The organism is Streptomyces sp. NPDC002809, assembly GCF_040295435.1.
Lineage (GTDB): Bacteria > Actinomycetota > Actinomycetes > Streptomycetales > Streptomycetaceae > Streptomyces.
Window position 1 is genome coordinate 1 of sequence record NZ_JBEOVJ010000013.1, and the last position, 56,808, is coordinate 56,808.

Genomic DNA, 56,808 nt, shown 5'->3' on the forward strand with positions numbered 1-56,808 from the left:
TCACCACCACCCCCTCCCCGGTAGCGCCGGGTCCGGCCGCCGGTACCGGGCCTACCTGCACGGCCTGGGGGGGGCCGCGGGGGGGCCGTCCGGCCACGGCCGGACGCTCCCGGGTCCGCTGCTCACCCCTCGGACGTGTCCAGCAGCCAGTTGAGGATCCGGGGGAGTGCGTGCAGCGCGTCGAAGTGCGCGGCCGCCGGTTCCACCACGACGGTGGCGCCCGGGATGCGGCTCGCCAGCCAGCGGGTGTGCCCGACCGGTGAGAACACGTCCTTCTCGCCGTGCCACAGCAGCACCGGACCGGTGATGTCGGCCGGGTCGAATCCCCACGGGTGACTGAACGCGAGTGCGTCGTCGATCCAGCCGTACGCCGAGGTGCGCAGCCCCTCGCGGTAGTTGCGCAGCAGCATGGTGCGGACGCCGACGTCGTTGACCACCATCCGGTCGGAGTCGGTCAGCTCCCGGCGCAGATCGTCGATGAGCCGGACCGGATTATTCCTGATCACCGCGGACCGCGAGATGAACGATTCCGCGAGCCCGTCCGGGTCGGCGGTCGCCGTGGTGTACGCCAGCACATTGGAGGCGGCCATCCCGTTGAACCAGTCGAGGCCCTCGGCGTCCCGGGGGGCCAGCCCGACCAGGGCGGCGGTACGGGTGACCCGCTCGGGCATCAGCGCGGCGCAGGCCAGGGCGTGCGAGGCACCACCGGACCGGCCCACCACGGCGAACCGGTCGAGTCCGATGTGGTCCGCGATGGCCCGTACGTCCTGGACGGCGTCGGCGACGCTTCTGCCCGGCAGCCGGTCGGAGTCGCCGTATCCCGGCCGGTCGTAGGTGATCAGCTGTGTCTTGCGCTGGTACAGCACCATGCCGCGCGGCGCCGGACCGAGCCTGCTGCCGGGCATCCCGTGCAACAGGAAGACCGGTCTGCCACGAGGATCCCCCAACCGCTCCACCACCAGTTGCCGCCCGTCGGCCGCGCGCACCCGACTGCGCACTCCGTGCCTCCTCGTGATCCCTGCGGGCACGACGTGCCCGGCTTTCCCCGCACCTTCCGATGATGACCCATCAGAGCCGTAACCGGGATGGCGCGTGGGGAGAATCTGGGAGGCTCCGGGGCAACGGGCAGGTGCGGGTGGACCGGGGATGCGCCTGGAATCGGATCCGCAGGGGCCGATACCGGACAGGGCAAGTCCTCACCCGCTGCCGATCCGGCGGTTGCACCGGGTGTTCGCAGAAGGAATCGACAAGGCCTGACCGCCGGTAAGTGAACGTGGCACGACCGAACCGGTGTTGTCGTGTGTGCGTCCTGGAGTCGGCCTTGTGTGCTATCTGGGCGGTCGGAATAGTGGGCGCCCCATCCTCCGCGTACGGGCGACCCCACATCATCCGTGCGCGGCCCCACAGGAGGTCGAAGTTGAAGCATCGACGCATGTCCAGGAAGCGCGCAGTGCTGGCCGGGTCGGCCGTGGTCGCACTGGTCGCGGCAGGAGTGACGTTCCAGAGTGCGAACGCCAGTGAAGACGTACCGCAGTTCACCGCGCGTACGCTCGACGCGGTGGCGGCCGGAAAGCTGGCCACCGGTCTCGGCAAGGACCTGGGCACCGACGCGGCGGGCGCGTACTACGACGCCTCGTCGAAGCACCTCGTGATGAACGTGGTCGACGAGGCCGCCGCCGAGCAGGTGCGGCAGGCGGGCGGCACGGCGAGAGTCGTACAGAACTCGCTCGCCGAACTGAAGTCGGCCCGGCAGACCCTGACCGGCAAGGCCACGATCCCCGGCACCTCATGGGCCGTCGACCCCGTCAGCAACAAGGTGGTCGTCACCGCGGACCGCACGGTCGGGGGCGACGCCTGGCAGAGGCTCAGCTCGGTGGTCGAGGGGCTGGGCGGCAAGGCCGAGCTCAAGCGTTCCGCCGGGGAGTTCAAGCCGTTCATCGCGGGCGGCGACGCGATCTGGGGCAACGGCGGGCGCTGCTCGCTGGGCTTCAACGTGGTCAAGGACGGCGAACCGTACTTCCTGACCGCCGGACACTGCACGGAGGCGATCACCAACTGGTCGGACTCCCAGGGCGGCGCGGAGATCGGTACGAACGCGGGCTCGTCGTTCCCCGACAACGACTACGGCCTGGTGAAGTACACCTCCGACACCGCGCACCCCAGCGAGGTCGACCTCTACGACGGCTCCGCCCAGCCGATCACCCGTGCGGGCGAGGCGACCGTCGGGATGACGGTGACGCGCAGCGGCTCCACCACCCAGGTGCACGACGGCGAGGTGACCGGGCTGGACGCCACGGTCAACTACGGCAACGGCGACATCGTCAACGGGCTCATCCAGACCACGGTCTGCGCCGAGCCCGGCGACAGCGGTGGCTCGCTCTTCGCCGGTGACACGGCGATCGGACTGACCTCGGGCGGCAGCGGCGACTGCTCCTCGGGCGGCGAGACGTTCTTCCAGCCGGTTCCGGAGGCGCTTTCGGCGTTCGGGGCGGAGATCGGCTGACGGTTCCGTGCGGCGGTGAATGGCCCCCGGCTGTGCCGGGGGCCATTCCCGTGTCCGGTCGATCGGTCGGTCGCGCCGTATCTCCGAAGCGGTCTGCGTCCGGACCGGCCGGTGGTGGCGAAGACCTGCCGCGGCGACTTGTTTCGAAGGCAGGTGGTCTGCGCCGAAGGCCGTGGGGGCCGGTCGGCGCCCGGCAGCCGCCGGGCCCGACCTGGCCCAACCTGACCCGACCGAAAGCGAGTTGACGCAATGCAGGGGAGAATCAGCGCATGGCGATGACCGGAATGGCGAGGGCAAGGCTCGGGGCGCTGTCGTCGTCGGCGGTGGTCATGCTGGTGGCGGGGTGTGGGACCGAGCGGTCGGGGGACGCAGCCGACGCACGCACGGGGCCGGCCCCGACCGGCGTGTCGAGGCCGAGCACACCGGCGAACTTCCGGTGCCCCGGCGAGAGCCCCTCGGCGGTGCCGACGCCGACCGCACACCGCTCGGGCTCGGAGGCACCGCCTCCCGCCGACCGTTACGCGGAGAATCATGGCTTCCAGGTTCCGTTTTCGCTGTACGGCCAGAGCCGCTGCGACGGAATCGAGGCCGTTGCGAGCATCGAGAAGGCACTCGAACCGCTGCGAGTGCGCGGTGACTTCGCCCCGGGGAGTGCGCGTGAGGTGCTCACCGGACTCGGCTACCCGTCCGGGGAAACGCAGACGTATCGGATCGGTCCGGCCGAGCTCGGATTCCTCGTCGACGTCGACGACTCCCCGCTGCTCTGTGTCGAAGGCACGATGAGCCGTGGCTCCACTCGTGCGGAGGCCTTCGGCGGCTACCCCGATCACCCCGGCTGCGACCGGCCCGGCGGCGGCCACTGACGATCCGGACAGGGCCGGGGAGTGAAGGCCGGGCGGGTCCGGTGCGCGCTCCGGACGTGACCGCCGAAAGCTCCGGCCCCGGATCGCCCGGTCAGGTGAAATGTCTTCATGCGCTTTCCTCGTGCCTCCGCCTCCGAGCTTCTCGACGTCGTCGATCGCTACGTCACACCGGATCCGAAGGAGCACGGACGCCATCTGCGCCTGTTGCACGGCAACTTCGCGCGTGACGACGAGAGCGAGCGCGATCTGTTCGTGCAGTCCGTGCGTGCTGCCGCCCGGAAGATCACCGATGAAGAACTCGAGATCCTGCTGGAGGGCGACTGGCGCTCCCGCTTGACGGCATCGTGGCTGATCGGCTTCGACCGTCGTGACCACTTCCGTGACGTTCTCGCTGATCTTCTCCTGACCAGTCAGTTCTGCTTTGCCGGTCAGGGCCACTGTTTCGCCCTCGCGCGCTTCGGCACCGACGAGGACGCCGAGTATCTCGCGGTCTACCTGGACCGCTACCTCCGACGGCCCGACTGCGAGTACGACCAGCACTGGGCCATCAGCGCGCTCCTCCACATCGACAGCCTCACCGGAAGCGAGCACGCCACCCGGTTCCTGGTGCCCGGCGGCCTCTGGGACCAGTGGGTCGAGGCGCTGCCGAGGCCGTCGTCACCGAGCCGGTTCATGGACGGGCTCTGCGGCTTCGCTGCCGACAGCGAAGCCGACGGAGGCACCGGCTCGGGGTGACCGTCCTTCCTGAGCCGTTGGCACCCCTGAGCCGTGTCCCGGGTCGCGGCATGGCGGCCCGGGACACCGAGCGGCGGGGCAGGTCAGGCGGACTGGGGCAGTCTGCCGGCGCCCGCCTCGGCCGGCGCGACTCCGAAGATGTCCACGGCGTGGTAGTACGTCCAGGCCGTGGCGTTGCACGAGGTCAGCTTCGCACCCGAGTAGGCGGCGCAGACGCGCTTGAGGTCCGCGTAGAGGGCGGAGTCGAGACGGGCCTTGTTGGCGGAGAACGTGCCGGCGGCCTTGTAGTTGCGGTAGCCGAAGTCGTGGCGGGCGCAGGCCGTTTGGAAGGGGAAGCCGAACGGGTTGTCGGGCGAGGTGCTGCAGTAGTCCGTCGACCAGTCGAAGCCGTAGGCGGCCCAGGAGCCCTGGTTGTTGCGGGCGGCGTTCCAGGCGTTGTAGCTGGAGGCGCTCGTCTGGGTCCATGAGCTGAGGACCTGGGGTTTGTCCGCGGGGGCGGCCGAGGCGGATGCGGCGGGCAGCAGGGCGAGCGGGAGCGAGAGGGCGACGGTGCCGAGCAGCATGGCGACGTGGCGACGCATGGCGATCTCCGTGGGGTGAGAAGGAGCTGGGGTGGCCGTGTACCTCGTGGGGTCATGAGGTCGCCCCAGAATGCCGCCATGTACCTGTCATGCATAGTCGTTGCGCCGACCGGACGCCGAGAATTGCGGTGTTCGTCGAGCGATGGCCATGGGAGCGCCGCTGCCGCCCCCGCTCAAGGGGCGGGGGCGGCAGCGAAGAGCGGTGAAGGGTGTGGACGGTTACGGGGTCGCTCCCCCCGTCACGCCAGTGTCGAGCCCCCGCCCGCCGCCCCCGCGAGCGGGGTGTCCGCGGCGGCCGCAGTCTCCGGCTTCTTCCGCATCGCCATCAGCAGGGTGATGACCGTGCCCACCACCGCCCACGCGGAGAGCACCAGCAGCGGCCCGGTCACCGCGTTGCCCCTGAAGTAGGCGATCGAGCGTGCTGTCCAGGTCCCGGCCCCCGGTGGGAGGGCGGGGCCGATCGCCCGCCAGAAGTCCGGCAGCATCGGGAGCGGGAAGGCGCCGCCCGCGCTCGGATTGCCCGCGATCACCACGATCAGGACGGCCAGGCCGATGCCGACGATGCCGGTGAGCGCCTCCAGGGCGAGGGTGATCATGCCGACCGCGAAGACGGTCAGCGCGCCCAGGCCCGACAGCCCCCAGAAGGATCCGGGCAGGGCTCCGAGGATCGGGCCGATGATGATCGCACCGCCGATTCCGCCTGCGATCGAGTACAGCGCCATGACCCCGGTCCGGATCACGGCACGCTGACGGTTGGCGGGGCGGCTGCCCGCGCTGATCGCCAGGATCGAGGCGCAGAGGTAGCCGCCCACGCACCAGCCCACGACCAGGTAGAAGGACGAGAGCCCGTCGAAGTCCTGGTTCGAGGCCGGGGCCACGTCCACGGCGCGCGCCGTGCGGTGCCGGGTGAGCTCGACCTCCTTGATGATCTTCGTCAGGGAGGTGGCCAGGACGGTGCCGCCGCCGGATGCGACCAGTACGGCGTCGGTCGTGCCCCTGGGGTTGACGATCAGGGCGCCGTCGATGTCGCGGTCGAGGATCTGGCGGCGGGCGGTGGCCGCGTCGGTGACCGCCCGGGGGTCCAGGGGGTCGCCGGGGAGGTTCTTCAGTTCGGTGACGAGCTGGGCGGACACCTGCTGGGGTGCGACGACGCCGAACGGGACATCGGTGGCCTTCGGGTTGTGGAGTGCTCCGATGTAGGACGCGATGAACAGCAGTTGCAGCGCCAGTACGCCGATGACGAGCAGTGCGGCCCGTGGAGTGACGGCGTTCTTCACCTCGTCAGCGAAAGTCATGCCCCCACGGTCCGGGGTGCTCGGCATTCGCGCAGTCGGGGCCGGGCCGAATGGCTGAAGGGCGAGGACGGCTCACGCCCGAGTATCGTACGAATGTTCGAAACTTGGTCTATGGTGGAGAGCGAGGGGGTGGTGAGTGCGGATCGGTTCAGGAGGTGCGGGTGCCCGGGTTCACGCATCTGCATACCGTTTCCGGGTTCTCCCTGCGGTACGGGGCCTCGCACCCGGAGCGGCTGGCGGAGCGCGCCGCCGAGCGCGGGATGGACGCCCTCGCGCTGACCGACCGCGACACCCTGGCGGGCACGGTCCGGTTCGCCAAGGCCTGCGGGCAGGCGGGGGTGCGGCCGCTCTTCGGGGTGGAACTCGCCGTGGCCCCCGCCGGGCACACGGAGGGTGACGGGCGTACGCAACGGCTGCGGACCCCGGCCCGCGGTGGTGCCTTTGTCGATGAATCCGCACCCAGGACCACCTTCCTCGCCCGCGACGGCGCCCAGGCCTGGGCCGCGCTGTGCCGCCTCGTCACCGCCGCGCATGGAGCCGTGCCCGACGGCGGCCGGCCCCTGCTCGACCGCTCCGCACTGTCCGCCGAAGGGCTCACCGTGCTGCTCGGCCCCGCCTCCGAGGTGGGCAGGGCGCTGGCCGCCGGCCGGCCCGACCGGGCCGCCGCCCTGCTCGCCCCCTGGCGGGAGGTGTACGGCGACGACCTGCGGCTCGAAGCCGTCCACCACGGCCGCGACGGCACCGGACCCGGTTCGCTGCGGCTCGCCGCCCGTACCGTCGGCTTCGCCGCCGAGCAGGGGATACGGGCCGTGCTGACCAACGCGGTCCGGTACGCCGACGCGGGTCAGGGCCCTGTCGCCGATGTGCTCGACTCCGCCCGCAGGCTCGTCCCCGTCGACCCGCGCCGCTCCCCGCTCGACAGCGGGGAGCGCTGGCTCAAGGACGCCCGCGCCATGGCGGAGACCGCCGAGCGGATCACCTCCGCCGCCGGACTCGGCCCCGGCGCCGGGGCGCGGCTGATCGAGGAGACCCGGCGCACCGCCGACGCCTGCGTGGTCGACCCCCGGGGCGACATCGGCCTCGGCTCGGTCCACTTCCCCGAACCGCACCTCGTCGGCGCGGACCGCCGTACCGCCCAGCGGGTGCTGGCCTCCCGTGCCGCCGCGGGCATGGTGCTGCGCGGCTACGACCGCAGGCGCGAGTACTGGGACCGGATGCACCACGAGCTGAACATCATCGCCCACCACGGCTTCGCCTCGTACTTCCTGACGGTCGCCCAAGTCGTGGACGATGTACGGGAGATGAAGGTCAGGGTGGCCGCGCGCGGCTCCGGGGCCGGCTCCCTGGTCAACCACCTCCTCGGGATCGCCCACGCCGACCCGGTCGAGCACGGGCTGCTGATGGAGCGCTTCCTTTCCAAGCGCCGCTTCGTGCTGCCCGACATCGACATCGACGTCGAGTCGGCCCGCCGCCTCGACGTCTACCGCGCGATCATCGGCCGCTTCGGCGCCGAGCGGGTCGCCACCGTCGCCATGCCCGAGACCTACCGGGTGCGCCACGCCATTCGCGACGTCGGCGCCGCGCTCTCCATGAACCCGGCCGAGACCGACCGGCTCGCCAAGGCCTTCCCGCACATCCGGGCCCGCGACGCCCTCGCGGCCATGGAGGAACTGCCCGAGCTGCGCGAGGTGGCGAGGACGAAGGAGAAGTACGGGCGGCTGTGGGAGCTGGTGGAGGCGCTCGACGCGCTGCCGCGCGGCATCGCCATGCACCCGTGCGGGGTCCTCCTCTCCGACGCCTCGTTGCTGCGCCGCACCCCCGTCATGCCCACCAGCGGCGAGGGCTTCCCGATGGCACAGTTCGACAAGGAGGACGTGGAGGACCTCGGGCTGCTCAAGCTCGACGTGCTCGGTGTACGGATGCAGTCGGCGATGGCGCACGCGGTCGCGGAGGTGAAGCGGGCCTCCGGACAGGAGGTGGACCTGGACGGTGTGCCGCCGGGCGATCCGGAGACGTACCGGCTGATCAGGACCGCCGAGACGCTGGGCTGTTTCCAGATCGAGTCGCCCGGCCAGCGTGACCTGGTCGGCAGGCTCCAGCCGGCGGATTTCCACGACCTGGTGGTCGACATCTCGCTGTTCCGGCCCGGCCCGGTCGCCGCCGACATGGTGCGCCCGTTCATCGAGGCCCGGCACGGCCGGGCGCCGGTCCGTTATCCGCACCCCGACCTGGAGGGGCCGCTGCGCGAGACGTACGGGGTGGTGGTCTTCCACGAGCAGATCATCGAGATGGTCGACATCATGACCGGCTGCGGCCGGGACGAGGCCGACCGGGTCCGGCGCGGGCTCTCCGACCCCGAGTCGCAGGGCCGGATCAGGGTCTGGTTCGCCCAGCACGCGGCGGTGCGCAAGTACAGCGCCGAGGTGATCGCCCGTGCCTGGGAGATCATCGAGGCGTTCGGCAGTTACGGCTTCTGCAAGGCGCACGCGGTGGCCTTCGCCGTACCGACGTACCAGTCGGCCTGGCTGAAGGTGCATCACCCGGCGGCCTTCTATGCCGGGCTGCTCACCCATGACCCGGGGATGTACCCGAAGCGTCTGCTGCTCGCGGACGCGCGGCGGCGCGGAGTGCCGGTGCTGCCGCTGGATGTGAACCGGTCGGCGGCCGCCCATCGAATCGAACTGGTGTCTGGTGTGGGGGAGGGGGAGGAGGCCTGGGGGCTGAGGCTGGCACTCTCGGACGTCCACGGGATCAGCGCTGCCGAGGTCACCCGGATCGAGGCCGGGCAGCCCTACACCTCGCTGCTGGACTTCTGGCAACGGGCCCGTCCGGGCAAGCCCGCCGCCGAACGGCTGGCGCAGGTCGGCGCTCTCGACGCGTTCGGCGCCAACCGCCGCGACCTGCTGCTGCACCTGTCCGAACTCCACCGTGCCCAGCGGGGCGCGGGCTCCGGCGGCTCCGGCGCGCAACTGCCGCTCGGCGGCGGGCACCGCACCGGCTCCATCGGTCTGCCCGACCTCAACGAGGCGGAACGGCTCAGCGCCGAACTGGGCGTGCTGAGCATGGACGTCTCGCGCCATCTGATGAGCGATCACCACGCCTTCCTGAAGGAGCTCGGCGCGGTCTCGGCCAAGCGGCTGCGCGAGGCGCGGCACGGGGAAACCGTGCTGGTCGCGGGTGCCAAGGCGGCCACCCAGACCCCGCCGGTACGCTCCGGCCGCAGGGTCGTCTTCACCACCCTGGACGACGGTACGGGCCTGGTCGACCTGGCCTTCTTCGACGACAGCCACGCCGCCTGCGCGTACACCGTCTTCCATTCCTGGCTGCTGCTGGTGCGCGGAGTGGTGCAGCGGCGCGGGCCGCGGAGCCTGAGCGTGGTCGGCGCGGCCGCCTGGAATCTGGCGGAGCTGGCCGAACTGCGGCGCACCGGCGGGCTCGACGCGGTCGCGGCCCGGCTGGCCCAGGTGCCTGCCGAAGCGGCCGCCCCGGAGAAGGAGAAGGAGGAGTCGTCCGCTGCCGGCGACGGCCGCCGGATCCGGATGCCCACCGGCTACGAGATGAACCCCTGGTCGGACCTGCAGCCACCCGGCGAAGGGGTCCCCACCGGAAGGAAGCTGTGGCACCAGAGCCCGGGGAGTGCGGGATGAGCGAGCAGTCCGGCATCCTCTGCCTGCGGTTCCGCCGGGTCGGCGGCGGCCTCCCGGACGGCGCCGGCTACGCGGGGCTGCTCGCCCTGCTCGGTTCGTTCACCCCCCTCGTCGAGGCGGCCCCGCCCGACGGGGCGCTCGCCGATGTCCGGGGCGCGCTGCGCTACTTCGGGCAGGACGTGAAGGGGCTGGCCTCGGTGATCCGGGTCCGCGCGCTGGCCCTGCACGGGGTGGACTGCGCGATCGGGGCCGCCGAGAACCCGATGCTGGCCCGGATGGCGGCACGGCAGGCCGCACCCGGGACGACCTTCGTGGTGCCCGCAGGCGGGGCCGCCGCCTTCCTCGCGGACCGGCCGGCGGCCGCGCTGGACGGCGTCGGGGCGGCGACGGCCCGCACACTGTGCGGATACGGGCTCGACTCCGTCGGCCGGATCGCGGCCGCCCCGCTCGGCACCCTGCAGCGGATCACCGGGGTACGGACCGGGCGCGAGCTGTGGGAGCGGGCGCACGGCATCGACCGTACGAAGGTCGTGCCGAACGCCGCGGCCCGCTCGCTCGCCGCCGAACGGACCTTCCCGCGCGACGAGCTGGACCGGGAGCGTCAGCGGCGTGCGCTCATGTCGCTCACCGAGGAGCTGGGGGCGAGGATGCGCGGCGAGGGGCGGGTGTGCCGCTCGCTCGCGGTCTCCGTGCGCTATGCCGACCGGACCGGATACTCGACGCTGACCCGCAGCCGTACGCTCCGCGAGCCCACCGCGCACTCCGCGGAACTGACCGCGCTCGCCTACCGGATCCATGACTCGTTCGCCCTGCAGCGGGCCAGGGTGCGGGGGATCGCGCTGCGCGCCGAGGGGCTCGGAGATGCCGGGCAGGCCGCGCACCAGCTGACCTTCGACCCGGTCGACGAACGGGCGCGGCGGGTCGAGGCGGTCGCGGACCGGCTGCGGGCCAGATTCGGGCCGCAGGCTGTGATGCCGGGGCGACTCGCGGCCTGACCTGCCCGTCGGTGACTGTCCTGAAGCTACGGTTACTACCGCGTCAGTTTTTACCGACGCGTAACTTCCCACGCAACCTTACTCGTGCGTAGGTTGGCATGAGCACGTAGAACTTCGTCAGAACTTGTGGTCCGGGCCGCAGGGTGCAAAGACATCGCAACTCCCTTGAGCCGCAAGGAGACCACACGATGCTGCCCTGGACCCGTGCGTCGCGTACCCCACGTGCGCGGACAACCCTCGCCGCACTGTTCCTCGCCGTCGCGGCAGTCGCCACCCCCACGGCCGCTGCCGCTGCAGCCACCCCCACCGCCACCGCCACGGTCACCTCCCGTGGCTGGAACGACTACTCCTGCAAGCCCTCCGCAGCCCACCCCCGGCCCGTCGTGCTCGTCCACGGGACCTTCGGGAACTCGGTCGACAACTGGCTCGTCCTCGCCCCCTACCTGGTCAACCGGGGCTACTGCGTCTACTCGCTCGACTACGGGCAGCTCCCCGGAGTGCCGCTCTTCAACGGCCTCGGCCCGATCGACAAGTCGGCCGGACAGCTTTCCGTCTTCGTCGACAAGGTGCTCGCCTCCACCGGGGCCCCGAAGGCCGACCTCGTCGGCCACTCCCAGGGCGGCATGATGCCGAACTACTACCTGAAGTTCCTCGGCGGAGCGGCCAAGGTCAACGCCCTGGTCGGGATCGCGCCCGACAACCACGGCACCACCCTCCTCGGTCTGACCAAACTGCTGCCGTACTTCCCCGGCGCCGAGGACCTGCTCAACGCCGGAACACCCGGACTCGCCGACCAGGTGGCCGGATCGCCCTTCGTCACCAAGCTCAACTCGGTGCCCGACACCGTGCCCGGCGTGCACTACACCGTCATCGCGACCAAGTACGACGAGGTCGTGACCCCGTACCGGACACAGTTCCTGGACGGGCCGGACGTACGCAACGTCCTGCTCCAGGACCTGTGCCCGGTCGACCTGTCGGAGCACGTGGCGATCGGGACGATCGACCGGATCGCCTACCACGAGGTGGCGAACGCCCTGGACCCGGCGCACGCCACCCCGACCACCTGCGCGTCGGTCATCGGGTAGGGACCGGTTCCCTGACCGGACTGCCCGTCAGAGTCCGCGCCGGGTCGCTGCGGCGGCCCGGCGACGGACCGAGACCGGCAGCGCCCCCGCGCCCAGCGCGATCGCGGCCGCACCGCCCATGGCCAGCCGGCTCGTGGCGGCGCCGCCGCCCGTCTCGGCGAGGTTGTCGGCCCCCGCGACGGGGACATCGCCCGACGCGCTGTCCGGCTCCGGGGCGTTGGCCGGAGCCGTCGCCCCAGCGGCCTCGGTGACGGTCGCGCCCGTACCGGCGTCGTCGTCACCGTGGCCGCCGTGCTCGACCGAGGACTTCTGCGCACCCTCGGTGATCTCCTGTTCGGAGGGCGCCGACGGGGACGGAGCGGGCACGGCGCGACCGAACCGCTGCCGCCGGCGGCGCTGCCGCCCTTACCGCCGAAGACCACGTCGGAGCACGCGTAGAACGCCTCGGGGGAGTCCGACCGCTGCCAGACGCTGTAGATCAGCTGACGTCCCGAGCGGTGGGGAACGGTGCCGTCGAAGACGTACGAACCGTCCACCAACTCCGGGTCGGTGGCCCCGGCGAACGGCTTCTCCTCCAGGCCGGACCACTTCAGCGGCTTCGCCGGGTCGTAGCCGGCGGTGGTGAGATACAGCGCGAAGGAACCCCTGTGCGGGGCGGTGGCCCGGAACCGGAAGGTGTGGGATCCCGCCTTCATCTCACTGGCCGGCCAGCCGGCGCGCGGCAGATCGAGCCCTTCGAACTTGGCGTTGCCCGCGCTGCACAGCTTGCCGTCCGGGATCAACTGCCGGTGCTTCCCTGCCGCGTTGGCGATGTTGACGCCGTTCCAGTCGTACAGCGCCTGGGTGCCTCCCGCCGCGACCGCGGCCACGCACGCGGCGGACCGCGGGTGTTCCGGACCCTCGGCGAAGCAGGCCGAGACCCTGCTGACCGGGGCCGTCAGTGAGCCGTGTGCCGCGGCCGGAGCCGCGGTCGGAGCGGTGAGTACGAGTGGCGTCGCACCGAGCGCGACGACAGCGGCGGCCCTGCGGCGGGCGGGAGTGAAGGCAGGCATGACAGGGGTACTCCTTCAGCGGTCCACGGCGGTGTGCGGGACAGCCCTTAGCCCCGGGCCGCCCCCGGAAAGGTCCGGGAAAGGGGCTGCGGGCGATCGTTATGACGGCCTTGAGGGGCCACTCAAGAATGCTTGAGACCGGCCGTCGGTGCCCCGGGCCGGGCCGCCTCTCCGGAAGACCGCAGCCGCTGTCAGTGCCGGCTGGCACGATCGGTCCATGACGACGATCGACTGGGATTCAGCCGCAGGTTCCTTCGACGAGGAACCGGACCACGGCCTGCTCGACCCCGTGGTCCGGCACGCCTGGGCACAACGGTTGGAGAACTGGCTCCCCAGGGAACGGTCCGAGGTCCTCGACCTGGGGTGCGGCACCGGAAGCCTGGCGCTGCTCGTCTCCGGGCAGGGGCACCGGGTCACCGCCGTGGACCGTTCGCCACGCATGGTGGAGCAGGCACGCGCCAAGCTGGCAGGTACGGGGACCGAGGTGCTGACCGGGGACGCGGCCGCGCCGCCCGTCGGCAAGCAGCAGTTCGACGTGATCCTGGCCCGGCACGTGGTGTGGCTGCTCCCGGACCCGGCGGCCGTCCTGAGCCACTGGTTCGGCCTGCTGCGGCCCGGCGGCAGACTGGTCCTGATCGAAGGCGTGTGGAACGGGGTCGGGCTCTCCGCCGGTCGACTCACCTCGCTGATCGCACCGTTCACCGAGCGCATCCACCACGAGTGGCTCTCAGGCGACCGGAACCTCTGGGGCAAGGACGTCGACGACGAGCGCTACGCCCTGGTGGCGCGGGCCGAACCCCCGCGCCGGCACGCCGAGGTCGTCGATGTGCATCTGATCCTCCGCCGCGGCTCCGACGTCCTGCTCGCCCGCCGGGCAGGTACGGGGTACGCGGACGGGCTGCTGCACGCCCCGTCCGGGCATGTGGAGGATGGTGAGGACGTCCGCGACGCGGTGATCCGCGAGACGGCCGAGGAGATCGGGATCGCGCTCGAACCGGAGGAGCTGCGCATGGCCCTGGTCATGCAGCACAGGGGGCCGGGCGGCAACCCCAGAACGGGCTGGTTCTTCGAGGCGGAGTACGACCCGGACCGGCCGCCGTACAACCGTGAACCGGACAAGTGCTCCGGGCTGGAGTGGTTCCCGCTGGGCGCCCTTCCGGACGACATGGTCGCGTACTGCCGCGCCGGCCTCGACGGATACCGGGCGGGGGAGCAGTTCCTGATCCACTGGCACGAGGACGGCGACACCGTCGCGTACGAACCACGGGGCGTCCGCCGGGCCGTGCCGCTGCAGACCGGCGGCGCTCGCACCGGGCGGCTGCACCACATCGAGCTGTGGGTGCCCGATCTGGCGGCCGCCGCGTCCGGCTGGGGCTGGCTCCTCGGCGAGCTGGGTCATGTCCCGTACCAGCAGTGGGCGCACGGGCGCAGCTGGCGGCGGGGCGACAGCTATCTGGTGATCGAGCAGTCGCCCGACCTGGCTCCCGGAGCACACGAGCGACGACGCCCCGGGCTCAACCACCTGGCGTTCCACGTCGAGGACCGGGCCACCCTCGACGCCCTGGTGGCCCGGGCCCCCGACCACGGCTGGCGGCTGCTGTTCCCGGACCGCCATCCGCATGCGGGCGGCGACGGGCATGTGGCCGCCTACCTGGAGGACGCGGCGGGGTACGAGGTGGAACTGGTGGTGGGCTGAGGGGACCGGGGTGAGGGACGGGGCGAGGGCGGCGGCCGGGGCGCCGGACGGCCGGACGCCATGGCCTCTTCTCCTCGAACCGGGGCGCCCGGCCGTGGGCACCCCGGCCCGCCGCCCTCGCCGGGGCGTCTCAGCCCAGCAGCCCGGCGAACCCCTCCTCCGTGCGGGCCAGGCGTTCCAGCTCGTCCAGTGCCTCCACGGCTGCCCTCGCCGCCTCCGGGTCGCGTCCGGCCAGGCCGCTCTCCTCGAACTCGTCCTCGTCCAGCCGCAGTACGCCGGAGCGGTCCGCCGACACCCACAGGTCGAGATCCAGGTCCTCGACGAGCAGCTCGCCGTCCCGCAGGACAGCCGGGCGGGTCACGTCGCAGTACCAGCCCTTGAGCGCACCCGCCCCGGTGCGGACCTCCTTCACCGCGAACCAGGCGTCCCGCCAGTAGTACTCGGTGAAGACGTCACCCGGCTCGAAACGTACGAAGCCGAAGTCGCGGACCCCGGGGGCGGCCCAGGGCGCACGCACCGTCACCCGGGTGCCGTCGTCGGCAACCAGGGCGGCGGGATAGCGGATCTTGGTCTTTCCGGCCTTGATCAGGACGACCGTCAGTTCGGACTCAGCCGAGTTTGCGGACATGGCGCACCTCCGTGGCACACAGCTCGTAGCCGAACCAGCGGTTGATCGCCAGCATCGGAGTGTTGCCGGCGTCGTTGCCGGTGTAGGCATCGGTGAACCCGGCGGCGCGCGCCCGGTGCAGCGAGTCGTTCTTCGCGAGCTTCGCCAGCCCGCGGCCACGGAACGCCCGGCGGGTGCCGGTCATCCCCGACCAGTAGCGGTCCACTCCGTCGGTCTCCGCCGCGGTGAACGCCGCCACCTCGCCTTCGGCCACCACGACCGAGGTGAGGTGGTGGTCGAGGCCGGGACTGCCCCAGGTCTTCGTCAGCCACTCCTCGTAGTCCGACAGTCGGGCCGGTGTGTCGGTGGGCTCGTCCGCGGTGGTCTCGGCATCAGCCTCGAAGAGCGGGCGCGGGTCGTCGGCGAAGTCGGCGCCGGTGCGCAGCTCGACACCGGCCGGCAGCTCCTGACGGGGCGGCAGTGCGGCGTCGGCCAGGCCGAGGCGGAAGAAGTGCGCGGGCCTGCTCGACTCATAGCCGTGCTTCGCGGCGAACGCCAGGTCACCGGGGGTGTCCATGACCCAGGCGTAGACCGAGGCCGCACCGGCCAGGGCCAGATACTCCTCGGCCGTGCGCAGCAGCAGCGTGCCCGCTCCCCGGCCGGTCCGCTCCGGGTGGACGTACGGATTGCAGAACGCCTGCCCCGGCTCGGGGCTCCCGTACGCCAGCCCGGCTTGGGCCGTCCCGATGACCTCGCCCTCCTCCTCCGCGACCAGCAGCCGGTACCGCTTGTCCGGATGGGCGGTGGCCAGGTCGAACACGACCCGCTCCGGTGTGGTGACCACGAACGGGAGCGCCGCGCGCCTCACCCGGACCCAGTCCTGGGCGTCGGCGGGCCGGAAATCGCGCACGATGACAGTCATGGCCCGGACCGTACCCGCAGGTCCGGCCCGTCCGCCCCCGAATTTCCGGCGGTGGGGCAGAATCGGCCCGTGACTCTGAAGATCGCCGTTGACCCGGATTCCGGCACCGCTCCGTACGAGCAGCTGCGCACGCAGATCTCCGAACTGGCCCGCTCCGGCGCGCTGCCGGTCGGCTACAAGCTCCCGACCGTACGCGGTTTCGCCGAGGAGCTCGGCCTCGCCGCCAACACCGTCGCCAAGGCCTACCGGGCGCTGGAGGGGGACGGAGTGATCGAGACACGCGGGCGCAACGGGACGTTCGTCGCAGCCGCGGGCGACGCGGCCGAACGCAACGCGGCGTCCGCGGCGCGCGAGTACGCGGAACAGGTCCGGCGGCTGGGGATGTCCCGGGCGCGGGCGCTGGAACTGGCGCAGGACGCGGTGCGGGCGGTGTACACGGGGTGAGGCGGGGCTGATCCGACGGGAGGATCTCGCGCGGCGGGACTGCGGGGAGGTGGGCCGGAGGCCCTGCCCGTGGTCAGTCAGAGGTACAGACCCGCGTCCGCGCCCGAGTCCTGCCTGGGGACCGATGCGGGGCCGGTGCCGCGGCGCAGCGCGTACAACTCCGCCAGGGTCGCTCCCTCGCGCGCCACGTCCCGGCCGAGGCCCTCATCCGTGCCGAGCCAGGTCACGGACTCCTTGCGGGTCAGCGGTCCCACCTCGATCCGGGCGAGGCAGCGGCCCGGCCTGACGGCCGCCGGGTGGAGCCGTTCCAGGTCCTCGTTGGTGGTCACCCCGACGAGGACGTTGCGGCCCTGGCCCAGCAGCCCGTCCGTGAGGTTCAGGAGCCGGGACAGCGCCTGGCCGGCCGTGTGTTTGGCCTCGCCGCGGATCAGTTCGTCGCAGTCCTCGAGCAGCAGCAGACGCCAGCGGCCTTTCGCGCTGCCGTCGTCCTCGCCGATCGCGATGTCCATCAGATAGCCGACGTCGTTGAAGAGCCGCTCGGGGTCGAGCACGCAGTCGACCTGGCACCAGTCCCGCCAGGACCTCGCCAGGGTGCGCAGGGCGGACGTCTTGCCGGTGCCGGGCGGTCCGTGCAGCAGGAGCAGCCGGCCCGCGATGTCGTCGGGGGTGACCTTCATCAGCCGGCCCATCGCATCGGCCACCGGTGCGGTGTAGTTGGCCCGCACCTCGTCCCACGTACCGGCCGCGATCTGACGGGTCGTGCGGTGCGGTCCGCGCCGCGGCGACATGTACCAGAAGCCCATCGTCACGTTCTCGGGCTGCGGCTCCGGTTCGTCCTGGGCTCCCTCCGTGGCCTCGTCCAGCACCTTCCGGGCCAGTTCGGGGGTGGTCGCGGTGACCGTGACGTCGGCGCCCCGGTTCCATCGCGAGATGAGCAGGGTCCAGCCCTCGCCCTCGGCGAGCGTGGCGCTGCGGTCGTCGTCGCGCGCGGCGCGCAGCACTTTCGCGGACGGGGGCAGCAGCGTGGCCCCCGTCCTGACCCGGTCGAGGGAGGAGCTGTGCGAGTACGGCTGCTCGCCCGTCGCGAAGCGGCCGAGGAACAGCGCGTCGACGACGTCGGACGGGGAGTCGCTGTCGTCGACGGTGAGCCGGATCGGCAGAGCGGACTCGGGGTTGGCAGACATGCCGCCCATGATCCGGCACGGGGGCACCCCGCGCACCCAGGTTTCATCAGTGCCGATATGACGTGCACCGGCGCCGATATGACGTGTGTTCAGAGGGCGTCGGGAAAAAGCTCATCCGTTCGACTTGGCATGAACACTTCCGGAATGGCCTTCGCTGCTGCTACCACGGACGTGGCAGAGATCCTGTCGGTCGATCCCTGGGAGGTTCCATGAAAATGTCCAGACTCGTGGCGTTCTCGTCCTCGCTCCTGCTCGGTGCAGTAGTCGCCCTGACCGGGGCAGCCACCGCGAACGCCGCGTCGTCCGTGCAAGCCGTCGACTATGTCGCGCTGGGCGACTCCTACTCCTCGGGGGTCGGCTCCGGCAGCTACATCGGCTCCAGTGGTGACTGCAAGCGCAGCACCCTCGCCTACCCCTCGCTCTGGGCGGCAGCCAACGCACCCGCCTCGTTCGCCTTCACCGCCTGCTCGGGTGCCCGCACCGGTGACGTGACGGCGAGCCAGCTCGGACCGCTCAACTCCTCGACCGACCTGGTCTCGATCTCCATCGGCGGCAACGACGCCGGATTCGCCGATGTGATGACGACCTGTGTCCTCCAGTCGGAGGCCACCTGTCTCAACCGGATCGCCACCGCCCGCAGCTATGTGGACTCCACCCTGCCCGGCAAGCTCAACTCGGTGTACGACGCGATCAGCGCCAAGGCCCCGTCCGCCCATGTCGTCGTCCTCGGCTACCCGCGCTTCTACAAGATCGGCGGCAGTTGCGTCGTCGGGCTGAGCGACAAGGTGCGCACGGCCATCAACGGCGCCTCCGACTACCTCAACGCGGCCACCGCCAAGCGCGCCGCCGATCACGGCTTCACCTTCGGTGATGTCGCCGGAAAGTTCACCGGGCACGAGATCTGCTCCGGAAGCGCCTGGCTGCACAGCCTGAACTGGCTCAACATCGGTGAGTCGTACCACCCCTTCGCCTCCGGGCAGTCCGGTGGCTACCTGCCCGTCCTCAACGCGCTCGACTGACCGGCCCGCACTCCCGTTCGTCACCCCGTAGGGCCGCTTCCCGGGGTGGAGGTCCCGCAGGCCGGGACCTCCTTCCGGGGGGCCGGCCCCGGGGCGGGTGTGCTGTCCAGGGGGTGGCGATCTGTCCAACTCGCCCTGGAATCGCAGTGATTCGCAGACAGGTCGTCAACCTCCGTATGTGTGTGCTCAATCCCGTGCCCGGGATACACGCGCGTCGCCGCGGGGCGATAGGGTTAACCTGCCCGGGCCGGGTGCCCTCGTACGGGTGGGGAGTGACATGGAACAGATAACGATGCACAGCAGGGCGCGTGTGCCTGCCATCACATGCGGGAGCAGCGCGACGAGTTCGCGCCTCGACCGCCATCTCGCAGTGCTGGGCGGCCCCGCCGTCCCGCAGCGCGAGTCCGCTGAGGCGACGCTGCTGATGCGCGAGCTCACCTCGCGCGACGCCGCGCACACCCGCCGGAGCAAGAGTGCGAGGGTCTCGCTCTTCGCCCCGCTGCGGCGACTGCGCCGCTCGCTCTTCGGCAGCCGCCGCTGAATCGACGAACCCGGTCCCCGGCGTCGCGCTGCTGCCTGCTCTTCCGTCATCCCCGGAGCCGGCAGTGGCGCTTCGCCATGTCCGCGTAAGCCCCTTGCGGGGGCGTGACCGCATGGGTGTCGTCCGGCGAAGCGGGGTCCGGTGAAGTGGGTGCCGAGATAATTCGGTGCCGAAGTACTTCTACACTGTCCGCATGCCCGAGAAGCGAGCCGCGCGCCTGAGCCCCGACGAGCGAAGGGCGCAGTTGGTCGCCATTGGCGTGGACATGCTCGCCGATCGCTCGCTGGACGAGCTCTCCACCGACGATGTGGCGCGCCGCGCCGGCATCTCCCGGGGGCTGCTGTTCCACTACTTCGATTCCAAGCGTGACTTCTACCGCTCCGTGGTGCAGCAGGAGTGCGACGACTTCGCCGCAGCCACGGAGCCGGACTCCTCGCTGGAGCCCGTCCCCTGGCTGCGGTCCTTCATCGCCGGGTTCGTGGCGTACGTGACGGAGCACCGCAGGGTCTATCTCGCCCTGGTCCGCGGTGCCGGCGGCAGCCACCCCGCCGTGGAGGACATCGTCGAGTTCACCCGCAACACTCTGGCCCGGCGGGTGGAGGAGGGGCAGCGGCGGCTGGGGATGCCGGACTCACCGCGGCTGCTGGTTGCCGCCCGGGCCTGGATGGCCTTCGCCGAGGAGGCCGTCACCAGCTGGCCGCTCGACGAACCGGACGCCCTCGACGAACTCGGCGCCTTCCTGGAGTCGAGCTTCGTCTCCCTGCTGGGCGCACTGGACCGGCCGGTCGCGCTGCCCGGCTGAGCGTGCGGTGCGCTGACGGCCCGATGCGCGCCTCGTCGCGCACCGGGCCGTTGCGCCTTCATCCGCGCGGGCCCCCGTCACGCACCAGGTCGGCACGCCTTCATTCGCCACCGCGCGCGTAGCTGCGTACGGACAGCGGCACGGCGAACGCGAGCAGCAGTGCGGACCAGAACAGCGTCCCGGCCACCGGGTGCGCGACCGGCCATGCGGCGTCGGCGGACGGCGCGGCGTTGCCGAAGAGGTCGCGGGCTGCCGTGGCGACGGCGCTGATCGGGTTCCACTCCGCGAGCGTGCGCAGCCATCCCGGCAGGTTGTCGGTCGGGATGTACGCGCTGGAGAGCAGAGGCAGGATGAACGTGGAGGCTCCCATCTGTCCGGCGGCCTCCTCGTTCCGGATCAGCAGCCCCAGCCAGCAGCCCACCCACGAGGTGGCGAACCGGAACAGCAGCAGCAGTCCGAACGCGCCCAGCGCGGCAGCCGGGCCGCCCTCGATCCGCCAGCCCACGGCGAGTCCGACCAGCATCAGTGGGATCAGTCCGACGGCCGTGGTCAGCAGATCGGCCGCGGTCTGCCCGAACGGCACGGCGGTCCTGCTCATCGGCAGGGTGCGGAACCGGTCCATCACGCCCCGGTGGCAGTCCTGCGCGGACTGGAACATCCCGGTCATGATGCCGTTCGCGGCGGTGGCCGCCAGCAGTCCCGGCACCAGGAAGGCGCGGTACTCCTGGCCGGGCACGGCCAGCGCGCTGCCGAAGACGTACCCGAAGAACAGCAGCATCGTGATCGGCATGGTCTGGGTCAGGATCAGGACGCCCGGAGCCGCCTTGATCCGTTGCAGATGGCGGCCGAGCACGGCCAGGGCGTCCGCGACCGGTGTGTTCGCGGGCCCGGTGGCGTCCGGGGTCCGGCGTTCCGTGACGAGCGCGTCGGTGCTCATGCTGCCGTCTCCTCGGTGGGGGCGCTGCGGCCGGTCAGACGCAGGAAGACCTCGTCGAGGGTGGGCGGACGCAGACTCGCGTCGATCACCGCAGCGCCCGCAGCGTCGAGCTCGCGGACGATCCGGGGCAGGGTGAGCGTGGGGTCCGTGGCGACCGCGCCCACCGTGCGGCGCTCGTGGTCGAGCACCGGCGCGGCGCCCGTCAGCCGGTCCAGGACGGCCGCGGCCGGGGCGAGTGCCGATGCGTGGGCGACGACGACCTCGGCGTAACTGCCGATCCGGGCCTTCAGCTCGGCGGGGCTGCCGCTGTGGGCGGCCCGGCCGCTGTCGACGAGGACGATGTCGTCGGCCAGCTGATCGGCCTCCTCCAGATACTGCGTGGTGAGCAGGACGGTGGTGCCGCGGTCCGCCAGCTCCCGTACCGCGGCCCAGATCTGATTGCGGCTGTGCGGGTCGAGTCCGGTGCTCGGCTCGTCCAGGAACAGCACCTGGGGCCGGGCCAGCAGGCTGGCCGCGAGATCCAGGCGGCGACGCATCCCGCCCGAGTAGGTGCGGGCCGGGCGGTCGGCCGCACCGGTCAGCTCGAAACGTTCGAGGAGGTCGTCCGCGCGGGTGTGCACGGCCGCGCCCCGGTACTTGAGCAGCCGGGCGAAGAGCCGCAGGTTCTGCCGGCCGGACAGCTCGCCGTCGACGGAGGCGCTCTGCCCCGTGACACCGATCGCCGCCCGTACGGCCCCGGGTTCACGCACCACGTCGTGGCCCGCGATCCGGGCGCTGCCGCCGTCGGGGGCGGTCAGCGTGGTGAGGACGCGGACGGCGGTGGTCTTGCCGGCGCCGTTGGGCCCCAGGACTCCGCAGACGGTGCCCTCGGCCACGGCCAGATCGAGGCCGCTCAGTGCGTGGACGTCGCCGTAGCGCTTCTCCAGACCTTCACTAAGTACAGCGTACGTAGTTGTCATGCCGCAACGGTACCGCACTACGTACGGTGTACGTAACTACCATGGTGGTCGAGGTGATGATCAATGGTGGGGCGACCCGCTGTACCCGAAGTGATCTGGGCGCGCCCCGAGCGTGCGGGCCGCGGCCCCAAGCCCGCGTTCAGCCGCGCGGACATCGCGGCTGCCGCCGTGCGCATCGCGGACGCGGAGGGGCTCGACGCGGTGTCCATGCGGAAAGTGGCGGCCGAGCTCGGCTGCGGCACGATGTCGCTCTACAACTACGTGCCCCGCAAGGAGGACCTGCACGAGCTGATGCTCGACGCGGTCAGTGCCGGGTACGAGTACCCGGAGCCCTCGGGCGACTGGCGCGCCGACCTCCTCGCCCTGGCCCACCAGGCCCGGGGGGTGATGCGCCGCCACACCTGGGTGCCCCGGCTGATGTCGCCCGTCTACGGGTTCAGCCCGAACGCCCTGCGGTACCTGGAGTACGCGCTGAGCTGTCTGGACGGCGTGGACGCGCGGTTCGGCGAGAAGATGGAGCTCATCGCCATGGTCAACGGCGTGGTGACCACCTACACCGCCAACGAGATCGCCACGGCGGAGCGCAGCCGCTCGCTGCCCTGGTCCGAGGAGCAGGAGCAGGCCGCCCGCACCGGGTATCTGATCAGTCAGATCATGACCGGGAAGTACCCGCGGATGGCGGCCGGATTCGCCGAGGACCCCGGGCCGATCGATCTGGACGGGGTGTTCGACCGGGCACTCGCCCGGGTGCTGGACTCGTTCGACCGGACATGACTGCCCTCCGGGCGGCACCGCTCGCCGCCCGCCCCCGTACCGCCCGGGTGCGGCGGGGGCGGGGGGTTCGGGGGAGGTGGGTGCGGCAGGTGCGGGTTTCTCTGTTCCGCGTCGAGAGCCCGCAGGGCCGGACGGGCTCACCCCCCCCGCCCGGGACGCTCACCCTCCGCGTGGGCCGTCCGGTGCTTCCGGCCGGCCGCCGTCCGCGGGAGCGGCGCGGCGCAGCGTCCGGATCGCCGGGACCGAGAGCAGCGCCACGCAGCCCGCCAGGCAGGTGCCCGCCGAGACCAGCAGCAGCCGTGCCGGGGAGGCCAGAGCGGTGGCGGGCCCCGCCAGTATCTGACCGAGCGCGATCCCGGACACCGAACCGGCCAGCTCGTACGCGGTGACCCGGTTGAGTACCGCGGGCGGGGTGTGGGTCTGCACGCTGGTCGCCCACATCACGGACCAGAACGCCAGGGCACCGCCGCCGAGGACGTGGCCCGCCAGCAGCACCGGCAGCTCCGCGCCCAGCGCCACGCAGAGCGGCAGCACGGTGAACAACCCCATCGCCACCGCGCCTGCCGCCAGCGGCCGGGCGGGTCGCACCCGCAGCGCCAGCAGGCCGCCGAGCACGGTTCCGGCGCCGAGGAAGGAGACCGCCAGACCATAGGCGTCCGGGCCGGACCGGGAGCCGATCAGGGCCGAAGCGAGCGGGACCAGCGGGCCGAAGAGCAGCACGCCGTAGACCACCCAGATCAGGATCACCGCCCACATCCAGGTACGGGAGCGGAACTCGTGCCAGCCCTGACGCAGGTCGCGGCGGAGTGAACTCCCTCCGGGGGAAGCGGATCCGGCACCGGCCCGGGTGCCGGCGGGGGCGAGGCGGATGAGCGCCAGGCACAGGGCGCTGAGTACGAACGTGCCCGCGTCGATCGCGTACACGGTCCCGGCGCCGGTCAGTGCGATCAGCAGTCCCGCCAGGGCCGGTCCGAGCAACTGGGCGAGCGCGTCGGCCACTTTGAGTGTGGCGTTGGCCCGCTGCGGCTCGCGGGCGACCAGCGGGACCATCCCGTTCACCCCCGGCTGGAACATCGCGGTGGCCGCACCGGCCGGCGCCGCCATGGTCACCAGCAGCCAGAAGGGCGGCGGTCCGGCGAAGAACGCGGCCGCCAGCACGCCCTGGGTGAGCACCCGGACGAGGTCCGCGCCCACCATCATCCGGCGTGCGCCCCACCGGTCGGCGAACACCCCGCCGAACAGGACCAGTACGACGCATGTCCCGGTCCAGGTGCCGAGGACGAAGCCGACGCCGGAGGCTCCGTAGAGCGCGCCCACCGCGAGCGCGGCGGCCACCGGCATCATCGCGTCGCCGACCAGCGAGACCGAACGGGCGACGAAGTAGAACGTGAAGCGCCGGTCCCACAACGGGAGCCGTGCGGGCGGCCGTTCGCCCGGTGAGGTGCTGGGCTGCCCGCTGGGTGGATTGCCCGGAGGCGAGGACTGGTTCCGCGCTTGCGTAGTGGTCACAACGCACCATCCTGGTCCGGACCAATGTGCTGCCCCAGTGTCCGGAACGACATGATGGGGTACTTTCCCGCCATGACGCCTCGTTCGCTGCCGAAGTCCCCTGTGCCGCACCACCGGGTGGTGGCCCTGCTGCAGCCCCAGCAGTCGACGTTCCCGCTCGCCTGCGCGGCCGAGGTGTTCGGTGACCACGGCCCGGAGGTCCCCGCCCGCTACACGTTCGAGGTCTGCGCCGAGCACCCCGGACCGGTGCGTACCCAGGCCGGCTACGACCTGCTGGTCACGGCGGGCCTGGACGCGCTGGAGCGCGCGGACACCGTGCTGGTGCCCGGCCGGCAACAGCCCACTGCCACCGAGGTGCCGCAGGCGGTGGCCGCGGCGGTCCGCCGGGCACACCGGCGAGGTGCTCGGATCGTCGCCATCTGCTCGGGCGCCTTCGTGCTCGCCGCCGCCGGGGTGCTGGACGGCCGGAGGGCCGCCACCCACTGGGCCCGGGCCGCCGAGCTGGCCGCCGGGTTCCCGCAGGTCCAGGTCGACCCGGGGGTGCTGTACGTGGACCACGGTGACGTCGCCACCAGCGCCGGATCGGCGGCCGGCGTGGACCTCTGCCTGCACCTCGTGCGTACCGACCACGGGGCCGCCTACGCGATGCGGATCGCACGGCAGATGGTGATGCCGCCGCACCGCGAGGGCTGCCAGCTGCAGTACGCCGAACTGCCCACGTCGGGGCCGGTCGCCGACTCGCTGGCCCCACTGCTGGAGTGGCTGGCCGGGCGCCTCGACCAGCCGGTCAGCGTCGCCGAGATGGCGGTCCGCTCCCAGGTCTCGGCCCGCACGCTGACCCGGCGCTTCACCGAACAGCTGGGCATCAGCCCCGGACGCTGGCTGCTCGACCGGCGGCTCGCCGCCACCCGGGCGCTGCTGGAGGAGACCGACCTGCCGGTGGAGACCATCGCACGCCGGGTCGGCCTCTCCTCGGCCGTCAACCTGCGCCGGCGCTTCCACGAGGCGCTGCGCACCACGCCCGCCGCCTACCGGCGCACCTTCCGCGCGGACGAGGCCGGGTAGGGGCGCAGGAGCCGGCCTCCGGGGATGCCTTCCCCCAGAGCGTCGAGCGGCTGGGGGCGGGGATCCCCGGAGGCAGACGCGTGGATGTCCGCTCCGGGAACCTGCGACGGCTCCCCTTCGCCGAGTGTGTACGTCTGCTCCGTGAAACGGCGTCGGCTCCCTTGTGCGGACGCATGAACGCGCGGTTCGCGAAAGGGCGTCGGCTCCCTCTTCGAGGCCGGGAGGCGGCGGCCGCCCGGGGCGGGGGATCGACGTCCACGCCCCGGACCCGCACGAGGGCCTCGTGCGGGTCTGCCGGTGTCACAGCAGAACGAAGGTGCGGGTCCGCTCGTGTCGCATCAGGGGAAGGGTGCGGGCCCGCCGGTGTCACAGCAGGGCGAACTGGCCGTCCGGGCCCTCTTCCTGGTGGTCGAGCACGGACGCGGGCCGCCGGGCGGTGGCCGGCACCGGCAGCACGCCCGCCGCTCTCAGTTCGTGTCCGCCGATCTCCGGGCCGTCCGCCAGCTCGTCCTGCCTGGGCCGCAGTTCGGCCAGCAGGGCGAGCAGCGCGATCAGCTCCAGCAGCTCCGACGTCCACTCCTGGGGCCAGGCACGGGGGCGTACGGCCTCCAGGCCGCCGGCCCCGGGCACCGCCGCGCGGCGCTCGAACCAGAGCTCCAGCATCCGCACGCCGCCCACCCGGAACTCCCACGCACCCGCGGGCACCGGAGAGATGCGGCCCGAGCCGAGGCTCAGCACCTGCTCCTCGGCGTCGTACGAAAGCTCCGACGGGACGGGCGGCACGGCGGCCCGCACATACGGGCGGCGCCCGCCCGGCAGCCGGGGGCGCTCCCCGCCCCGCGCCCCGCGCAACTGGAGCCGCAGCAGCTCACGTCCCAGCTCCACCCCCGCCGACCAGCGCGCGGTGTCCGCGGGCAGCGGCACCACACAGCCCGCGGGTGAGCGCCGGCCCGCCGCGACGATCCAGGCCAGCACGGACTCGGCAGTGACGGCGTCCCCGTGGCGGGCGCGCAGCAGGGTGAGGAGCCCGGGGGCCAGATTGGGTTCGGCGCCGCCGGGGCGCCGGTACAGCGGACGGATCCGGCCTGGCCGGCCCGCGGGGGAGTGACCGTCGGGGAGCAGCGCGGTCACGGACAGGGCGGGGCCCGTGTCCTGGGGGACACGGCCGTGCTCGACGACGAAGACCTGGTGACCGTCGGAGACCCGCCACAGCTCGGGCCGGGCCACGTCGATCAGACGGTGGTCGGGGAGCAGCCACTGCTCGTCGAACGGCCCGTGCAGGATCCGTACCGGTTCCGGGCACGGCCCCTGCTCACGGGCGAACCGGCCGGTCCCGCCGGGCTGTCCGGGCAGGGCCGCCACCGGAGTCCGCGGGGTGCGCACACGGGTGGGCCCGAACAACTGCTCGCGTTCGGCCTCCGGTGCCTGCACCAGCCGGTTCCAGCGGGCCCTGAGGGACGCCGCGTCCGGGGCGGTCACCCAGGGGCGCCCGGTCCGCAACGGCCGTACGGACCAGGGCATGAGGTCGTCGAGGAGCGGGCTGCGCGGGCCCTCGCCGGAGCCGGCCGCTGCCGGAGCTGCCACCGTGTCGTCCTCCCCGTCGCCACGTCTGCCGCCTTCCCCGGCATCGTAACGGCGTGACCGCCGGTCCCGGCAGGGCGCCTGTGGGGACCAGCGGTCGTCAGTGGGCCTGTGGGGGTCGTCGGTCGTCAGCGGGCCTGCCGGGACCAGCGGTCGTCAATGGGTCTCTGGGGTCATCGGTCGTCAGTGGGCCTCCACCGTGACCGAGAAGGAGAACCGGTCGCCCCGGTAGCGGATCTGCGCCACATCGACCACCCGGCCGCTCTCGTCGTACGTCACGCCCGTGTAGTACAGGATCGGGCTGAGCAGCGGGACCCGGAGCAGTTCGGCGGTGGCCGGATCGGCGAGCCGGGCCTCGACCGTGTCCGTGATCCGCGCGATGGGGACACCGACGCGGTCGCGCAGCACCTTGGTCATCGGCCAGCGTTCGAGGTCGGCGGGGTCGAGCCCGGCCGCGACCTGGGGATGGAGCCAGTTCTGCGCCCAGTTGGTCGGCTCGCCGGTGTCCTCCTCGCACCGCAGCCTCCGGTAGCCCGTGACCTCGGCGCAGTCGGGGAAGTACTCCACGACGTCGCCCGGCACCGGGCAGGGGCCGTGGTCGAGCACCGTGGTCCGCTCGCCCGACTGCTGGGCGACGATCGCGTCGATCGAACCGAGCAGCCGCACCGGCGACACCCGGCGGGCGCGCGGCTCGATGAAGGTGCCGCGCCGGCGGTGCCGGCTGATCAGCCCTTCCGTCTCCAGCTCCTTGAGCGCCTGGCGCATGGTGAGGACGCTGACGCCGTAGTGCGCGGCGAGCTGCTCCTCGGTCGGCAGCCGCAGGGTGGCGTCCGCCGTGCGGCCCAGTATCGAGGCCCGCAGCGACTGCGAGACCTGGTACCACAGCGGGAGCTTGCGGTTCAGGACCAGCGAGTCGGGCGCGAAGGCGGCACCCTGGGGCGCGGGGGGCTTCAGAGGCGTCTGCGGCACCTGGGTCACCTGCATTCGTTGTCGCTGAGGCACGTGGCCGGTTCACATGGGCCGTCACGGAGGGAGGGGCCCGTTACGGATGGAAGTTGCGGCTCAGACCCTGCCACACGTCGTCGTAGCCGTGCTGAAGATGACCGGCCGTCGCGGCCTGCCCGGTCGCGACGACCGGCCAGCGGGTCTCGAACATGAAGGCCAGGCCGTCGTCGATCTTCTGCGGCTTCAGCTCCGCCGCGCTCGCCCGCTCGAAGGTCTCCCGGTCCGGGCCGTGCGCCGACATCATGTTGTGCAGGGAGCCGCCTCCGGGCACGAAGCCCCCCTTGCCGGCCGTCTTCGCGTCGTACGCGCCCTCGATCAGGCCCATGTACTCGCTCATGACGTTGCGGTGGAAGTACGGCGGCCGGAAGGTGTCCTCGCCCACCAGCCAGCGCGGCGCGAACACCACGAAGTCGACGCCGGCGAGGCCGGGGGTGTCCGTGGGCGAGGTCAGCACCGTGAAGATCGACGGGTCCGGGTGGTCGTAGCTGATCGAGCCGATGACGTTGAACCGGCGCAGGTCGTAGACGTACGGGGTGTGGTTGCCGTGCCAGGCGACCACATCGAGCGGGGAGTGGTCGTACGTCGCCGACCAGAGGTTCCCGCAGTACTTGTTGACCACCTCGACCGGGCCTTCCGCGTCCTCGTACGCGGCGACAGGGGCGAGGAAGTCCCGGGCGTTCGCCAGGCCGTTGGCGCCGATCGGGCCGAGGTCGGGGAGGACGAACGGCTGGCCGTAGTTCTCGCAGACATAGCCGCGGGCGGTGGCGTCGAGCAGCTCGACCCGGAAGCGGACACCGCGCGGGATCAGGGCGACATGGCCCGGTTCGGCACGCAGCAGGCCCAGTTCGGTGCGCAGCAGCAGTCCGCCGTGCTCGGGGACGATCAGGAGTTCGCCGTCGCTGTCGCTGAACACCCGGTCGGTCATAGCGGAGTTGGCGGCGTAGAGGTGGACGGCCATGCCGGTGCGCTGTGCGGCGTCGCCGTTTCCGCCGAGCGTCCACAGGCCGGACAGGAAGTCCGTACCGGGCGCGGGCTCCGGGAGCGGGTCCCAGCGCAGCCGGTTGGGGTCCGGGACGGTCTCGGTGAAGGGGGCGGTGCGCAGGGTGCCGTTGTCGGTCCGCGTGAACGGCGGGTGGGCCGCGGAGGGGCGGATCCGGTAGAGCCAGGAGCGGCGGTTGTGGGCGCGCGGCTCGGTGAAGGCCGAGCCGCTCAGCTGCTCGGCGTAGAGCCCCAGCGGCGCGCGCTGCGGTGAGTTGCGGCCGTGCGGCAGCGCCCCCGGCACTGCTTCCGAGCTGTGCTGATTGCCGAATCCGGCGGAGTGCGCGAGCCCTTCCGCCGTCTTCCGCGCCTGCTCGATGCCGCTCATATGTGCTCCCGGTGCATGAGGAAGGGATCGGAGTCCTGGAATCCTATGGTCAACCGTAGGAATCCGATCGCGGCGAGTCAACGGCATTCGTGCGGCACAGGGGGGTTCCAAAAGATGAACAATGCTCTACTCTCCGGCTCATGTCGTGGACACGAAGACTTCTGGTGGTTCTGGCGGCGCTCGCGGCCGCCCTTCTCGCGGCCCCGGCCGCCCAGGCGCACGAGGAACGGCCGGTCACCCTGCCCGACGGCACCGGCAGCGTCCCCGTGTACCGCACGGGCGAGCCCGATCTCCTGGTCTGCAAGAGCGACCGGGCCGACTTCGAGCGCCGGATATCCGGATTCCCGGACGCCCTGCGGACCAGGAACCTGACGCTCTTCGACCGGTGCCAGAAGTCCGGATACCGCCATCTCCAGCAGGCCGTGGACGCAGTCACCGGGCCCGGGAAGAACATCGCGATCCTGCCCGGCCTCTACGAGGAGGAACCCTCGCTGCCTGCGCCCAAGGGGGAGTGCGCCCGGCTGAAGGCCTCCAACTCGCAGCTCGGCTACCAGATCCTGAGCTACGCCCAGCAGGCGAAGTGCCCGAACAACCAGAACCTGGTGGCGATCCTCGGCAAGAAGGACCTCCAGATCGAGGGCACCGGCGCCGCGCGCACGGACGTCGTCATCGACGCCAAGTACCAGAAGCTCAACGCGGTCCGTGCGGACGGCTCCGACGGCGTCTACTTCAAGAACTTCACCGCCCAGCGCACCACGTTCAACTCGCTCTACATCCTGGCCCAGGACGGCTTCGTCATCGACGACGTCCTGACCCGGTGGAACGACGAGTACGGCTTCCTGACCTTCGCGAGCGACCACGGCCTGTACAAGAACTGCGAGTCGTACGGCAACGGCGACTCCGGCATCTATCCGGGCAGCGCGTCGAACATCAACGACGCGTACGGCTACAAGGTGCCGCGCTACTCGATCGAGATCACCGGCTGCCGCAGCCACCACAACATGGTGGGCTACTCCGGCACCGCGGGTGACTCGGTCTACGTCCACGACAACGAGTTCGACCACAACATGGGCGGCGCCTCGATGGACAGCGCCTTCCCCGGCCACCCCGGCCTGCCGCAGAACCACGCCCGCTTCGAGCGCAACCTGATCCACGACAACAACGCCGACTACTACCCGTACGTCGCCGACGGCACGTGTGCCAAGCCGCCCGTCGAGCGCGGTTACGAGGACGGGGTGGTCTGCCCGCAGATCTCCATGCCGCCGGGCACCGGCATCATCACCGCGGGCGGCAACTGGAACCTCTACGAGGACAACTGGGTCTACGGGCAGAATCGTGCGGCGTTCTTCCTCAGCGCCGTACCCGCCTTCATCCGCGGCGAGGGCGCGCTCGGCAAGCAGACCGACACCTCGCACCACAACCGGTACGCGAACAACCACCTCGGCACGGACAAGCAGGGCCGCTCGCGCCCCAACGGCGCCGACGTGTGGTGGGACGGCCAGGGGGCGGGCAACTGCTGGCAGTCGGACACGGGTGCCTCGACGCCGCGCTCCCTGCCCGCGTGCGGGTCCGACCGGGGCGACGTCACCGGCGGCACCGACCGGCTGGTGGGCGAGCCCGTCAAACTCGCCCAGTTGCTGGTCTGCGCCGACTACAACGTGCAGGCGCGCAGGCTGCCGGCCGGCTGCGACTGGTACGGGGCGCGCGGCATCGAGCGCATCGAGGTGCAGGCGGCCCTGGGAATCGCGGTGGTGCTGGTACTGGTCGGCGGGGTGCTGTGGTGGCGCAGGCTGCGGGCGAGCCGGCTCGCCACGGCCGCCACGGTCCTCGGCCTCATCGGCCTCGGTCTGGACGTGGCCGGCTCGACCATGGGTCTCGCCTCCTCGTACGTGCCCGCCCTCGCGCTGCTCCTGACCGGGCTCTGGTGGACGGGCATCGGACTGGTGCTGCGGCGGGAGCGGCCGGGGCTGGGCTGGGTCACGGTGGTGCTGGGCGGCCTGACGCTGCTCGACGCGCTGGACAAGGGCGTGTTCATGATCCCGTGGATCCCGCTCAGCCCGGCCTGGGTGCGGGGGCTGCTCGGCCTGGTCTGGGTGGTGTGGGCCGTGGTGGCCGCCGCCCGTCACGGAGAGCGGGCGAAGGCGACGACGGAGCCCGCGGGGGCGGAGCCGGCCCCGGACACCGATGACGGACGTGCGCCGGCGCCGGAGAGCGCGACCGCGCCGGCCTCGCCCACGGCACCGGCCACCGTCCCTGACGGAGAACCGTCGTGAAGCGGCACCCGGCGCAGGAGCAGGAGCAGGAGCAGGAGCGGGAGCGGGAGCAGGTGCAGGCGCAGGCGCAGAGGCAGGCGACGGCACCGGCCGGGCTCCGGAGCGCGGCCGCTCCGGCCCGGCGCCGCGGCCGCCGCGTCGCCCTTTCGCTGCTCGCCGCCGCACTCCTGCTCGGCGCGAACGCCTGTGGGGGGCGGGCCACCACCCATCACAAGCCGGGCACCAGCCATGAGCAGGCCACCGGCAGCAACGGCCGGCTCCTGACCGCGGACGACGGCTCCGGCCACCGGCTGCGCCAGGTCGACGCCCAGGACGCGCCCGAGGTGGCCGTGGCCGTGCGGCCGGACTCGGAGGACGGCTGGAACGTCCACCTCACGGTCCGGAACTTCCGGTTCACCCCGGACAGCGTCGGCGGCGCCGCACTGCTGGGACGCGGCCACGCCCGGCTCCTCCTCGACGGCCACCCACTCGCCCGTGTCTACGGCGCCTGGTTCCACCTCCCGGAGTCGCTCCTGCGGTCAGCCGGGGGCGGCACCCGGCTGACCGCCCGCCTCTACGCGGACGACCACACCGCCTGGGCGGTCGGTGATGCCCCGGTCCAGGCCACCGCCACGCTCGGCGGCGCCACTTCGACGCCGACGCCCACCCCCGACGCCACCGTGGAGATCACCGTCCGCGACGACAAGGTCAGTCCCGCCCCCGGGCGCACCGAGGTCAGGAAGGGCCGGACCGTGCGCCTCCAGGTCCGCAGCGACCGCGCCGACACCCTTCACGTACACGGCTACGACAAGGAGGCGCGGCTGCCCGCCGGCCGGACCGTCACCCTCACCTTCACCGCCGACCGCACCGGGCTCTTCGAGGTCGAGACGCACGAGTCCGACCTGCTCCTGACCCAACTCGTCGTACGGTGACGGCCCTCGACGACTCCGGTGCCGTGAGCGTCCTCGCCCACGGCATCGGCGCCCAGCACGACCTGCCCCTCTCGCCCTTCTACGCCTTCGCCGGAGCCTTCACCGCCCTCTTCGTCTCCTTTCTCGCACTCGGTCTGCTCTGGTCGTCCTCCCGGTTCCGGGGCGACCGGGCGGGCCGCCCGCTGCCCGCCGCCGTCCAGCGCGCGGCCGACGCCCGTCCCACCCGCGTCGCGGCCCGCGCGCTCGGCCTGGCCGCCGCGCTCCTGGTCGTGCTGCACCTCCTCCTCGGTCCGGCGGACCCGGACCGCAACCCGGCCCCCGGCGCCGTCTACGTACTCCTCTGGGTGGGTCTCGTCCCGGCCTCCCTGCTGCTCGGGCCCGTCTGGCGGCTGCTCAATCCGCTGCGCACCGTCCATCTCCTCGGCTGCCGCGCACTCGGACGCGACGCGGCCGCCGGCCGGCCCCTGCCCGCACGTCTCGGGATGTGGCCCGCAGCAGCCGGTCTCCTCGCCTTCACCTGGCTCGAACTCGTCGCCCCCGACCCGGCCTCACCCACCGCCCTGCTGGTCTTCCTCACTCTCTGCACGGCCGCCCAGCTCGCGGGCGCCGCCCTGTACGGAGCCCGCTGGTTCGACCACGCCGACGCCTTCGAGGTCTACTCGAGCCTCCTCGCCCGGCTCTCCCCCCTCGGCCGCCGACCCGCCGACCGCCGCCTCGTCCTGCGCTCCCCGTTCAACGGGCTCGACGCCACGCCCCCGCTTCCCGGGCTCGTCGCCACCGTCTGCGTGATGCTCGGCTCCACGGCCTACGACGGCTTCTCCGACGCGCCCTCCTGGATCACCACCGTCCAGACCTCGGCCCTGGGCCGTACCACCACCGCCACGCTCGGACTCCTCGGAGCCGTCGCCCTCGTCGCCACCCTCTACGCTCTCTGCGCAGGTGCCACCCGGGTCCTCTCCGGCCAACTGCCGCACCCCCTCACCGCCTTCGCGCACTCCCTCGTCCCGATCGCCCTCGGCTATCTCGTCGCCCACTACTTCACACTCTTCGTCACCGAAGGGCCACGTACCGTCATGGTGGCACTCGGCACTGACAATCCCGCACCGCCCGAACCGTTCCTGGGGCCGGGCGGCATCGCCACCCTCCAGGTCTTCGCGATCGTTCTCGGCCATGTCCTCGGCGTCGTCGCCGCCCACGACCGCTCCGTCCGGCTCTTCCCGCCCGGACGTGCCGTCGTCGGCCAGCTTCCGCTCCTTGTCCTGATGGTCGCGTACACGATCGGCGGACTGGCGCTGCTCATCGCCTGAGCCCGCGGGCGGGGCGGCCCTCCTTCCCGTCAGGTCCGAGACGGAGGGCGGACCCCCGCCCCCGGCCGAGGAGGCCCACGGCATCATGGAACCCGTGCCCCATGCGAACACGAACCTCCGCCGCGCCCCCGTGCAGCAGCGCAGCGCCGAGCGCCTCGCCCGGATACTCGACGCCTGTGCCGAACTCCTCGACGAGACCGGCTACGAGCAGCTCTCCACCCGGGCCGTGGCCGTGCGTGCGGGGGTGCCCATCGGCTCCGTCTACCGGTTCTTCTCCAACAAGCGGGCGCTGGCCGACGCTCTCGCCCGCCGCAACCTGGACAGCTACGCCGAGCGGATCACCGCCCGGCTGGCCGCCATCCAGGTCGCCGACTGGCGCCGCGCCATCGACGCGGTGCTCGACGAGTACCTGGCGATGAAGAGCTCAGTCCCGGGCTTCTCCCTCGTCGACTTCGGTGCCCCCGGGCCAGACGACGACCCGGCCGACGACGCTAACCAGCGCGTCGCGGGGCGGCTCGCGGAACTGCTCGCAGGCCATCTGGAGCGAGACCCCGACGAAGATCTACTGCGCTCCATACTGGTCTGCGTGGAGGCAGCCGACGCACTGCTCCAACTCGCCTTCCGCACCGACCCGTCCGGCGACCGGGCCATCGTCGCCGAGACCCGGGTGCTGCTGCAGGCCTACCTCGCGCGAGTGCTGGACTGAGACCGGCCGGGCCATGACGCCTCCGGGGCGACCCGGCCCTCGGCGCCGACGGGTTTCCCCGATCATCAGTTGCACGACAGACAGCGAAGGAGGGATTCGATGAGGCGTGAGACGGTCACCGAGGAGTCGATAGCCGAGGCAAGGGTGTTGGCCCGGGAGCAACCGAGCGCCGGACTGCCGGTACTGGCCCGGCGCCTGCTGGGGTTCGGATGGCAAGTCGATCGCGAAAGGCCGTCTGCGCGCATCCCGTATTTCGAGGAGGCCGCGGCCGTCTGGCGGAGCCTCCTCGCCGACGGATCCGATGAACACCTCGAAGCCGCTGCGCGGGCGATCTTCTCACTCGGTCTGCAGTACTCGCTGGCGCACGCCGATGACCGCTCCTTGGCCGCGAAGGACGAGGCGGCGGTGCTCGCCCGGCGGTTGAACCGGCACCGCGATGAGGAGAGGAAGGACGTCAAGATCCTCGGCGCGTCGGCCCATGGCCTCGCCGAGGCCGGCCGGTTCGACCGGGCAGTGACCGTCCAACGCGAGGTGGTCGACATCTACCGCGCGACGACGGGCCCCGGAGGCCATTCGTCACCCACCGGTCTCATGTGGTCGCTCCTGGACCTGGCGGTCTACCTCGATCTGGCCGGGCAGACCGACGCGAGCCTGGAGATCGAACGCGAGACGCTTCACCTCAACCGCCGCATCGCCGAGGCCGAACCGAGCCATCTGCCCGGACTGGTGATCTGGCTCGCGGGGGTCACGCCGCGGTTTGCCGACACCGGGCATCCGCGGGAAGCCGGAGAACTCCTGGACGAGGCCGTCGCCGGCTGCGACCGGCTTCCTCCGGAGGGCGACCGCGGGAACTTCGGATTCCATCAGGGAGTCCAGGCCGCGTTGTTCGCCAGGTCCGGTGCCCGGGACGAGCGGACCTGCGGCGACGGGGCTGTCCCGATCGGCGTCAGCCCGGATCCCCGGGCTCTCCGACCCGTACTCGGCGTGAGCTTTCACTGGTGGGCCTTCAGTGTCCGGGAGGCCTACCGCGCGGGGCGCGAGGTCATCGACGACGCGATTTCCACGGCAGGAGACCGGTCTGCGCTCGATCCCGCACAGTTGGCCGCTCTCGGGACCCTTGTGCGCCGCCGCACCATCCGTCAGTCGGTCGCCTTCGACAGCGCTCCGCGGCAGTTCACCGAGAAGGTCATCCCTGCTCTGGCCGAAAGCGTCGCTCTCGAACGCCGGCTTGCCGCCGCCCGTCAGGACAGCGGCCCTGGACGCTTGGTCCGGTCTCTGACCGATCAGGCGATGGGACACCTGGTCACCGGCGCGCACTCGGCAGCGGGTGAGGCTCTCCGTGAGGCCCGCGACCTCCACGCCGCCGCCGAAAGCACCCGGACGCCGATGACGAGGACGACGACGGACGGGCAGGACTGAGCGTCACCCGCCGGCCTGTGGTGCGCCTCAGGAGAACCTGTACCCGGCGAAGTCGGCGAGGTGGACGTACCCGATGCGCTGGTAGAGGGCGTTGCTCGTGGGGTTGCCCGGGTCCGTGAACAGGACGACGTCCGTCGCGCCCGCTGCCAGCGCGGCCCTGCTCGCCTCGACCGTCACGGCGCCCGCGTAGCCGCGGCCGCGGAGGTGGGCCGGGGTGTAGACGGGGTCCACCCGGACCATGCCGCCGACGATCGAGGTCGCGGCCGCCATGGAGACGGGGGTGCCGTCCGGGGTCTCCCAGAACGTGAAGTGCCTGTCGCCGAAACGCGAGTCGCCCCAGGAGCCGGCGTCGATCAGGTCGATGGAGGGCTGCTCCCCGACGTCGGCGCAGAACTCACGGCACCAGCGCACGACTTGCTCATGGTCCCGGCCGCCCGTGGTGCGGCCCCGGCCCTCCGGGTGCGGTTGCGGTGGGGTGAGAGTGCCGAGGCGGTAGAGATGCGTCCGCCAGAAGAGTACCGACGCCGCGCTCGTGTGCCGCTGCCACGAGTCGGCGAAGGCGCCGGCGGTGCCGTGGTCCGCGATGACGGTGGAGGGCGAGTGGCCGAGGCCGGCCAGGTGAGCGGCGAGGGCGTCGGCCTGCTCGGCAGGGAGAGGGGTGAGGCCCAGGCGGCCGCGCGGAGCGAGATGGAAGACCGCACGGATCTCGCCCCCTGACTCCAGCCGGCCGAAGACGGGGCCTTCGGCGCCGGGCTCGGCCGCACCCCGTATCCGCAGCTTCTCGATGTCCGTCAGCGGTGTGTTGTGCATGGCTGGGTGCGAGCGCAGGAAGTCCCCGGCTCGGGCGAGGAATTCGTCGATGTCCTGAGTGAGGTGCCAGTCATCCGGGAGCATGCTTCATGATCTCGGATGACCACGACGCGGGAAACCCGATCGAGCGGGGCGTCCTGCACCCGGTCGCCGAACTCCGGCTTCCCCCGGAGGAGTACGGCGGACCGGGTCCGGTGGTCATGGCCGGGCCAGGGCAGGCCACCAGGCGCCTGAGGCGGCACAGCGCCCCGTCAACGGGAAGGCGTGTGGGGAGGACCCACGGGGGGAACGTTCCGGCAGGACGCATGGGAGAACGTTCCGGCAGAACGCACCAGGGGCACGTTCCGGCAGGGCATACCGGGACCCGTCCTCCGGCGCCTGTCGCCGATCTCCGTACGGATACTCCCCCCAGTGGTCCGCGGGGGGCAACCTTCTCGTCCTCACCCCCCAGCAGTCCGCGGGGGACAACCTTCTCGCCCTCACACCTCCCCAGCATGCGTACCGGTCGGTATGCTCATCCGTGCTCGACCGTGCATGGCCGTGTCCGCGCCACCGTAGCCGCCGCCCCGGGAGGGCCCATGTCGCACGACCCCAGCAACTCCCGTACCGCCCTGCGTATCTGCCCCCTCTGCGAAGCCACCTGCGGGCTCACGCTCACCATCGAGGGGACCAGGGTCACCGGCGCCCGCGGTGACCGGGAGGACGTGTTCAGCAAGGGGTTCATCTGCCCCAAGGGTGCGTCGATCGGCGGACTCGACGAGGACCCCGACCGGCTGCGCACCCCTCTCGTCCGCAATGACGGCGTGCTGACGGAGGCGAGCTGGGGCGAGGCGTTCGACGCGATCGCCCGTGCCCTGCCGGCCATCGCGCAGGAACACGGACCGCAGGCCGTCGGCGTCGTCCTCGGCAACCCCAATGTGCACACCATGGCCGGCGCGCTCTACCCGCCCGCCCTGCTCGCGGCCCTGCGGACCCGGGCGCTGTTCACCGCGAGCACCCTGGACCAGATGCCCAAGCACGTCTCCAGCGGACTGCTCTTCGGCGACCCGAACACCATCCCGGTACCGGACCTCGACCGCACCGACCACGTGCTGATGCTGGGCGCCAACCCCCTCGAATCCAACGGCAGCCTGTGCACCGCCCCCGACTTCCCCGGCAGGCTCAAGGCACTGCGCCGCCGCGGCGGCCGCCTCACCGTCGTCGACCCGCGCCGCACCCGCACCGCACGCCTCGCCGACCGGCACGTGGCCATCCGGCCCGGCACCGACGCCCTCCTGCTCGCCGCGATGGCGCACGTCCTCTTCGAGGAGAAGCTCACCGACCCCGGCGTACTCGCGGACCATGTCGAAGGGATCGGCGAAGTCGCCGACGCCGTAAGTGACTTCACGCCGGAGGCCGTCGCAGCGGCTTGCGACGTGGACGCCGCGACCATCCGCACCCTCGCCCGGGAGCTCGCGGCCGCCCCCACCGCCGCCGTGTACGGCCGTATCGGCAGCTGCACCGTCGAACACGGCACCGTCGCCAGCTGGCTCGTCGACGTCCTCAACGTCCTCACCGGCAACCTCGACCGCCCCGGCGGCGCCCTCTTCCCGCTCTCCGCGACCGCCCGCGCCCCGCGCCCCGCAGCCCCCGGCAAGGGGTTCGCCCTCGGCCGCTGGGCGAGCCGCGTCTCCGGTCACCCCGAGGCCAAGGGTGAACTGCCGCTCTCCGCACTGGCCGAGGAGATCGGGACGCCGGGTGACGGGCGGATCCGCGCCCTGCTCGTCCTGGCCGCGAACCCCGTGCTCTCCGCCCCCGACGGCGACCGGCTCGACGTCGCACTGGCCGACGGGCTCGACTTCATGGTGAGCGTCGACCCCTATCTCAACGAGACCTCCCGCCACGCGGACGTGGTGCTGCCCCCGCCGCCGCCCTCGCAGAGCGCCCACTTCGACTTCGCGTTCAACACCCTGGCCGTACGCAACCAGGTCCGTTACACCCGCCCCGCCGTGCCCCTGGACGCCGACCGGATGGACGAGGCCGAGATCCTCGCCCGGCTCGTCCTCGCCGTCTCCGGGATGCACGGCGCGGAGCCGGACGCCGTGGACACCATGGTCATCGACCGCGCTCTCGGCAAGGCGGTCGCCGACCCGCTCTCGCCCGTGCACGGCCGTACCCCCGCCGACGTCTCCGCCGCGCTCACCGGCCGCACCGGGGCGGAGCGACGCCTCGACCTGATGCTCCGCCTCGGCCCGTACGGCGAGGGCTTCGGCACCGACCCCGACGGTCTGAGCCTGGAGCGGCTGCTCGCCCACCCGCACGGCATCGACCTCGGCCCCCTCGCTCCCCGCGTCCCGGAGGTCCTCACCACGCCCAGCGGACGTATCGAGCTGTTCCCCGCCCCGATCGCCGCCGATCTGCCCAGGCTGCGCCGCGCCCTCGACGGCCGGGGCGACCCCGACGCCCTCGTCCTCGTCGGCCGCCGCCACCTGCGCTCCAACAACAGCTGGCTGCACAACGTCGCGGCGCTCCGCGGCGGGTCGAACGTCTGCACCCTCCAGATGCACCCCGAGGACGCCGCACGCATCGGACTGGCCGACGGCGCATCGGCCACGGTCACCGCGGACGGCGGTGAGCTGACGGTTCCGGTCGAGGTCACCGACGGCGTGCGGACCGGCGTGGTGAGCCTCCCGCACGGCTGGGGGCACAACCGCCCCGGCACCAGGATGTCCGTCGCCTCCGAGCAGCCCGGCGTCAACGTCAACCAGCTTCTCGACGGCAGCCGCCTCGATCCGCTGTCGGGCACCGCCGTGCTCAACGGAATCCCCGTCACCGTGACTCCCTCGCGTTGACCTGGGGTTTTGCTCGTATTGCTCGCATGTCAACGTCTTGTTAACGCCATGTGGCGCGCCCTAACGTCATCCGCACCGCCGGCTCCGGCGGGAGTTCAAGGGTGAACGATAGGTATCCATATGCTGACAGTCCTCGGCTTTGCCATGATTGCGACCTTCCTGGTCCTGATCATGATGAAGAAGATGTCGCCGATCGCGGCGCTCGTCCTGATCCCCGCGCTGTTCTGCGTAGCGGTGGGGAAGGGTGCGAAACTCGGCGACTACGTCATCGAGGGCGTCGGCAATCTGGCGCCGACCGCCGCCATGCTGATGTTCGCGATCGTCTACTTCGGCGTGATGATCGACGTCGGGCTCTTCGACCCGATCGTCCGGGGCATCCTGCGCTTCTGCAAGGCCGACCCGATGCGCATCGTCGTCGGTACGGCGGTGCTCGCCGCGATCGTCTCGCTGGACGGTGACGGGTCCACCACCTTCATGATCACCGTCTCGGCGATGTATCCGCTGTACAAGCGCCTGAAGATGAGCCTCGTCGTGATGACCGGGGTCGCCGCCACGGCGAACGGTGTCATGAACACTCTTCCCTGGGGCGGTCCCACGGCCCGCGCCGCCACCGCGCTGAAGCTGGACGCGGGCGACATCTTCGTCCCCATGATCCCGGCGCTCGGCGTCGGACTGCTCGCGGTGATCCTGCTGGCCGTGGTCCTTGGCCGACGCGAGCGCAAGCGGCTCGGCACCCTCACCCTCGACGAGGCCCTGGTGACCGGCACCGCCACGGAGTCCGAGACGGTTCTCGTCGCTGCGGCCGGCGGCGGCGACCGCCTGCGCAAGGGCACCGGCTCCGCCGGTACTGGCGGCGCCGCACCCGACGAAGAGGCGGCGGCGGAGGCGGCCGACGAGGGCTTCAAGGGCCTCGACCCCCACCGCGCCACCCTGCGGCCGAAGCTCTACTGGTTCAACGCGGGCCTCACCATCGCCCTGCTCACCGCGATGATCATGGAACTGATGCCGATCCCGGTGCTCTTCCTCCTCGGCGCGGCCCTCGCCCTCACGGTCAACTACCCCCACATGCCCGACCAGCGGGCCCGGATCGCCGCCCACGCCGACAACGTCCTCAACGTCTCCGGCATGGTCTTCGCCGCCGCCGTCTTCACCGGTGTGCTGACCGGCACCGGCATGGTCGACCACATGGCCGACTGGCTGGTCGGCGCCATCCCTGACGGCATGGGCCCGCACATGGCGCTCGTCACCGGCGTGCTGAGCATCCCGCTCACGTACTTCATGTCCAACGACGGCTTCTACTTCGGAGTCGTGCCCGTGCTCGCCGAGGCCGGTGCCGCGCACGGAGTCTCCCCGCTGGAGATCGCCCGCGCCTCCCTGGTCGGCCAGCCCCTGCACATGTCGTCCCCGCTGGTGCCCGCCGTCTACGTCCTGGTCGGCATGGCAAAGGTCGAATTCGGTGACCACACCCGCTTCACCGTCAAGTGGGCCGCGCTCACTTCACTGGTCGTGCTCGGCGCCGGACTCCTGTTCGGGATCATCTGAGAGCGTCCGGGGATTGGCGGGCGGCGTCGCGGGTCTGGGCACGCGCATCTGCCGCGATGACGTCAGTCACCATGACTCCGTCAGTCACCATGACTCCGTCAGTCACCATGACTCCGTCATGGTGCAAGCACCTCCGCCTTGCAGCCGCACGCACCCAGCCCCGCTCCTTCACCCACCCCCCAACCCCCGGATGCTCTGACCATGACCGACACCACCGGGCCCGGCCGGAGCTGGCTGCTGCGCCTCGTCATCGCCTTCGCCTTCGCGCAGGGGGCGGTGTCGATGGCGCGGCCCGCCGTCTCCTACCGGGCCCTGGCGCTCGGCGCGGACGAGCGGGCGATCGGCGTCATCACCGGGGTGTACGCGCTCCTCCCGCTCTTCGCCGCCGTACCCCTGGGGCGCCGCACGGACCACGGCCGGTGCGCACCGCTGCTGCCGCTGGGCGTCGTCCTGATCGCCGGGGGCTGCGCCCTCAGCGGCCGGGCGGACTCGTTGACCGCGATGGCGGCCTGGAGCGGGGTCATGGGGCTCGGCCACCTCTGCTTCGTGATCGGCGCCCAGTCGATCGTCGCCCGCCAGTCCGCCCCTGCCGAACAGGACCGGAACTTCGGCCACTTCACCATCGGTGCCTCCCTCGGCCAGCTCATCGGCCCGATCGCCGCGGGCTGTCTGATCTCGGAGCGCGACGGCGCGATGGGCCGCACCAGCGCCCTCGCCCTGATGGTCTCGGCGGCCGTCGCCGCCGTCTCCTTCAGCTCGCTCCGGCGCATCGAGCACCGGACCGCCCCGGCGCCCCGCCGCCGGGATCCTGCCGCCAAGGTGCCCGTCGGCAGCATCCTGCGCGCCCGCGGAGTCCCCGCCGGGATCTTCATCAGTCTCGCCGTGCTCTCCACGACCGACATCCTCACCGCGTATCTGCCGGTCGTCGGGGAGCACCGCGGCATCGCCCCCGCCACGGTCGGCCTGTTGCTGAGCCTGCGGGCCGCCGCCACCATCGCCTGCCGGCTGGTGATGACCCCGATGCTCCGGGTGCTGGGCCGGGCAGCCCTGCTCGCCTCCACCTGTCTGCTGGCCGGGGTGCTCTGCGCCGGCGTCGCGCTCCCCGTCCCCGTCTGGGGGCTGGCTTCGATGCTTGCCGTCCTCGGCTTCTGCCTCGGCGTCGGTCAGCCCCTGTCGATGACCACCGTCGTGCAGGCGGCCCCGGCGGCCGCGCGCTCCACCGCGCTCGCCCTGCGGCTGACCGGCAACCGGCTCGGGCAGGTGGCGGCCCCCGCTGCCGCAGGACTCGTCGCAGGAGTGGCGGGCACCGCGGCGCCGTTCGTGATGCTCGGCGTGCTGCTGATCGCGGCGGCCGGCCTCGGTGCGCGCGGCAAGGACGGCCGTGTGCCACCTCGGGACCGGGCCGCGGAACCGGATCCGGCCGTTCCCGGGACCGGCCCGGTGCGGGCCGGTCTCAACCGGAATGCCACCTGACACTTCCATCTCCGCACTCCCCGCAGGGTGCAACCTTTGCGCGAGTCATTCCCTCACCCTGCGCAGTGGGTTAATTTCAGGCCACTGCTGCCGCTCCCCACCGCTCCACCTTCATCCTCCCGGGCGGAACCACATGACTCGCGCCATCACTCTGAACAACGTAAGCAAGGCCTACGGACGCTCCTCGCGTGCCGTGGACCGCCTCTCGCTCTCCATCGACCCGGGCGAGTTCCTCGTCCTGCTGGGCCCTTCGGGGTGCGGCAAGTCGACCGTGCTCCGCATGATCGCCGGCCTGGAGGACGTCACCGAGGGCGAGATCCTGCTCGACGGTGAACCGGCCGATCACCTGACACCCCGCGAACGCGGCATGGCCATGGTCTTCCAGAACTTCGCGCTCTACCCGACCATGACCAACCGGGCCAACATCGGCTTCCCGCTGAAGCTGGAGAACCCGCGCCAGGACCACAACGAGCGCATCGAGAACACGGCCAGGATGCTCGGCATCGAGAGCGTCCTGGACCGATTTCCCGGCCAGCTCTCCGGCGGTGAGCGTCAGCGGGTCGCGATGGGCCGGGCGATTTCGCGCCAGCCCTCGGCCTTCCTGATGGACGAGCCGCTCTCCAACCTCGACGCGAAGCTCCGCAACCACCTGCGGGCCGAGATATCCCAGCTGACCAAGGAGCTCGACGTCACCACGGTCTACGTGACGCACGACCAGGCCGAGGCGATGTCGCTGGGCCACCGGGTCGCCGTGATGCGCGGGGGAGTGCTCCAGCAGGTCAGCCCGCCGCGCGAGGTGTACTCGTTGCCGGAGAACGTGTTCGTCGCCGCGTTCATCGGCACCCCGCGGATCAACCTGCTCCAGGCCGTCGTGCACGCGCCCCTGGAAGGGCGGATGTCGATCGACCTCGGCCGCCAGCGCCTCCCGCTGCCCGAACCGCTCAGCCCCGACCATCAGTTGCTCCGCATCCAGCAGGGCAGGCGCATCATCGTCGGGCTGCGCTCCGAGGCGGTCCGGATCGCCCCGCCCAGCCAGGCCCGTCCCGGCGAGGTCGCCCTCAGCGGCATCGTCGAGCACGTCGAGTACCAAGGGCACGAGGCGCTGGTCCACCTCAACACCGGGTCGCAGCCCGCCGTGGTGCCCGACCTGGAATCAGCCCGCCCGGACCGCGGCACCCAGCGCAGGCGCCGCGGGGCCGGGGGCGGGGTCGGCGTCCTGGAACGGCTCAAGGAGCGCGCCACCGGACAGGCCGCCGCGTCCGTCGCGGTCCTCGACGAACCGGGATTCGAGTCGCTCCCGCCGGGCGTGCGCAGCCCGGACCGCCCCGCGGTCACGTCCAGTGACCTCGTCGTACGCACCGGCCCCGACATGCGGCTGCGTACCGGGGGGCAGGTTCCGCTCCTGGTCGACCTGGCGCACCTGTACGTCTTCGACCATCAGGGACGCCGGATCTGCCCGCTGCCGAAGGACGTGCCGGGCCTGGAGGTGTAGTACCGCCGGGCCCGGAGGTGCAGTACCCGTCGGGTCCGGAGGGGGTGCACGGCTCGTCGGGCCCGGAGGTGCAGTACCCGTCGGGTCCGGAGGTGGAGGGCTCGTCGGGCCTGGAGGTGCAGTACCTGCCTCGGGCCCGGAGGGAATGCCTCGTCGGGCCGGTCCGTCGGTGGCTGCGTCTCAGCCGATGGACGGGCCCGCCTCCTCGCGTGCCCGCTCCACACGGAACGCCCCTGCCGGATAGGGGAGTTCCGCCGCGAGGTCTGCCGCCCGGCCGAGCTCCTCGCGGGCCGCGTCCGGCCGGCCGCACGCCGCGAGCGCGGCCCCGAGCACCGTACGCGCCTCGGTCTCCGCGAGCCGCTCGCCGACCTGTTCCGCGCGGGCCGTCTCCTCGGCGGCGCGCCGGACCGCCGCCTCCGGGCTGCCCGCGTAAAGCTCCGCCCACGCCACCAGATGTGCGGTGCCGGGGCCGCTGTCCTCGGCCAGCAGGGCGAGGGCCTCGGCCGGAGCGCCCTCGCGGACCAGGAGCTCGGCCTGTGCCGCACGTACCTCGTGCAGCGCCTGCCGGTCCGCCTGCGCCTCGGCGGCCTCTCCCGCCCGCTCCAGCAGCTCGCCGGCGCCCGCCTCGCCGGTCCGGATCCGGACCCGGGCCAGCGCCGCGAGTGCGTACGGGGTGCACCAGCTGCGGTGCGAGTCGCCTTCCTGTGCGGCGGCCCTCGCATGTTCCTGTGCCTCGGCGAACTCCCTCAGCAACAGATGGAGTTCGGCGAGATTCGCGCGTTCGAAGGCGACCGCCGTCGGATCGCCGGTGTGCTCGGCGAGCTTCAGCGCCCGCTGCCCGATGGAGACGGCCTCGCCGAGCCGGCCGGACCTGCGGGCGTGCTCCCGCAGCACCGAGAGCGTGGTCACCAGGAGCTCCTGGTCCCCGTACGCCTCCGCGTGCGGCAGAGCCGCCTCCGCCGCGGGCCGGGCCCGGTCGAACCGGCCGGCCAGGGCCAGCGAGGTCGCCTGCATCCCCAGTGCCCGGGCGAGCAGCCCTCTGCGCTCGCCGCCGGCGACGGTGTGCGCCGCCTCCTGCGCGATGCGGGCCGAGGCGTGCGCCTCGTCGTACCGGCCGGTCACGAACCGCAGGCCCCCCGCGGCCAGATGGTGCGTTGCCACGGACAGTGCCGGGGTGCGGGGGCCGGGCCGGTGGGTACGCAGCAGCTCCTCGCCCTCCTCGGTCCCGCGGTACTTCATCAGGATCTCGCTGAGCCGGGCCGCCGCCAGCACCTGCCCGTCCTCGTCACCCCGGCGCACCATGTCCTCCAGGGCCTCGCGCAGCACGGTGGCCGCGTCCCGGTAGCGGGCCATCCGGCGCAGTACGGCCCCCCGGTCGATCCGGGCACGGGCCGCGTCGGCGGCAGACGCGTCCAGGCGCGCCGTCAGCTCGGCGTAGTAGCGGTCCGCCGTGTCGTTGGCGCAGAGCGCCGCGGCGCGTTCGGCGGCCTGGCGCAGATAGCCCGTCGCCCGCGGGTCGTCCGCCCGGGTCAGCTGGGTGGCCAGGGTGTCGACCGCGTCGGGGCGGTGGCGCAGCACCGCCTCCGCGTAGGCCGAGTGCAGTTGGCGGCGCCTGGCCGTGGACAGGCCGTCATAGCAGGTCAGCCGCACCAGTGGATGACGGAAGGCGAGGCCGGGCAGGGATCTGCCGCCCACCATCACCGGACGCTCGCTCACGACCGAGGCCGTCACCGCCGCGTCCACGGCGTCGGTGGCCTCGGCCGGCGAAAGCGGCGGGTACAGGCCCTGCCCGGCCACGTCGAGGATCTCGGTGAGGGCCGCACCGCCGCCGGTCACGGAGATCGCCTCGACCACCCGCCGGGCCGCAGGACCCAGCCGGGCCAGCCGCGCGGCCACCAGCTGGCGCACGCTCTCCGGTGTGCCCGGGGCGCCCGGATCCGCGCCCTCACGGACCGTACGGGCCAGCTCCAGGGCGAAGAGCGGGTTGCCCAGGGACAGTTCCCACACCCGGTCGAGACCGGTCACGGCTCCCGCGTCCCGGGCGACCGCCAGGCACTGGTCCCGGTCCAGCCGTCCCAGCTCGACCGGCTCGGCGAGCTGCCCGCGCACCAGGGTCTCCAGAGCGGTGCGGCGCGGGTCGTCCGCGTCGAACTCCTCCGCGCGGTAGGTGACCACGAAGCGCCACCCGGTCCCGGTGGTCGCTGCCCGCCGGGCCAGATGGCTCAGCAGCTGGTACGAACCGGTGTCCGCCGCATGCAGGTCGTCCAGGACCAGCAGGACGGGCGCGCCTGCCGCGAGATCGCCCAGCAGTCCGGCCGTGGCCCGGAAGAACCGGTCGCGCTCCTCCTCCGGGCTGCGTTCCCGGCCGGCCCCGATCTGTCCCAGTGACGGCAGGAGCGCGGCGAGTTCGGGATACTCGCCGCCGATCCGGGCCCGTTCCACCGGTGGCCGGTCGGCCAGCCACGCGTCCAGCGCCTCCACGAAGACGCCGTACGGCGTGTGACCCTCCGCGTCGTGGCCCGCGCCCCAGAGGACCGTCGTGCCGGCCGCGGCGGCCGCCCGTGCCGCTTCGGTCGTCAGCCGGGTCTTGCCCACCCCGGCCTCGCCGCCGATCAGCCGCACCGGCGGGCCCTCGTCGGAGAGCAGGACCCGCAGCGCCTTGTCCCTGCCGCGCAGCGGAGGACCCGCCGGGGTACGGATCGCGGCGGGCAGGACCGGAGAGGCCGAGGCGGGCAGTACGTTCGTGGTGGCGTCCAGCGCCAGCAGGTGCAGCCGCTGGGTCGCCGGTCCCGGCTGCACGCCGAGTTCGGCGTCGAGCGCCTCCCGGCACAGGTGGTACTGGCGCACCGCCTGCCGCCGCAGCCCCTGGCGCAGGTACGCCTCGATGACGACGCGGTGGGCCCGTTCCTCCGCCGGGGCGGCGGCCAGGGCGCGCAGCGCCACCTCTGTCGCCGGTTCGTTCTCGTCGTCCGCGAGATGGGCCTCGGCCAGAGCCAGCCGCACCCGGTCGTGCAGATCGGCGATCTGTGTGCGCCGGGCGTCGGCCCAGGCGGCGTAGCGGTCCTCCGGCAGCAGCTCCCCGGCGAACGCGGCGAGTGCCGCGGCGAGCGGCGCGGTGCCGCCACCGGCCAGGGCGCGCTCGGCCAGGTTCTCCGCCTCGTCCACGTCGATCACGACGGTCTGCGGATCGAGCCGCAGCAGGGTGCCCTCGCCGGTGAGATAGGACGAGGAGGAACGGGGGGCGAGTTCGGGCTCGATGGCGCGGCGGGCGGCGTGCAGCGCGACCCGCAGGCTGCCGATGGCCGCCTGCGGATCGGCGTCCGGCCAGCAGATCTCCATCGCCTGTTCCCGGTGGAGGCTGTGACCGGGGGAGACGGCGAGCAGTTTGACCAGGGACCGGGCGCTCGGCCGGGGCCACCGCTCGGCAAGCGGCGGCCCGCCGTCGCGAGTCACCCGGAAACCGCCGAAAAGGTGCAGACGCAGCAGTGGTGGGGCGGTGTGTGTGCCGTGGTTCGTCGCGTCTGTGCCCATCAGGGCGTCACTGTAACGCGCGGATTCGGACATGCCGCAGGCCCCTCGAACGGATGTCCGGGGGTGGGTGGGGGTGGGGTGGTCAGGAGAGCGTGCCGACCGTCATCCGGCCGCCGGCCGCGCCGGTGCGGAGCGCGGCCGTCGCGGCAGTCAGCGGTTCCGCGGGGTGCGAGAGGAAGTTCCCGTGCGTCCGGCCACCCGCGCGCGGCGATCGAAGGGCGGCCCCGTGGAGCCGGTCCGTCGTGCGCGGGACGGCCGGGACGGGTGCCGGACCGGCCGGAGCGGCGGCCGCGGCTCATGGGGCGGCTCCGTGCTGCGGGGGTCGAGGTGGATGTGCGGGAACGGTCCTCCATGGCCGGTTCGAGAGGCCCCGCCCCCGGGCTGTCTCGGGGGAGCGCGGACGGGGGCGGGTTGATCCGGGACCTTGGGGGGAGACCGTTACTGGCGCAATACCCGGCCCCCGTTGAACTCCGGCCCTCGGCGAAGCCGGGGCCCCCGTTGAACTCCGGCCCCGGCGAACTCCGGGCGCATCGCGGGGGCCGGGCGTGACGGGCGTCTCTGGCGCCGGAAAACTAACAGCGCTAGTTTGGGGCGCGGACGACCTCGTCCGTCACCGCGTCCGGGAGGAACAGCCATGAAGGCCCATGACGGTATGTACATCGGCGGCGCATGGCGGCCCGCCGTCGGAACGGACACCATCGCGGTGGTGAACCCGGCGGACGAGCAGGTCATCGCGCACGTCCCGGCGGGCACGGCCGAGGACGTCGACGCCGCGGTACGCGCAGCCCGTGCCGCCTTCCCCGGCTGGGCCGCGACCCCGCCCGCCGAACGGGCCGCCAGGATCGGCGCCCTGCGCGATGTGCTGGCCGCCCGCAAGGAGGAGATCGCCGGGACGGTCACCGCCGAACTGGGCTCGCCGCTGCCGATGTCGCAGGCCGTGCACGCGGGCGTGCCGGTCCTGGTCGCCGGTTCGTACGCCGAACTCGCCGCGTCGTACGCCTTCGAGGAGCGGCACGGAAACTCCACCGTGTTCCTGGAGCCCGTCGGCGTGGTCGGCGCGATCACCCCGTGGAACTACCCGCTGCACCAGATCGTCGCCAAGGTCGCCCCCGCACTCGCCGCCGGCTGCACGGTCGTCCTCAAGCCCGCCGAGGACACCCCGCTCACCGCGCAGCTCTTCGCCGAGGCCACCGAGGAGGCAGGGCTGCCCGCCGGTGTCTTCAACCTGGTCACAGGAATCGGCCCGGTCGCCGGACAGGCCCTCGCCGAGCACGAGGACGTCGACCTCGTCTCCTTCACCGGCTCCACCGCGGTCGGCAGGCAGATCGGCGCCACGGCGGGCGGCGCCATCAAGCGCGTCGCGCTGGAGCTCGGCGGCAAGTCCGCCAACGTCATCCTGCCCTCGGCCGATCTGGCCAAGGCGGTCAACGTCGGCATCGCCAACGTCATGTCCAACTCCGGCCAGACGTGCAGCGCCTGGACCCGGATGCTGGTGGACGCCGAGCGGTACGAGGAAGCGGTCGCACTCGCCGCCGCGGCCGTCGCCAAGTACGTACCCGGTGAGCGGGTCGGCCCGCTCGTCAACGCCAAGCAGCAGGCCCGGGTGCGCGGCTACATCGAGAAGGGCATCGAGGAGGGCGCCCGCGTCGTGGCCGGCGGCCCCGAGGCGCCGCTCGCCACCGGTTACTACGTCAGCCCCACGGTGTTCGCCGACGTCACCCCGGAGATGACCATCGCCCAGGAGGAGATCTTCGGCCCGGTCGTCTCGATCCTGAAGTACGAGGACGAGGCGGACGCGCTGCGCATCGCCAACGGCACGGTGTACGGGCTTGCGGGCGCCGTATGGGCCGCCGACGACGAGGAGGCCGTCGCCTTCGCCCGCCGCATGGACACCGGGCAGGTCGACATCAACGGCGGACGCTTCAACCCGCTCGCGCCCTTCGGCGGTTACAAGCAGTCCGGCGTCGGCCGCGAACTCGGTGAGCACGGGCTCTCCGAGTACCTCCAGACCAAGTCCCTGCAGTTCTGAACCGCCCTTCGAGTACGCCGAGTCCGCATCCCCGATCAGCAAGGAGCCAGTCCGTGGTCCGCGCCGCCGTACTGTCCGCCGTCGGAGCTCCGCTGGAGATCACCGACATCACCCTGCCCGAGCCCGGCCCCGGGCAGGTGCGCGTCCGTCTCGCCGCCGCCGGGGTCTGTCACTCCGACCTCTCGCTGTCCAACGGCACCATGCGGCTGCCCGTCCCCGCCGTCCTCGGCCACGAGGGCGCGGGCACCGTCGTCTCGGTGGGCGAGGGTGTCGGCGGCCTCGCCCCGGGCGACGGCGTCGTCCTCAACTGGGCGCCGTCCTGCGGCAGCTGCCACCATTGCGGCATCGGCGAGGTCTGGCTCTGCACCAACGCCCTGGCCGGTGCGGCGAACATCCACGCCCGCACCGCGAACGGCACCGAACTGCACCCCGGACTGAACGTCGCCGCCTTCGCGCAGGAGACCGTGGTCGCCGCCAACTGCGTGCTGCCCGCCCCGGACGGCATCCCGCTCACCGACGCGGCCCTGCTCGGCTGCGCGGTTCTGACCGGATACGGCGCGGTCCACCACAGCGCCCAGGTCCGCGCCGGCGAGTCCGTCGTCGTGTTCGGCATCGGAGGCGTCGGCCTCGCCGTGCTCCAGGCCGCCCGGATCGCGGGAGCGTCGAAGATCATCGCGGTGGACGTCTCCCCGGAGAAGGAGGACCTCGCGCGCCGGGCGGGTGCCACGGACTACGTGATCGCCTCCGCCACCACCCCCCGCGAGATCCGGGGGCTCACCGGAGGCCAGGGCGCGGACGTGGCCGTCGAGTGCGTCGGCCGGGCCGCCACCATCCGTACCGCCTGGGAGTCCACCCGCCGAGGCGGCCGCACGACGGTCGTCGGCATCGGGGGCAAGGACCAGCAGGTGACGTTCAACGCCCTGGAGATCTTCCACTGGGGCAGGTCCCTGACGGGCTGTGTGTACGGCAACAGCGACCCGGCCCGCGATCTGCCGGTGCTGGCCGACCACATCCGGGCGGGCCGCTTCGACCTCTCGATGATGGTCACCGAACGGATCGCGCTGGACGGCATCCCGGCGGCCTTCGACAACATGGTCGCCGGAAAGGGCGGCCGGGCCCTGGTGGTCTTCTGAGGGCTGTCCCGTAATCCGTGGTGGATCAGCGCACGGCGTCGGATGCGGTGCATCGCAAGGCTGAGCAGCGTCCGCATACTGGAGGTGTCCGGGCGTTCCGACAACGCGGCGAGGCGCCGTAGCTGTCGTCGTGCGCCCGCCAGGGACTACGGAACAGCCCTCAGTCGTTCCCCGGCCCTGCTCCGGACCGTCCCGTGGTGAGCAGCCGGGCCTCCATCTCGCCCTGCTCGAAGAGCCGGGAGGCCGGGCCCACGATCAGTGGGTCCGGCTCCCCGGCCACTCTCGCGTCCTTGTCCGGATAGTCGAAGCGGTGCAGGACGTGCCGGATCGCCTCCAGCCGGGCCCGCTTCTTGTCGTTGCTCTTCACCACGGTCCACGGCGCGTCCGCCGTGTCCGTGTGGAAGAGCATCAGCTCCTTGGCCTCGGTGTACGCGTCCCACTTGTCGAGCGATGCCAGGTCGACCGGGCTCAGCTTCCACTGCCGCACCGGATCGGTCTGCCGGCTCATGAACCGGTTGCGCTGCTCGTTGCGCGAGACGGAGAACCAGAACTTCACCAGATGGATGCCGTCACGGGCGAGCATCCGCTCGAACCCCGGTGCCTGGTGCATGAATTCGAGGTACTCGGGGGTCGAGCAGAACCCCATCACCCGCTCCACACCTGCCCGGTTGTACCAGGACCGGTCGAACATCACGATCTCCCCGGCGGCCGGCAGATGCGCCACGTACCGCTGGAAGTACCACTGGGAGCGCTCGCGTTCGGTGGGCGTCTCCAGCGCCACCACCCGAGCACCACGGGGATTGAGGTGCTCGGTGAACCGCTTGATGGTGCCGCCCTTGCCGGCGGCGTCCCGCCCCTCGAAGAGTATGACGAGCCGCTCGTCGTGCTCCTTGACCCAGTGCTGGAGCTTCAGCAGCTCGATCTGCAGGGCACGCTTGGACTTGTCGTACTCCTTGCGGCCGAGCTTCGTGTCGTACGGATAGTCCTCGCGCCAGGCGTCACCCGGCCGGCCCTCGGGCGTCACGAGAGCCGGGCCGTCGGCCCCCTTCGCCTTCTTACGGCCGGTCCGCTGCCTGGCGCTGCGCGTCATGAGTGGGTCCTTCCACCTGCGGGGGCGGATTCCTCCGCGTCGCACCAGTCTGCGGACGCTTCCGGGAGACCGCCACCCCGGCCAGGCAGAGCAGTCCGCCGGCGACGGTCAGCAGCGCGGGCACCTCGTCCAGCAGCAGCCACGACATCAGAACCACGAGCGCGGGCACCGCGTAGGTGGTGGCACCCATCCGTCCGGCCGTGGTGCGCGCGAGCGCGTAGGCCCAGGTGGTGAAGGCCAGCGCGGTCGGGAAGATCCCCAGGTAGACCATGTTCAGGGTGGCCGACAAGGGTGCGTCGGCCGCGTCCGACACCAGCGCACCGGCGAACGGCAGACAGGTCACGGTGCCGACCAGGCAGCCGAACGTGGTGATCTGGAGCGCCGAGCCGTGCCGCAGCGCGGGCTTCTGGCCGACGACTCCGCCCGCGTACGCCACCGCGGCCAGCAGGCAGAGCACCACACCCAGCACGGAGGAGCTCCCGTGCCCCGACATGGAGAGTCCCACCACCGCCGCGCCCGCGAAGGACACGCCCGTGCCCAGCAGCAGCCGGCGCGGCAGCCCCTCGCCGAGCAGCCGGGCGCCGAGCAGGGCGATCAGCAGGGGGCCGATGTTCACCACCATCGCGGCGGTGCCCGCGTCCACCTGCTGCTCACCCCAGTTGAGTACCACCATGTACAGGCCGAACCACAGCAGCCCGGACCAGAGGATTCCCGGCAGGGCGGCCCGCGGCGGCAGACCCTCCCGTCGCAGGAGCAGGAGGGTGCCGAGAGCCAGGGAGCCGGCCAGCAGCCGCCCGAGAGCCAGCGCGCCGGGGGAGTAGGCCTCGCCCGCGCTGCGGATGGAGACGAAGGCGGAGGCCCAGAGCACCACGGTGGTGCAGGCGGCGGCAGTGGCCCGCCAGTCACGGTGCTCCGGGGGTGTGGCGGGGGAAGGGGGCGTCGTCATGGTCCAGACCGTAGGGCCAGGACGGTTCGGCGCCCACCGAATTGTCGTGGGGCCGGCGGACGCGGCCGGCGCAGCCCTCTACCGCACGCCCTGCGCGGGAGGCGCGTACTGGAGGGCGAGCCCGTCGATCAGCGCCCGCAGCCCCGTCTCGAAGGCCCCCTCGTCGACCTTCTGGCGGCGCTCCGCCAGCAGATGCGCCTGGCCCAGGTGCGGGTAGTCGGCCGGGTCGTACGCCGTCTCGTCGTCCACGAAGCCCCGGGCGAACGAGCCGAGCGCCGATCCGGTGACGAAGTAGCGCATCAGGGCTCCGATGTAGGTGGCCTGGGCGGGCGGCCAGCCCGCGCGGACCATCGCGCCGAACACGGCGTCGGCGACCCGCAGGCCGGCCGGGCGGCGGCCGGGGCCCTGGGCGAGCACCGGGACGATGTGCGGATGCGCGCTGAGCGCCGCACGGTAGGAGACGGCCCAGTCGTGCAGCGCTGCCCGCCAGTCGCGGGAGTCGGACTCGTCGAACATCGACAGATCGACCTGCGCGGAGACGGAGTCGGCTACCGCGTCCAGGATCTCGTCCTTGTTGCGGAAGTGGTTGTAGAGCGACGGCCCGCTGACCCCCAGCTCGGCCGCGAGTCGGCGGGTCGACACCGCGTCGAGCCCCTCGGCGTCCACGAGCGCGCTCGCCGTCTCGACGATGCGGGCTCTGCTGAGGAGGGGCTTGCGCGGGCGGGCCATGCGGCACATAGTAGGCCCTGCGGATCTAAAACTAGCAGTGCTAATTAACGTGGGGAGTCGAAGGATGAACCTGGAGCTCAGCGAGGAGCAGGAAGCCGTCCGGCAGCTCGCCAAGGACTTCGTCGCCCGTGACGTCGCCCCGTACGTCGTCGAGTGGGACCGGGCCGAGGACGTCGACAAGTCGATCGTGAAGAAGCTGGGCTCCCTCGGCTTCCTCGGTCTGACCGTCCCCGAGGAGTACGGCGGCTCGGGCGGCGACCACCTCGCCTACTGCCTGGTGACCGAGGAACTCGGCCGCGGTGACTCCTCGGTCCGGGGAATCGTCTCCGTCTCTCTGGGGCTGGTCGCCAAGACCATCGCCGCCTGGGGCGACGAGGAGCAGAAGCGGCAGTGGCTGCCGCGGCTGACCTCCGGGGACGCGGTCGGCTGCTTCGGCCTCACCGAACCCGGCACCGGGTCGGACGCCGGGAACCTGACGACGAAGGCCGTGCGGGACGGCGGTGACTACGTCATCAACGGCAGCAAGATGTTCATCACCAACGGCACCTGGGCCGATGTGGTGCTGCTCTTCGCCCGCACCAACGACGCCCCCGGCCACAAGGGCGTATCCGCCTTCCTGGTGCCCACCGACACCCCCGGCCTCACCCGGCGCACCATCCACGGCAAGCTCGGCCTGCGCGGCCAGGCGACGGCCGAACTGGTGCTGGAGGACGTCCGCGTCCCCGCCACCGCCCTCATGGGCCCCGAGGGCAAGGGCTTCTCCCTCGCCATGTCCGCGCTGGCCAAGGGGCGGATGTCGGTCGCCGCGGGCTGTGTCGGCATCGCGCAGGCCGCCCTGGACGCGGCCGTGGGGTACGCGGTCGAGCGTGAGCAGTTCGGCAAGTCCATCGCGAGCTACCAGCTCGTCCAGGAACTCATCAGCGACATCGCCGTGGACGTCGACGCCGCCCGCCTGCTGACCTGGCGGGTGGCCGACCTGATCGACCGCGGCGAGCCCTTCGCCACCGCCGCGTCCCAGGCGAAGCTCTTCGCCTCCGAGGCGGCCGTCCGCGCCGCGAACAACGCCGTGCAGGTCTTCGGCGGCTACGGCTACATCGACGAGTACCCGGTCGGCAAGCTGCTGCGCGACGCCCGCGTGATGACGCTCTACGAGGGCACCAGTCAGATCCAGAAGCTGATCATCGGCCGCGCCCTGACGGGGGTCTCCGCCTTCTGACTCCCGCGTCACCCGAACGGGCGTCTGAGTACCGGCCTGAGTACGCGGGCGGATGTGGCGTGCGCCACGCCGCCCGATGCTGAGCGGCATGAGTGAGACGACATCGGTCAAGCAACAGAGCACCGCGGCCTTCTACGGACAGGCCGTCGCGTCCTTCGGGGTGGCGATGGCGGCGGTCGCCCTCGGGATCTACTTCCTCGACGCCGACGGCTGGGTGCGCGGCTTCCTCGCCATCGGCGTTCTCTACCTCGTCACGTCCGCCTTCACGCTGGCCAAGGTGATCCGGGACCGGCAGGAGGCCGGTCAGATCGTCAGCCGGGTCGACCAGGCCCGGCTGGAGAAGATCCTCGCGGAGCACGACCCCTTCCAGAAGCGTTGACCATCTCACCCCTCGACCCTCTAAGCGCTTGCTCAGGATCGGGGTATGGTGTTCGTCCTGCTGACTGAGAGGGGCGACCGACGATGAGCACGGCGGAGGAGACCGACGGCGAGAACACGCCGTGGGCCGAAGTGACGCCCGAGGCCGCCCGGCGGCTCCTCGTCGCGGCCGTCGACGCCTTCGCCGAGCGCGGGTACCACGCGACCACCACCCGGGACATCGCGGGCCGCGCCGGAATGAGCCCCGCCGCGCTCTACATCCACTACAAGACGAAGGAAGAGCTGCTCCACCGGATCAGCAGGATCGGTCACGACCGGGCCCTGACGCTCCTGGAGTCGGCCGCCGACGGCGAGGGCACGGCCACCGAGCGGCTTGCCGGTGCCGTGCGTGCCTTCGTCCGCTGGCACGCCGAGCGGCACACCACCGCACGCGTGGTCCAGTACGAGCTCGACGCGCTCGGCCCGGAGCACCGCACCGAGATCGTCGAACTGCGCCGCAGGAGCGACGCGGCGGTGCGCCGGATCATCGGCGAGGGTGTGGCGGCCGGGGAGTTCGACGTCCCCGACGTGCCGGGCACCGCGCTCGCCGTGCTCTCGCTCTGCATCGACGTGGCGCGGTGGTTCAACGCCCAGGGCAGCCGTACGCCGGACGAGGTGGGCGAACTGTACGCCGGGCTCGTGCTGCGGATGGTCGCGGCCAAGCGCTGACGCGCCGCCCGCCCGGGGAGCGGGAAGGGCGTTGTCCGCAGCGGGAAGGGCGTTGCCCACGGCCCCGGCAGGGGCCCGGACAACGCCCTCGGCCGGCTCAGAAGTAGAAGCGCGACACCGACTCGGCGACGCACGCAGGCTTCTCGCCGCCCTCGCGCTCGACCGTGACGACGGCGGTGACCTGCACGCCGCCGCCCGCCTCCTCGACGCTCTTCAGGACCGCCGTCGCCCGCAGTCGTGAGCCCACGGGCACGGTCGAGGGGAAGCGGACCTTGTTGGTCCCGTAGTTGATGCCCATCTTGGTGTTCTCGACCTGCATGACCTGCGGTACGAGCGCCGGCAGCAGCGAGAGCGTGAGGTAGCCGTGCGCGATCGTGGTGCCGAACGGACCGGCCGCGGCCCGCTCCGGGTCCACGTGGATCCACTGGTGGTCGCCGGTGGCCTCGGCGAAGAGGTCGATCCTCTTCTGGTCGACCTCCAGCCAGTCGCTGTGTCCCAGCTGCTCGCCCACACCGTCACGCAGCTCCTGCGCGGACGTGAAGATCCTCGGCTCTGCCATGTCCCTGGTCCCTGCCTTCCCGCTCTCGGCCATCCGTCGTCGCCCGTCCGGCCGGTGACCGGGAGGCGCAACCGCCCGCGACCGCCAGCCTGTCTAAGCGCTTGCTCAGCATGGTTGGCGGGTGCGTTCCTGTCAACGACGGACCGGCCGGGAGTGGGCCGCGTAGGGTTCGATGAGTGCCCCAGATCCCGCAGACACTCCATGAACTCACGGTCGGCCAGCTTTCCGCGCGCAGCGGCGCCGCGGTCTCGGCCCTGCACTTCTACGAGGCCAAGGGCCTGATCAGCAGCAGTCGTACCAGTGGCAACCAGCGCCGCTACACCAGGGACGCGCTGCGCCGGGTCGCCTTCGTTCGTGCGGCGCAGCGGGTCGGCATCCCGCTGGCAACCATCCGGGACGCCCTGGCCGAGCTCCCGGAGGAGCGCACCCCGAACCGGGACGACTGGGCCCGGCTTTCCGCGGCGTGGCGCTCCGAGCTGGACGAGCGGATCCGGCAGCTGGGCAGGCTGCGCGACCATCTCACCGACTGCATCGGCTGCGGCTGCCTGTCGCTGGACA

47 protein-coding genes and 1 pseudogene (1 of these 48 only partly in view) are annotated in these 56,808 nt (G+C 72.1%); 28 read left to right on the forward strand and 20 right to left on the reverse strand.

The genetic code is table 11. The features are described from left to right. Positions 1-122: 122 nt before the first annotated feature. Positions 123-998 carry an alpha/beta fold hydrolase gene (locus ABT025_RS11115; RefSeq protein WP_350992353.1) on the reverse strand — a complete coding sequence of 292 codons (876 nt, stop codon included), beginning with the start codon at positions 996-998 and terminating at the stop codon, positions 123-125. A gap of 419 nt (positions 999-1,417) precedes the next feature. Here ABT025_RS11115 and ABT025_RS11120 point away from each other — a divergent pair, with 419 nt between their 5' ends. Continuing rightward, positions 1,418-2,503: a S1 family peptidase gene (locus tag ABT025_RS11120; RefSeq protein ID WP_350992355.1), complete on the forward strand. Its 1,086-nt coding sequence runs from the start codon at positions 1,418-1,420 to the stop codon at positions 2,501-2,503. Positions 2,504-2,765: 262 nt separating this feature from the next. Here the strand turns inward: ABT025_RS11120 and ABT025_RS11125 are convergent, their stop codons facing one another. Beyond that, on the reverse strand, positions 2,766-2,924 hold the full coding sequence (locus tag ABT025_RS11125) for a hypothetical protein (protein WP_350992357.1): 159 nt from the start codon (positions 2,922-2,924) through the stop codon (positions 2,766-2,768). A gap of 40 nt (positions 2,925-2,964) precedes the next feature. On the opposite strand from ABT025_RS11125, the gene ABT025_RS11130 reads away from it, so the two are divergent. After that, complete coding sequence (locus ABT025_RS11130; protein WP_350992359.1) at positions 2,965-3,366, forward strand: hypothetical protein; 402 nt, start codon at positions 2,965-2,967, stop codon at positions 3,364-3,366. Between the two features lie 108 nt (positions 3,367-3,474). Next, positions 3,475-4,101, forward strand: coding sequence for a DUF6000 family protein (locus ABT025_RS11135; protein WP_350992361.1), 627 nt, complete (start codon positions 3,475-3,477; stop codon positions 4,099-4,101). A gap of 83 nt (positions 4,102-4,184) precedes the next feature. On the opposite strand, the gene ABT025_RS11140 is transcribed toward ABT025_RS11135, so the two are convergent. Together ABT025_RS11140 and ABT025_RS11145 are read right to left on the reverse strand one after the other, a co-directional pair. After that, on the reverse strand, positions 4,185-4,682 hold the full coding sequence (locus tag ABT025_RS11140; RefSeq protein WP_350992363.1) for a phospholipase: 498 nt from the start codon (positions 4,680-4,682) through the stop codon (positions 4,185-4,187). A gap of 239 nt (positions 4,683-4,921) precedes the next feature. Next, on the reverse strand, positions 4,922-5,977 hold the full coding sequence (locus ABT025_RS11145) for a DUF3533 domain-containing protein (RefSeq protein ID WP_350992365.1): 1,056 nt from the start codon (positions 5,975-5,977) through the stop codon (positions 4,922-4,924). Positions 5,978-6,138: 161 nt separating this feature from the next. Between ABT025_RS11145 and ABT025_RS11150 the strand changes: the two genes are divergently transcribed. The 3 genes from ABT025_RS11150 (at position 6,139) to ABT025_RS11160 (ending at position 11,704) form a co-directional block, all read left to right on the forward strand. Continuing rightward, entirely contained in the window at positions 6,139-9,624 is a 3,486-nt protein-coding gene (locus ABT025_RS11150) for a DNA polymerase III subunit alpha (protein WP_350992367.1), read from the forward strand. Next, entirely contained in the window at positions 9,621-10,619 is a 999-nt protein-coding gene (locus ABT025_RS11155; RefSeq protein WP_350992369.1) for a DNA polymerase Y family protein, read from the forward strand. Before ABT025_RS11150 ends, ABT025_RS11155 begins: the two co-directional genes overlap by 4 nt. A gap of 188 nt (positions 10,620-10,807) precedes the next feature. Further along, positions 10,808-11,704: an esterase/lipase family protein gene (locus ABT025_RS11160; RefSeq protein WP_350992371.1), complete on the forward strand. Its 897-nt coding sequence runs from the start codon at positions 10,808-10,810 to the stop codon at positions 11,702-11,704. Positions 11,705-11,731: 27 nt separating this feature from the next. On the opposite strand, the pseudogene ABT025_RS11165 reads toward ABT025_RS11160, so the two are convergent. Continuing rightward, positions 11,732-12,756, reverse strand: a pseudogene (locus tag ABT025_RS11165) (lytic polysaccharide monooxygenase auxiliary activity family 9 protein). 217 nt (positions 12,757-12,973) lie between these two features. Here ABT025_RS11165 and ABT025_RS11170 point away from each other — a divergent pair. Continuing rightward, positions 12,974-14,452, forward strand: a complete 1,479-nt coding sequence (locus ABT025_RS11170) for a trifunctional class I SAM-dependent methyltransferase/NUDIX hydrolase/VOC family protein (RefSeq protein ID WP_350992372.1) — start codon at positions 12,974-12,976, stop codon at positions 14,450-14,452. A 130-nt stretch (positions 14,453-14,582) separates the two neighbouring features. On the opposite strand, the gene ABT025_RS11175 is transcribed toward ABT025_RS11170, so the two are convergent. Beyond that, positions 14,583-15,080 (reverse strand): ribonuclease FAU-1 family protein, encoded by a 498-nt coding sequence (locus tag ABT025_RS11175; RefSeq protein ID WP_350992374.1) that lies wholly within the window; start codon positions 15,078-15,080, stop codon positions 14,583-14,585. Continuing rightward, positions 15,061-15,981: a GNAT family N-acetyltransferase gene (locus ABT025_RS11180; protein ID WP_350992376.1), complete on the reverse strand. Its 921-nt coding sequence runs from the start codon at positions 15,979-15,981 to the stop codon at positions 15,061-15,063. Before ABT025_RS11180 ends, ABT025_RS11175 begins: the two co-directional genes overlap by 20 nt. 69 nt (positions 15,982-16,050) lie before the next feature. Between ABT025_RS11180 and ABT025_RS11185 the strand changes: the two genes are divergently transcribed. Then, a complete protein-coding gene (locus tag ABT025_RS11185; protein ID WP_350992381.1) occupies positions 16,051-16,425 on the forward strand; it encodes a GntR family transcriptional regulator in 375 nt (124 codons plus the stop codon). A 77-nt stretch (positions 16,426-16,502) separates the two neighbouring features. On the opposite strand, the gene ABT025_RS11190 is transcribed toward ABT025_RS11185, so the two are convergent. Then, positions 16,503-17,618, reverse strand: coding sequence for a DUF5925 domain-containing protein (locus ABT025_RS11190; protein WP_502971920.1), 1,116 nt, complete (start codon positions 17,616-17,618; stop codon positions 16,503-16,505). 200 nt (positions 17,619-17,818) lie between these two features. Between ABT025_RS11190 and ABT025_RS11195 the strand changes: the two genes are divergently transcribed. The 3 genes from ABT025_RS11195 (at position 17,819) to ABT025_RS11205 (ending at position 19,971) form a co-directional block, all read left to right on the forward strand. Further along, entirely contained in the window at positions 17,819-18,628 is an 810-nt protein-coding gene (locus ABT025_RS11195) for an SGNH/GDSL hydrolase family protein (protein WP_350992385.1), read from the forward strand. Between the two features lie 277 nt (positions 18,629-18,905). Next, positions 18,906-19,169 carry a hypothetical protein gene (locus ABT025_RS11200; RefSeq protein ID WP_350992387.1) on the forward strand — a complete coding sequence of 88 codons (264 nt, stop codon included), beginning with the start codon at positions 18,906-18,908 and terminating at the stop codon, positions 19,167-19,169. Between the two features lie 193 nt (positions 19,170-19,362). After that, complete coding sequence (locus ABT025_RS11205; RefSeq protein ID WP_350992389.1) at positions 19,363-19,971, forward strand: TetR/AcrR family transcriptional regulator; 609 nt, start codon at positions 19,363-19,365, stop codon at positions 19,969-19,971. A gap of 100 nt (positions 19,972-20,071) precedes the next feature. Here the strand turns inward: ABT025_RS11205 and ABT025_RS11210 are convergent, their stop codons facing one another. Together ABT025_RS11210 and ABT025_RS11215 are read right to left on the reverse strand one after the other, a co-directional pair. Continuing rightward, entirely contained in the window at positions 20,072-20,908 is an 837-nt protein-coding gene (locus ABT025_RS11210; RefSeq protein ID WP_350992393.1) for an ABC transporter permease, read from the reverse strand. Next, positions 20,905-21,867 (reverse strand): ATP-binding cassette domain-containing protein, encoded by a 963-nt coding sequence (locus tag ABT025_RS11215; RefSeq protein WP_350992395.1) that lies wholly within the window; start codon positions 21,865-21,867, stop codon positions 20,905-20,907. Before ABT025_RS11215 ends, ABT025_RS11210 begins: the two co-directional genes overlap by 4 nt. A gap of 63 nt (positions 21,868-21,930) precedes the next feature. Between ABT025_RS11215 and ABT025_RS11220 the strand changes: the two genes are divergently transcribed. Then, positions 21,931-22,641: a TetR/AcrR family transcriptional regulator gene (locus ABT025_RS11220; protein ID WP_350992397.1), complete on the forward strand. Its 711-nt coding sequence runs from the start codon at positions 21,931-21,933 to the stop codon at positions 22,639-22,641. 159 nt (positions 22,642-22,800) lie between these two features. Here the strand turns inward: ABT025_RS11220 and ABT025_RS11225 are convergent, their stop codons facing one another. After that, the gene (locus tag ABT025_RS11225) at positions 22,801-24,150 is read right to left on the reverse strand and encodes an MFS transporter (protein WP_350992399.1); all 1,350 of its coding nucleotides are present in this window, start codon (positions 24,148-24,150) and stop codon (positions 22,801-22,803) included. Between the two features lie 72 nt (positions 24,151-24,222). Here ABT025_RS11225 and ABT025_RS11230 point away from each other — a divergent pair, with 72 nt between their 5' ends. Then, positions 24,223-25,215: a GlxA family transcriptional regulator gene (locus ABT025_RS11230; RefSeq protein WP_350992401.1), complete on the forward strand. Its 993-nt coding sequence runs from the start codon at positions 24,223-24,225 to the stop codon at positions 25,213-25,215. 366 nt (positions 25,216-25,581) lie between these two features. Here ABT025_RS11230 and ABT025_RS11235 read toward each other — a convergent pair whose 3' ends face one another. From ABT025_RS11235 to hmgA, 3 genes are all read right to left on the reverse strand, one after another. Further along, positions 25,582-26,799 carry a type ISP restriction/modification enzyme gene (locus ABT025_RS11235; protein ID WP_350992403.1) on the reverse strand — a complete coding sequence of 406 codons (1,218 nt, stop codon included), beginning with the start codon at positions 26,797-26,799 and terminating at the stop codon, positions 25,582-25,584. Positions 26,800-26,979: 180 nt separating this feature from the next. Continuing rightward, on the reverse strand, positions 26,980-27,780 hold the full coding sequence (locus ABT025_RS11240; RefSeq protein WP_350992405.1) for a GntR family transcriptional regulator: 801 nt from the start codon (positions 27,778-27,780) through the stop codon (positions 26,980-26,982). Between the two features lie 58 nt (positions 27,781-27,838). Then, positions 27,839-29,167 (reverse strand): homogentisate 1,2-dioxygenase, encoded by a 1,329-nt coding sequence (gene hmgA / locus ABT025_RS11245; RefSeq protein WP_350992407.1) that lies wholly within the window; start codon positions 29,165-29,167, stop codon positions 27,839-27,841. A 140-nt stretch (positions 29,168-29,307) separates the two neighbouring features. On the opposite strand from hmgA, the gene ABT025_RS11250 reads away from it, so the two are divergent. From ABT025_RS11250 to ABT025_RS11270, 5 genes are all read left to right on the forward strand, one after another. Further along, entirely contained in the window at positions 29,308-31,440 is a 2,133-nt protein-coding gene (locus ABT025_RS11250; RefSeq protein ID WP_350992409.1) for a right-handed parallel beta-helix repeat-containing protein, read from the forward strand. A 149-nt stretch (positions 31,441-31,589) separates the two neighbouring features. Continuing rightward, positions 31,590-32,351, forward strand: coding sequence for a cupredoxin domain-containing protein (locus ABT025_RS11255; protein WP_350992596.1), 762 nt, complete (start codon positions 31,590-31,592; stop codon positions 32,349-32,351). After that, positions 32,348-33,658, forward strand: coding sequence for a hypothetical protein (locus ABT025_RS11260; RefSeq protein WP_350992411.1), 1,311 nt, complete (start codon positions 32,348-32,350; stop codon positions 33,656-33,658). Before ABT025_RS11255 ends, ABT025_RS11260 begins: the two co-directional genes overlap by 4 nt. A gap of 85 nt (positions 33,659-33,743) precedes the next feature. Then, entirely contained in the window at positions 33,744-34,364 is a 621-nt protein-coding gene (locus ABT025_RS11265) for a TetR/AcrR family transcriptional regulator (protein ID WP_350992413.1), read from the forward strand. Between the two features lie 99 nt (positions 34,365-34,463). Further along, positions 34,464-35,783, forward strand: a complete 1,320-nt coding sequence (locus ABT025_RS11270; protein WP_350992415.1) for a hypothetical protein — start codon at positions 34,464-34,466, stop codon at positions 35,781-35,783. Positions 35,784-35,810: 27 nt separating this feature from the next. On the opposite strand, the gene ABT025_RS11275 is transcribed toward ABT025_RS11270, so the two are convergent. Beyond that, a complete protein-coding gene (locus tag ABT025_RS11275) occupies positions 35,811-36,677 on the reverse strand; it encodes a GNAT family N-acetyltransferase (RefSeq protein WP_350992417.1) in 867 nt (288 codons plus the stop codon). Between the two features lie 494 nt (positions 36,678-37,171). Here ABT025_RS11275 and ABT025_RS11280 point away from each other — a divergent pair, with 494 nt between their 5' ends. The 4 genes from ABT025_RS11280 (at position 37,172) to ABT025_RS11295 (ending at position 43,931) form a co-directional block, all read left to right on the forward strand. After that, positions 37,172-39,424 (forward strand): molybdopterin-dependent oxidoreductase, encoded by a 2,253-nt coding sequence (locus ABT025_RS11280; protein ID WP_350992419.1) that lies wholly within the window; start codon positions 37,172-37,174, stop codon positions 39,422-39,424. A gap of 120 nt (positions 39,425-39,544) precedes the next feature. Continuing rightward, on the forward strand, positions 39,545-40,966 hold the full coding sequence (locus ABT025_RS11285; protein WP_350992421.1) for a CitMHS family transporter: 1,422 nt from the start codon (positions 39,545-39,547) through the stop codon (positions 40,964-40,966). 201 nt (positions 40,967-41,167) lie between these two features. After that, positions 41,168-42,439 carry an MFS transporter gene (locus ABT025_RS11290; RefSeq protein ID WP_350992423.1) on the forward strand — a complete coding sequence of 424 codons (1,272 nt, stop codon included), beginning with the start codon at positions 41,168-41,170 and terminating at the stop codon, positions 42,437-42,439. A 133-nt stretch (positions 42,440-42,572) separates the two neighbouring features. Next, a complete protein-coding gene (locus ABT025_RS11295) occupies positions 42,573-43,931 on the forward strand; it encodes an ABC transporter ATP-binding protein (protein WP_350992425.1) in 1,359 nt (452 codons plus the stop codon). 180 nt (positions 43,932-44,111) lie between these two features. Here ABT025_RS11295 and ABT025_RS11300 read toward each other — a convergent pair whose 3' ends face one another. Beyond that, complete coding sequence (locus ABT025_RS11300) at positions 44,112-47,462, reverse strand: ATP-binding protein (protein ID WP_350992427.1); 3,351 nt, start codon at positions 47,460-47,462, stop codon at positions 44,112-44,114. A 634-nt stretch (positions 47,463-48,096) separates the two neighbouring features. Here ABT025_RS11300 and ABT025_RS11305 point away from each other — a divergent pair. Both ABT025_RS11305 and ABT025_RS11310 read left to right on the forward strand, forming a co-directional pair. After that, on the forward strand, positions 48,097-49,491 hold the full coding sequence (locus ABT025_RS11305; protein ID WP_350992429.1) for an aldehyde dehydrogenase family protein: 1,395 nt from the start codon (positions 48,097-48,099) through the stop codon (positions 49,489-49,491). Positions 49,492-49,544: 53 nt separating this feature from the next. Further along, positions 49,545-50,624 carry a zinc-binding dehydrogenase gene (locus ABT025_RS11310; RefSeq protein WP_350992431.1) on the forward strand — a complete coding sequence of 360 codons (1,080 nt, stop codon included), beginning with the start codon at positions 49,545-49,547 and terminating at the stop codon, positions 50,622-50,624. Between the two features lie 160 nt (positions 50,625-50,784). Here ABT025_RS11310 and ppk2 read toward each other — a convergent pair whose 3' ends face one another. The 3 genes from ppk2 to ABT025_RS11325 all read right to left on the reverse strand — a co-directional run bounded on the left by ppk2 (position 50,785) and on the right by ABT025_RS11325 (position 53,389). Then, a complete protein-coding gene (gene ppk2, locus ABT025_RS11315) occupies positions 50,785-51,714 on the reverse strand; it encodes a polyphosphate kinase 2 (protein ID WP_350992433.1) in 930 nt (309 codons plus the stop codon). Then, positions 51,680-52,660 (reverse strand): DMT family transporter, encoded by a 981-nt coding sequence (locus tag ABT025_RS11320; RefSeq protein ID WP_350992435.1) that lies wholly within the window; start codon positions 52,658-52,660, stop codon positions 51,680-51,682. Before ABT025_RS11320 ends, ppk2 begins: the two co-directional genes overlap by 35 nt. Before the next feature lie 78 nt (positions 52,661-52,738). Continuing rightward, positions 52,739-53,389 carry a TetR/AcrR family transcriptional regulator gene (locus ABT025_RS11325; protein WP_350992437.1) on the reverse strand — a complete coding sequence of 217 codons (651 nt, stop codon included), beginning with the start codon at positions 53,387-53,389 and terminating at the stop codon, positions 52,739-52,741. 64 nt (positions 53,390-53,453) lie between these two features. Between ABT025_RS11325 and ABT025_RS11330 the strand changes: the two genes are divergently transcribed. From ABT025_RS11330 to ABT025_RS11340, 3 genes are all read left to right on the forward strand, one after another. Next, a complete protein-coding gene (locus tag ABT025_RS11330) occupies positions 53,454-54,605 on the forward strand; it encodes an acyl-CoA dehydrogenase family protein (RefSeq protein ID WP_350992439.1) in 1,152 nt (383 codons plus the stop codon). Between the two features lie 88 nt (positions 54,606-54,693). Beyond that, a complete protein-coding gene (locus tag ABT025_RS11335) occupies positions 54,694-54,984 on the forward strand; it encodes a YiaA/YiaB family inner membrane protein (RefSeq protein WP_350992441.1) in 291 nt (96 codons plus the stop codon). Between the two features lie 83 nt (positions 54,985-55,067). Further along, positions 55,068-55,691 carry a TetR/AcrR family transcriptional regulator gene (locus tag ABT025_RS11340; RefSeq protein ID WP_350992443.1) on the forward strand — a complete coding sequence of 208 codons (624 nt, stop codon included), beginning with the start codon at positions 55,068-55,070 and terminating at the stop codon, positions 55,689-55,691. A 97-nt stretch (positions 55,692-55,788) separates the two neighbouring features. Here the strand turns inward: ABT025_RS11340 and ABT025_RS11345 are convergent, their stop codons facing one another. Further along, positions 55,789-56,250 carry a MaoC family dehydratase gene (locus ABT025_RS11345; RefSeq protein ID WP_326735322.1) on the reverse strand — a complete coding sequence of 154 codons (462 nt, stop codon included), beginning with the start codon at positions 56,248-56,250 and terminating at the stop codon, positions 55,789-55,791. 176 nt (positions 56,251-56,426) lie between these two features. Here ABT025_RS11345 and soxR point away from each other — a divergent pair, with 176 nt between their 5' ends. Next, positions 56,427-56,808, forward strand: partial view of a redox-sensitive transcriptional activator SoxR gene (soxR, locus tag ABT025_RS11350; protein WP_350992446.1) — the 5' portion only. Its footprint extends 104 nt past the window's final position; the window shows 382 of its 486 coding nt (coding positions 1-382); it begins with the start codon at positions 56,427-56,429; its stop codon lies beyond the right edge, outside the window.

Bases quoted from the DNA above. Each gene is read 5' to 3' on its own strand.
- ABT025_RS11135 (WP_350992361.1), top strand. From the start codon at position 3,475: ATGCGCTTTCCTCGTGCCTCCGCCTCCGAGCTTCTCGACGTCGTCGAT.
- ABT025_RS11140 (WP_350992363.1), bottom strand. From the start codon at position 4,682: ATGCGTCGCCACGTCGCCATGCTGCTCGGCACCGTCGCCCTCTCGCTC.
- ABT025_RS11145 (WP_350992365.1), bottom strand. From the start codon at position 5,977: ATGACTTTCGCTGACGAGGTGAAGAACGCCGTCACTCCACGGGCCGCA.
- ABT025_RS11155 (WP_350992369.1), top strand. From the start codon at position 9,621: ATGAGCGAGCAGTCCGGCATCCTCTGCCTGCGGTTCCGCCGGGTCGGC.
- ABT025_RS11160 (WP_350992371.1), top strand. From the start codon at position 10,808: ATGCTGCCCTGGACCCGTGCGTCGCGTACCCCACGTGCGCGGACAACC.
- ABT025_RS11170 (WP_350992372.1), top strand. From the start codon at position 12,974: ATGACGACGATCGACTGGGATTCAGCCGCAGGTTCCTTCGACGAGGAA.
- ABT025_RS11175 (WP_350992374.1), bottom strand. From the start codon at position 15,080: ATGTCCGCAAACTCGGCTGAGTCCGAACTGACGGTCGTCCTGATCAAG.
- ABT025_RS11180 (WP_350992376.1), bottom strand. From the start codon at position 15,981: ATGACTGTCATCGTGCGCGATTTCCGGCCCGCCGACGCCCAGGACTGG.
- ABT025_RS11190 (WP_502971920.1), bottom strand. From the start codon at position 17,618: ATGGGCGGCATGTCTGCCAACCCCGAGTCCGCTCTGCCGATCCGGCTC.
- ABT025_RS11195 (WP_350992385.1), top strand. From the start codon at position 17,819: ATGAAAATGTCCAGACTCGTGGCGTTCTCGTCCTCGCTCCTGCTCGGT.
- ABT025_RS11200 (WP_350992387.1), top strand. From the start codon at position 18,906: ATGGAACAGATAACGATGCACAGCAGGGCGCGTGTGCCTGCCATCACA.
- ABT025_RS11205 (WP_350992389.1), top strand. From the start codon at position 19,363: ATGCCCGAGAAGCGAGCCGCGCGCCTGAGCCCCGACGAGCGAAGGGCG.
- ABT025_RS11210 (WP_350992393.1), bottom strand. From the start codon at position 20,908: ATGAGCACCGACGCGCTCGTCACGGAACGCCGGACCCCGGACGCCACC.
- ABT025_RS11215 (WP_350992395.1), bottom strand. From the start codon at position 21,867: ATGACAACTACGTACGCTGTACTTAGTGAAGGTCTGGAGAAGCGCTAC.
- ABT025_RS11220 (WP_350992397.1), top strand. From the start codon at position 21,931: ATGGTGGGGCGACCCGCTGTACCCGAAGTGATCTGGGCGCGCCCCGAG.
- ABT025_RS11230 (WP_350992401.1), top strand. From the start codon at position 24,223: ATGACGCCTCGTTCGCTGCCGAAGTCCCCTGTGCCGCACCACCGGGTG.
- ABT025_RS11240 (WP_350992405.1), bottom strand. From the start codon at position 27,780: ATGCAGGTGACCCAGGTGCCGCAGACGCCTCTGAAGCCCCCCGCGCCC.
- hmgA (WP_350992407.1), bottom strand. From the start codon at position 29,167: ATGAGCGGCATCGAGCAGGCGCGGAAGACGGCGGAAGGGCTCGCGCAC.
- ABT025_RS11250 (WP_350992409.1), top strand. From the start codon at position 29,308: ATGTCGTGGACACGAAGACTTCTGGTGGTTCTGGCGGCGCTCGCGGCC.
- ABT025_RS11265 (WP_350992413.1), top strand. From the start codon at position 33,744: ATGGAACCCGTGCCCCATGCGAACACGAACCTCCGCCGCGCCCCCGTG.
- ABT025_RS11270 (WP_350992415.1), top strand. From the start codon at position 34,464: ATGAGGCGTGAGACGGTCACCGAGGAGTCGATAGCCGAGGCAAGGGTG.
- ABT025_RS11275 (WP_350992417.1), bottom strand. From the start codon at position 36,677: ATGCTCCCGGATGACTGGCACCTCACTCAGGACATCGACGAATTCCTC.
- ABT025_RS11280 (WP_350992419.1), top strand. From the start codon at position 37,172: ATGTCGCACGACCCCAGCAACTCCCGTACCGCCCTGCGTATCTGCCCC.
- ABT025_RS11285 (WP_350992421.1), top strand. From the start codon at position 39,545: ATGCTGACAGTCCTCGGCTTTGCCATGATTGCGACCTTCCTGGTCCTG.
- ABT025_RS11290 (WP_350992423.1), top strand. From the start codon at position 41,168: ATGACCGACACCACCGGGCCCGGCCGGAGCTGGCTGCTGCGCCTCGTC.
- ABT025_RS11295 (WP_350992425.1), top strand. From the start codon at position 42,573: ATGACTCGCGCCATCACTCTGAACAACGTAAGCAAGGCCTACGGACGC.
- ABT025_RS11300 (WP_350992427.1), bottom strand. From the start codon at position 47,462: ATGGGCACAGACGCGACGAACCACGGCACACACACCGCCCCACCACTG.
- ABT025_RS11305 (WP_350992429.1), top strand. From the start codon at position 48,097: ATGAAGGCCCATGACGGTATGTACATCGGCGGCGCATGGCGGCCCGCC.
- ppk2 (WP_350992433.1), bottom strand. From the start codon at position 51,714: ATGACGCGCAGCGCCAGGCAGCGGACCGGCCGTAAGAAGGCGAAGGGG.
- ABT025_RS11320 (WP_350992435.1), bottom strand. From the start codon at position 52,660: ATGACGACGCCCCCTTCCCCCGCCACACCCCCGGAGCACCGTGACTGG.
- ABT025_RS11325 (WP_350992437.1), bottom strand. From the start codon at position 53,389: ATGGCCCGCCCGCGCAAGCCCCTCCTCAGCAGAGCCCGCATCGTCGAG.
- ABT025_RS11330 (WP_350992439.1), top strand. From the start codon at position 53,454: ATGAACCTGGAGCTCAGCGAGGAGCAGGAAGCCGTCCGGCAGCTCGCC.
- ABT025_RS11335 (WP_350992441.1), top strand. From the start codon at position 54,694: ATGAGTGAGACGACATCGGTCAAGCAACAGAGCACCGCGGCCTTCTAC.
- ABT025_RS11340 (WP_350992443.1), top strand. From the start codon at position 55,068: ATGAGCACGGCGGAGGAGACCGACGGCGAGAACACGCCGTGGGCCGAA.
- ABT025_RS11345 (WP_326735322.1), bottom strand. From the start codon at position 56,250: ATGGCAGAGCCGAGGATCTTCACGTCCGCGCAGGAGCTGCGTGACGGT.